We start from the raw sequence: 57,671 nt of genomic DNA on the forward strand, positions 1-57,671 counted from the left end.
GAAACTATCTCATCAAATTAGTCCCCCCATAGAACCCCCTTGAGCCATCTTGCACACTTTTCTCTTTTTGTCAAATTTTATGTTAAGAAAGATGTGACTAATGGATAGCTTGATAAGGGGGGTGTCTGACAACTTTTAACACCTACCTACTTAATTATTTTAAGGTGGTGATTCGGTAGTAGTGAAAAAAATGAACTACCCCGCCGCAAGCGGACGGGGTATCAGAATCAAAATAGACTCAATTGTAGATTTTGGTGTAGCTGCAGGTATTCTTTATCTTGTTCTTTTACATATCTCGCTATCATACCTTCATCCCCATGCTTTCCTACCGTACTTGCGTAATATCCATCACTCCAAAACTCTCCTCCCCACAACTGCTTTGGCTCTTCTCGGCTTTGTGTGATAAGTTTTGCTTATAGAATCGTGAAATGCTTACTGGACAAGACTTTTAAGACTATTTTGCAGAAGAAACTATCAGTATAGACCTCGTTTCCACACAGAAACCAGAAGAGCCCTGCTTTTTCACTTGAGGACACTTTTTGAAAATTTCTCTCGCCGTTATACTTTTAATCATTGTCACGATCCTTGTCACACTATAAGTCGGTACTGATTGCACCAGAAAATGCACATGATCTTTATCCACTCCAATTTCTACAAACTTGATCTCGTATCGTTTTTCCATCTCTAGACAGACTTCTTTCAACAAGCTATCTACCTGTTCGTCGAAAACGGCTTTACGATATTTGGCTGGGAACACTAAATGATATAGCAAAACACTTACATTATGGCTCTTATGGATGTATTCACTCATTTTTCTATTATACGCCGCGAGCGGCGGGGAATTAGACCCGAAGAGATTAAAAATTATCTCTCTAATATACCGTTTCTCTCTCTATCACTATGAATACGGTCTTATCCATTAGTCACATCTTTCTTAACATTTTAACCCTTTGTAGCACAGGGCTTTCAAGACTCGGTTAACAATCTATAATATTCCTTGTTGACACCCTTACTGACAAAGAAAAAACTGAAATCAAGTCAGGATAAGGGTTAGAATGCTTACTGACAAAATTGTTAAGAAATATCCCTATAAGGGATAGGGTACTTATTAATTTTCCTGCATTTTTCTGCTCACTTTGTTATTTTCGCTCTTCTGCTCGGCTCTTCTCGACTTTGTGTGATAATTTTTGCTTATGGAATCGTGAAATGCTTATCGGGTAACACTTTTAGGACTATTTTGTCGAAGAAACTATCAGTATAGACCTCGTTTCCACACAGAAACCAGAAGAGCCTCTGCTCTGACACCAGATTTTTTGTTCTCGAGGATTTGTCGGTCTTTTTTCACCATTTCTTTTAAAGAGTAACTCCACCGTCCACAGGTAAAACCACACCTGTCATATAGGGGTTGATAATCAAACTCAATACTGCTAGGGCGACTTCTTCGGGTTGCCCTAAATGTTCGACAGGTAGGGCAGAAACCGCCCATTTGCTCAAGTCCGAGCGTTCTGAATCACCTTGACTGCTCCAGATACTTGTATCTTCTATTAATCCGGGGGCAACAACGTTAACGCGAATAGGAGCGATTTCTAGGGCGAGGGCGCGTCCAAATACGGCTACAGCACTATTAGCGGCGGCTATGACGGAAATTCCGCCCATTTTGGAATATTTGAATATAGTGACGCTGGATGTCAGGGTAATAGAACCGTCCTTGGCCAAAGTTTTCAGGGAGCTACGCACGGCTAAAAAGGTTGCCCAGAATTTCTCCATACCTCCCCGGGCCGTTTCTGTGGTCATTTCAGTTAATAAGGCTCGCGGCATATTTCTGTCTCCCAGAGAGGTGACTACTAAATGGTCAAAGTTGCCAATTTCTGCAAAAAAGGTATTAACAGAATCTTCTTGTAAAAAATTAACAGTTTTAGCTTCAATCTCCCCGGAAATTAGGGCAACGGCGGCAGCTAATTTCTCTTGAGAAGCATGGGAAAGCACCACTTTTGCCACTAGGGAGAGCAATTTTTGAGCAATCGCTAGGTCAATCCCGGAGCTTGCGCCAATAATAACGACTTTTTTACCCGATAAGGAATCAAACATTTTTTTGTCTCCAAAAATTCAAGAAAAACTGACAACTAAATCGAAGATAGATGTTGGGTTCGATCTCCCCTTAATCCCCCCTTGGTAAGGGGGATGCCGATCCCCCCTGCTACCTTAATAAAGGGGTGTCTGACAATTTTTAACATCTACCTACTTATTACAGCATATTGACTGGTTTTTGAGCAGCAACTAACCAATAAGTTATGACCGAGGAACTTAGCAAATTATCCAGAGGCTTAATGTTTAAATTATAGATCTCTTCGTCTAATTTTCCTGATTGCAATTCCTCTGTTAACCAAGACTTAAGATGGCGAAAATGTCTGAACCAGCACTCCTCCGTCACCTCGACAAATTGAACATCTTTAAACCCTGCCTGTTGATAAAGATTTTGATACTCTGCCCTATCTTTGACCGTGTTTGCTTGGGGAACTGTCCAATCCCCTAAAAGTTCCGTTGTGGCAAAACTCAGATCTGAGAGAATTAAGGTTCCCCCCGGCTTTAATACTCGCCAAGCTTCTCGGAGGAATTGCTGTCTAGTATTAAAATAAAAAGCCGCTTCTACACAAATAATTTGCTCAAAAGAATGATCGGCAAAATCCATCTCTACCGCGTCCATTAACAGAAATTTACCCTCGGGAAAATTCAAGAGACTTCTGGCAATTTGTGTCGGAGAAATGTTAATCCCCACAATTGCTGTCAATGGATAATATTTGAGAAAATAATGGGTAGTTGCTCCTAAACCTCAGCCAACGTCAAGAATTGTTCCCTGTTTGTTGGGAATAAATTCTAAAAGTTTCTCCATCAGAGTAGAGGATGCTTCCTGTTGATCTTGGGTATGGGAGAGCCAATAACCGACATTAAAAAACTCTCTTTCACCATAAAACTCTCGAATCGAAGGACTACAAATTAAATCATCGAATCTACTAATCCATTCATTTTTATCCATTTTTAAACTCACTTAACTCTTTCGGCAAAAAACTACATTAGTCTAACACGATTGGGCTTAGTAGAGCGGGAAGTGGGTTATAGCAAGGCTTACCCAACTCCTGTTAAGGTGCTAGATATTGACCGCGTGGCTGAGGCGATAGAAAAAAAAGGAGCCGCACCTTTTACCTTAGATACCGATAAATTTCCCTGAGAGGTTCAACTAACAGCCCAATTTAATGGTAAAAAAAGTTTTTATCAATTAACCTATAACCATCAATCTATATTATCATGTCTGGTCAGGGACAGAAGTTATCGCTTTTGAATTAGGAATGGGGAGCGGAGAACAGGGAAGGAAACAGGCGTACCTGATGACTCTGAATACCGCTATAAGTGTCACCGATGGGAGTGCGGGTAAGGTGAGGATTTGACTTGAGTAAGACGGCAATATATGTTACTATCACAGGGTAATCGCAGCTATATTGAAAAAGCTGCTACTCAAAACTAGGAACGACCATGAATTATCCCAATAGCGAACAAAGTAAAGCAATCCCCTTCTTTGCTCGTTTTTTATCTGTAGACCAAGACGAGGCTCCGACTCCTGATTCCCCCCCCGATTCTGAACCCGCTCCCGTTTGGACTTGGAAATGGCCTTCTGACTGGGAAGATAGTTAATTAATTTAAAGATTGCTTTCAGTAATTCACACAGAAAACAACCGCCGCCATAAGTCAAGCAGGAGTAAGATTTATGGCGGTTTTTGTTGTATTTAGGGTTTGCTGAAAAAGTCAATTGGCTCTTCTGGTTTCTGTGTGGAAACGAGGTCTATACTGATAGTTTCTTCGACAAAATAGTCCTAAAAGTGTTACCCGATAAGCATTTCACGATTCCATAAGCAAAAATTATCACACAAAGTCGAGAAGAGCCGTCAATTTGCCGGTGAGGGCAGCGGGGGGAGAAAGTGCTTAGTCAAGTCACAACTACTCTTCAGCAATTTCGACTTCTTTGGGAGCAATGGGTTCTTCGGCAGTAATTTCTACTTCAATAGCCTTTTTCAGGTTAAGTTTTAGAACTTGAGAAATTGGTAAACCTTCCACCTCATTGATGAGATATTCTTGAGTTTCTGTTTCACGACGTTTGAGATAGACCGTTTTAAGCAGTGCCTCAATGCCATAACCCGTCACAATGTCGCCAATAATGGTAGAGAGGCCTAAGACCCCAAGTCCACCAATTAGTCCCAGCGGACCGCCTAACCCAAAAAGTGCGTAAATCATCGGATAGGCAGTACCACCGGATGCGGCAACAGCAATAATGAAAATAATGCCAGGGAGTCCCAGAGAAGCAAGTTTTTGAACAACTTCATCCAGAGAAATTCCCCAGGAGACAAGTTTTTTGTTGATTTCTGTGGGATTAATTCCGAGAAAATCATTGGGAATGGCCGTTTCAGTAGTTTCCGTCATTGATGAGACTCCTAAAATCACTAAGTTGGATTGGTTGGTGGGGATTTCAGTCATATAAAATCCATGGTAAGGCAAAAGAATACAAATCGGCTGTCTAGCAATCAGATGCCTGGCAGCATTCTAAGTAGTCGTGCAAAATTAATTTCCTAGTGAAGATAGGCAAAGGGCAAGAGGCAGGAGGCAAGAGGTGGTTAGATATGTGTAATTAATTTTGCTTAGGTACTTACATCAGTCTTACTGTTCACAGAACTTGTAGAAAATCCTCAGTTCTTAGGGAAATAGCCATTTCTGTGCATTTTCGGGTTAACCCCTAGTAGTCTGTCAAGTTTGAATTGAGGGATAGAGTTTTGGCTCTACCGAATCTGTCATGCAAAACTATTAACAACTCATGCTTGTAAAGCTTGTACAGCAAGGCTTTGAGTTTTTGTTAGATTGATATTTATCAACTTTAGAGCATTGCTGTACAGAGAGGGAGCTTGGGGAATTTTCTACAGTGTAAGTTCGGAAGAACCAGAGTTTTTTTAATTTAATACGAGCATCAGCAGTAGTAGAGCATCTCCCAGAGGGCAGCCAGAATGGACAAGCTGACATTTTAGATACTGTCTCTTTTGTCAAGTTCAATTTATACTAAAATTGATACGCCTACCGATCTCGGGCAGAGCTATTGTTATCACACCGCCAGATCAATGTTAATATCCTACAGTCATCAGTTCATTTTTTTTCATGTCACGAAAGCTGCGGGGACAAGCGTTAAAGCAGTCTTAGAACCTTATGCACAACAACCTGAAAAATTCAAAATTAATCGCCCTCCCAGAATGTTAGGAGAGCAAATCAATCCCCTGTATGAAATGTGGGAATCCTCTCTTTGGCACGCTAAAGCCAGAGATATGCAAAAAGAACTGTCAGAGGAAGTATATAATAATTTTTATAAATTTTCTTTTGTCAGAAATCCTTGGGATTGGCAGGTATCCTATTATCATTTTATTCTTAAGGAGAAAGATCATGTCAGACATGAATTGGTTAAATCTCTGGACGGTTTTGAAGAATACTTGGAATGGGTTATTAGTACCAAAAATCCCTTTCCCAAAGGAGCAACTAAACTACAAAAAGACCTTATTACTGACTTAGAAGGCAAAATAATAGTTGACTTTGTTGGTAGATATGAAACTTTAGAAGCTGATTTTGATCTGGTCTGTCAAAGGCTAAATATTAAAGCTTCTCTGCCCTGTTTAAACAAGTCAAAACATCGTGATTATCGAGAATATTACAACAACAGAACCAGAAAATTAGTAGAAAAACACTTTCAGGATGACATCGCCCTATTTGGCTACACATTTGATAGTTATCAATCCCAAATTGCATCGGAAAAATTTTTCCTCACAGCTGCCGGGGGTTATTGAGAGTTTACAAAAATTTAGCTAAACCAATTTTCTGCCCAGGGGTTTAAAAGCAGCGTCTATGTGAGATATTCTAACAATAGTCCATTGACAAGACAAAATCTAATGATTTCACAAGCCTCTTCTCCCATTACCTTGACAGAGCCAGAACAAATCCAGCCAAGAAATATGAGTGACCTAATTGTCGATTATTTAGAGCAATTAGGGGTAGAATACGTTTTTGGCATCCCGGGAGGACATAATAGTGCCTTCTACGAAGCCTTAGCACGCAGCGAAAGACGCGGGGGGGTTCGTGCCGTTTTGACTTGTCACGAAACCGGCGCCGCTTTTATGGCTGATGGTTATGCTCGTGAAACCGGAAAAATCGGGGTTTGCTGCGGCACAACTGGACCCGGTAGCACCAATTTCATTACAGGATTAGCCTCAGCTTATGCTGAAGGGATACCTCTACTTGTTATCACCGCACAAACTGCCCTACCTCATTTTAGCTGGAGTGCCTTTCAAGAATCATCGCCTGATACCATTGATACAGTGGCCATGTTTAAGCACTGTACCCGTTATAATACCCTCGTTACCCACCCTAATCAATTAGAAAGAAAATTGGCAGCGGCATTAACAACAGTTTTACATTCACCTTTTGGACCGGCTCATCTTAGTATTCCTGTGAATATTTTCCGGGTTGAGTCTCCCTCATCCCTTGCTTATCCCCAGGTAACGACTCAAGCTGCTGCATTAGTTGATTTAAAAGCCTTAGATGAGCTTGATAGTACCATAAACAATATCTTAGACCAAGGTCAAACCATCGCCATCTGGGTTGGTCAAGATTGTAGGGAAGCCACCCCAGAAATTATGGCATTAGCCGAATTAATTAACGCTTCTATTGTCACAACTCAAGGTGGTAAAACCTGTGTTAATCCTTATCATCCTTTAGTAAAAGGTGTCTTTGGTTTCGCTGGACATCAAACGGCTCGTCAAGCTTTAACCGATGATTCTGTTGCTTTAATTTTAGCGGCTGGGATGAACTTAGGGCAATGGGAAACCTCGGCTTGGGATCAGGCATTGTTAACTAAAAAAATAGTTCATATTCATCACGCAAGGGACTATTTTAAAAGTTCTCCGATGGCCAGTTTACACATTCAAGGTACAATCAAAACCACCTTGGCAGAATTACTAAAAAGATTACAGAAAACTCGGCAAAGGGGACAATTAAAACCAGAGTTATCAGCGAGCTTATTCCCTGAAATTTCCCCGCCTTATCAACCCGCTCAAATTACCGTTAAACAACCGGATAGCTATCGACTTTCAGAGGATAATTCCCCCGTTAAACCCCAGCAATTAATCGGTGAACTCCTACAACATTTGCCTCCAGAAACCCGCTATTTAGTGGATGTAGGTAATTGGTTAGCTTGGACAATTCACTATTTCTTCCCACCCCGTCCGGAAAATTTCCGTTTAGCTGTGGCCACTGCCCCCATGGGTTGGGGAATTGGCAGTGCGATTGGAACAGCTATGGGGGCAAAAAATACCCCGGTTGTTTGTCTGACGGGTGATGGATGTTTCCTAATGCACGGCAACGAACTTGCTGTTGCTGTTGCTGAAAAATTACCGATTATTTTTATCATTCTTAATGATCAATCTTTTGGTATGGTTAAACACCGACATCTTCAAACGGGAGTAGAACCCCTAGAGTTTGCTTTACCGTCAGTAGATTTTAGTCAAATTGCTCGAGGAATGGGAGCGAATGGTTATATTATTCGTAATAGTCAAGACTTGCAGGGATTAGATTATGAGGCAATTTATCGGGATGGCAAACCTACCGTCTTAGATGTGCGAATTGATTCGGAATATGTTCCCCCCATAGGAATGTTTTAAAGCCACGAACAATGATCAATACCTTTAACTCAAAAGCGATGTCCTATACCGAGTTACCCGCCAAGCGATTACTAATTAATTCTTTGCCTAAAAGTGGCACTCATTTGTTGGCTAAGTCCGTTGAAATTCTGGGCTATAGAGAGCATTTTGAGGATCAAGAAATTCAAGAAGTGCCTCTATTTTTTAACTATCGAGAAGTTAAAAAAAGAATCGAGCATCAAACTCAATTTAGCCAACAACAGATTAGCATAGGGGCCTTAACCCCCTACTATGTAGATTTGGCGATTGTTCGACATTGGTTAACTCTGATTGCCCAAAAGCAATACATTTTAGGTCATATTCCTTGGACACCTCTGTTAACCCCAATTCTTCAGGAATTGAATTATCAGCATATCTTCATTATTCGTGATCCTCGTGCTGTTATAGCTTCCTCAATTCCCTTTGTTTTAGATACGGGAAAAATGCCAGCAAGACACTTTCTAGAAGAGGATTTTAAGTCCATGTCTCCTAGCCAAAGATTAGATTTTATTTTAGTGGGAGGCTATGGGGCAAAAGCGGGAGTAGAAATCAGAAATTTTGCTGAAGTGTTCCGTTCTATGTTAGCTTGGTCTCAAGAGCAAAATTGTTTATTTATCCGTTTTGAGGATCTGGTGGGAGAACAGGGAGGTGGCAAGTCGGAAAAACAAAGGGAGACGATGGAAAAAATTTGCCACCATTTGGATATTCCTTTTAGTGAAACTATTGCTTCTCAGTTGGGGGAGATTTATAACCCTTCTGCTAGAACATTTAGAATGGGTAAAATAGACGGATGGAAAGACTCAATAGAGCCGGCAGATATCGAAAAATTAAACACCTATTGTCAACCATTATGTCAAGAGGCGGGTTATGAAATGTCTTGAGTTATACCTAGGATTAGTCTGATAAATTCCCAGTTTATTGGTGATTATTTTCCTAGATATGGTACGATCCTTCCACGACTTAAAATAAGGAAACACAAAAATGGACTTACAAGCAAATCTTGAGAGATTTAAAAGCAAACACCCCATCAGTCGCAATCATTATATTTCCTATCGTAGTATATACAAAGCTACTCCCATTCTCAAATTCATATTCAAGCATTATTGCCCGATTTATCATATTTCACTAGATGAGTTTTTTGAATATTATCCCCTTTTAGCATTTATTGAATACCTTGTCTATGAAACTGATGCGGAGATGGAAAGCAATCAAAAGGATAGCAACCCATCAAGTCAGTGTTCTCTGTGGGATTCTAAAAAAATCATCATTCGATCTCTTTTAAAAGAATTTGATTTAGAAGATCCTAGTATTTTAAATCAAATGGATAATTTAGGGAAATATATCCAATTGGAAAGTAAGCTATTAACCTCTGAAAAGATCACATTAGAAGACGTAATTCGTGCTTCTGAATTGCGGTCTTCTGACGAGTTAATTCTCCACTGTACCTTGATTGCTATGTCAGGTAAACCTTATAGAGATGAAATTTTTGAGATTATGTCACCTATACATATTCTGCTAGAATTTCATGATGATTTTCGTTCCTATCAAGAGGATAGGGCAGCTGGTAATTATAATACCTACTGGATGTTTCAGAAATTGTATGGAGAGGAAGCACACCATTATTTAAAAGCAGAAATAGACCGTTACAGTAAGCTATTTGAAGCAACCCTGAAACGATTATCTGAACAAGAACAAGAAGTTTATTCAGCAAAATGGTCTCGTTTATGGCAAAATGTATTTCCCTATTTCTCTAGTGCTGAACTTCTTCGTCAAGCTGTTTTAGAAGGGGTTTAAACCTGATTATTTGACCGCAGAAACTTATTTGTATAAAAAATCAAAACAAGGAGAACCCCAAATGATCCCATTGATATCCATTGAGCGGCTTAAAAGCAAACAAACTATTAGTCGAATCCCTTACATTTCCTATCATAGTCTATTCAAAGCTATTTCTGTAATCCACGTTTCTTTAAGGCTATATTGTCCGATTTATAATATTTCTGATGATGAGTTTTTGGGACTTTCTCCACTTTTAGCACTTATTGAATCTTCTGTCTATGAAACTGATATAGAAACAGAAAATAATCAAAAGAATAGCAATCTATCACCTCACCTTGCTCCCTGGGACAATAGAAAGATAATTATTCAATCTTTTTTAAAAGAATTTAATTTAGAACACCATACAATTTTAGAGCAAATAGAAAACTTAGGTGAGTATTTTGAATTAGAAAGTCAGCTAGTAGCTTCTGAAAAAATAACATTAGAGGATGTAATTCGTGCTTCCGAATTGCGTTCATCTGATTTGAGGATTATCCACACTATTCTAGTTCAGATGTCAGGTAAATCCTACAGAGCGGAAATTTTTGAAATTCTCTCACCGACAGAAATCTTGAGTGAATTTCAGGATGATTTTTGTTCCTATAAAAGGGATGTGGCAGCAGGTAATTACAATACTTACTGGATGTTTCAAAAATTGTATGGAGAAGAAGCACACCATTATTTAAAAGCAGAAATAGACCGTTATAAAAATTTATTTGAAGAGAAACTCAATCTATTTCCTGAAGAAGAACAAGAAAGATATACAAAAAAATGGTCTCGTTTCTGGAAAAGATATTCTTATCTCTCTAGTGCTGAACTTATTCGTCAAGTAGCTCTGGAAGGGGTCGAAAATAATGAATAATTAGCCATCCCATAGCCTGCTATTATTAAAATCTGTATCACTATTCATGGGAAAATTCAAAATTAGGAGCATCAAAAATGAATCTACAGGACTTAGAGATTTTGTATGAGAGTCTTAAAAGCAAACAACCAAGCAGTCAAACCCGTTACATCTCTTATCATAGTCTATACAAAACTGCTTTTATGTTTAAATCTATTTTTAAGCAATATAATATGATTGATGACGTTTCTCTTGATGAGTTTCTTTTATGTTATCCAGTTTTAGCATTGATTGAATCTTTAATCCACGAAGTCAATATTGATCTAGGAAGCAATCAACAGAATAACTTATCATGGGATGCTAGAAAGAAAATTATTCAATCTTTTTTAAAGGAATTTAACTTAGAACATCCTACTATCCTAAATGCTATGGAGAACTTAGGAGAATTTTTTCACCTTGGCAGTCAGTTAGTGACTTCTGAAACAATAACTCATCAAGAGGTGATTCGTGCTTCTGAATTGCAGTCTTCCGATATTAATATGCTTTACTTTACTTTAATTTCAATACTAGGTAAACCTTACAAAACTGAAGTTTTTGAGCTTATGTCACCGATCAACATTTTGCTAGAATTTCATGATGATTTTCGTTCCTATCAAGAGGATAGAGCAGCTGGTAACTATAACACCTACTGGATGTTTCAGAAATTGTATGGAGAGGAAGCACACCATTATTTAAAGGCAGAAATAGACCGTTACAGTAATCTATTTGAAGCAACTCTTAAACGATTATCTGAACAAGAACAAGAAGTTTATTCAGCAAAATGGTCTCGTTTATGGCAAAATGTATTTCCCTATTTCTCTAGTGCTGAACTTCTTCGTCAAGCTGTTTTAGAAGGTGTTTAAACCTGATTATTTGACCGCAGAAACTTATTTGTATAAAAAATCAAAAAGGAGAAACTAAAATGAACCTGCCAATGTCCCCTGGTATGATTGAAAGAAAAAAAAACGTTAGTCAAATTCCTTATATTTCCTATTATAGTATCTATAAAGCTACTTCAGTTTTAAAGCCGTTTTTCAAAATATATTGTCCAATTTATAATATTTATGATGATCAATTTTTTGAATTTTATCCCCTCTTAGCATTTATTGAATATCTGATCTACGAAACCGATGTAGAACTAGAAGAGAGTAATCAAAAAGATGGCTCACTATTAACTCAAGTTTCTCCCTGGGATGCCAGAAAAAAAATTATTGAATCTCTGTTGCATGAACTTGGTGTAGAAGGCTCCGCAATTTTAGCACAAGCAGACAACTTAGGTAAATATATTGAATTAGAAGGTCAGCTAATTGCTTCTGAAAAAATAACTTATGAGGACTTACTTCTTGCCTCTGAACTAAGGTCTTCTGATTTGAGAATTCTACATTCTGCTTTAGTTCAGATTTCAGGTAAACCCTACAGAAGTGAAATTTTTGATCTGATGTCACCTCTAGAAGTTTTACTAGAATTTAATGATGATCTTCGTTCCTACAAAAATGATATAGCAGCAGGTAGTTACAATACCTACTGGATGTTTCAAAAATTCTATGGAGAGGAAGCGCATCATTATTTAAAAGCAGAAATAGACCGTTATAAAAATCTATTTGAGGAGAAACTTAAGCGATTTCCTCAAGAAGAACAAGAGATATATTTAGTAACATGGTCTCGTTTTTGGCAAAGATTTCCCTATCTCTCCGATGCCGAACTTATTCATCAGGTTGCTCTAGAAGGGATTTAAAAAAACACATGACTAAACCTGTGACTCAACAGTTAGACCTGAAAGCGGAAGTAAATTTGGATTCCTCGATTCAATTTGAGCAATCGCTTTCCAAGAATGTACTAGAGCCAAAAGCTATCTTATTGACAGGAGCAACTGGTTTTCTTGGTGCTTATTTACTCGAAGAACTTCTCCAGAAAACCAGCGCAGATATTTATTGTTTAGTTCGCTGTTCTAATATAGAAGAGGGTAAAAATCGTCTTCAAAAAAACTTAGAGTTTTATTCTCTTTGGCAAGATGGTTTTAATTCTCGTATTATTCCTATTGTTGGAGATTTAGGGAAACCTTTATTCGGTCTTTCTCAACTAGCATTTAATGAATTAGCGGCAATAATTGATATTATTTATCACAATGGAGCTTGGGTTAACTCTGCTCGTCCCTACTCCACCTTAAAACCGGTAAATGTCTTGGGGACGCAGGAAGTGCTAAGGTTAGCTAGTAGGGAGCAAACTAAACCCGTTCATTTTGTCTCGACTCTTGGGGTTTTTCTCGGTGATAATCAGGAGGAAATTGGCAGAATCACTGAAATGGATAGCCCTAATTTTGTTAATCTGCAAGGAGGTTATCGCCAAAGTAAATGGGTGGCAGAACAATTAATGATGGTCGCACAAAAAAGAGGATTACCTGCTTGTATTTATCGTCCTTCAAGAATTATCGGGAATAGTAAAACGGGGATTAACGGTAATTTCCAAGATTTCCTATGTATTTTGCTAAAGGGTTGTATTCAATTAAAAAAATTCCCCGCTTTAAACACACAAATAGATATCGTTCCCGTCGATTATGTCAGTGGGGCAATTGTCGGTTTATCCCAGCAAAAAAACCATGCTGGCAAAGTATTTCATTTAATTAATTCTCAGCTAATTTCCTGGGAAACTTTCTTTAATTCTCTTCAACTTTTAGGCTATTCCTTAGAAAAAGTTGATTATGATAATTTTTATGCCGAATTAAAATATCAATTGTCCCAGTCTCCCAAGAATACACTATATTCATCTTTATTACTGCTTTTGAAACTGTCAAAACTATTTTCCCCTGATAAGCTAGAATTTGACGCAACTCGAACATTGATAGAATTAACAGAGCTATCTATCTCCTGTCCCGTTATTGATGAAAAATTGCTCAGTTTATATTTTTCTTACTTTCAGAAAGTTGGCTATTTTCCCCCTATTCTAGACCATAATTTATAGGAAAAATCTTCAATTCTTGCTATACATTTTTAAGATTTTGGAAGATAGTAACTGGCTGATGAGGATTCGTAACAATTTCCGACCATATCTGCATGAAATCTCGGTTAATTTGAGTCATTGAATCAAGCTCAAAATAATCTTTTTTATATTGCCACCAACCCTTAAGAGAGGGTTTTGGGGAAGTTTTATTTTCCCAGAGTATTAACTCTAAGTCGGGCCTAACTTCAAACTCTTCCATTTCCCAAGATGTCACCTCTAACCCAGGTAGTTTCAATTCTTCTTCGGGGGACTCTGACAAAACCGTAATAACTGCTTTAAAACTAGAATTATCAAGGCGATATTCTGGTTTGATGACTTTGGCTAAATGCTCAAAGGGAACATCTTGATACTCTAAAGCTTCTAATACTACCCTTCTCACTTGCGTTAGTAACTCTTTAACAGTAGGATTACCACTTAAATTAACTCGGAGCAACATTATATTACTAATTAAACCGATTAGAGGCTTCAGGTGTGGATGATTACGAGCGTCACGGGGAGCGCGGATGATAATATCTTCACAGCCACTATAGCTATAGAGTAAAACAGCAAAGGCTGTTAGTGCAGTCATAAATAAAGTGATTCTTTGCTCTTGACAGAGAATGTTTAATTTCTCTGTGAAATCCCTAGGAATTTCAAAATCAAAATTAGTCCCTAGACTTGAAACCGATGAATCGGATAATTTATCACTAGATTTAGACGGCGAAATCAGGTGTGGGGGAATTTTTAAGGTTGGTGACTCTCCCGCTTCTAAAATACGTTTATAGTGGTTAATTTTCGGCTCAATTAGTTGAGAACTAAAGGATTTTAGTTGCCATTGAACATAATCAACATACTGGATAGGTAAGGGAGGTAAAGGGGAGGAATCACCTAAGACAAAAGCCTGATAAAGTAGCTCCAATTCTTTAAAAAAGAGCGTCAAGGATGAATTGTCTATAATAATATCATGGATGTGAGTGAGGAGAATGTGATCTTTCTCATCCAAACGAATTAATATCAGTCTGATTAAAGGTCCATTAATCAAGTCAAAGGGTTGATGAATAATCTCTTGTAATAATCTTGCTAATTCCTCATTTTTCCTGTTCTCTGGCCAGGATTGTAAATCAATTATGGGTAGGGTTTTTTCGGTGTAGGGGTTAATTAACTGAACGGGGGAACCGTTGACTTCTCGAAAGGTGACGCGCAATATTTGATGGCGATAGATAATCTCATTCAAGCTGGCTGTTAAAGCGGCTAAATTGAGGTCTCCTTTAAGGTAGTGTCGTCGAAAATTACCCGAAAAATGGACGACTGTATTAGATTTTTCATAGGCCCATCTTTTCTGTTGAGTCAAAGATAAGGGAAAATAAGGACAGCCAGATAAGGAATCAATCTCCAGGGAAGAATCGGCAATAAAATCCTCGTCTATGATTAAGGGATTGATTACCTCATTAAATTTTATCTTGTCAATTTTTTCGATTAGTTCTGGATGATTTTTCCGTAAATATTCGGCAAATTCAGCCACCGTTGCGGCATCAAGAATAGTTTCTACAGCAAACTTTTTTTCAAAATAAGACTCTAGCCTCTTACAGAGGGCAATAACTTTGAGGGAATGTCCCCCCAATTCAAAAAAGTTCTCATCAATTCCTACTTTTTCTAATTCCAAAACCTCCGCCCAAATTGCGGTTAATAGTTCTTCCTCTGGGTTTCGTGGCGGTGTAACCAGACGAGAAGTGTCATAATTTAGAGGCAATTTAGCTAAAGCTACACGGTCAACTTTATCATTGGGGGTCAAAGGCATCTTTTCTAAAATTACTAATGCCCGGGGAATCATATAATGGGGTAACTTTTCTTTGAGATAGTCGCGCCATTGAGCGAGGACTTGCTCGACTTTAACGGTGGGATTAATAACAGCATAAGCGATTAATTGAGGATCATTTAACTGCTCTTGACGGACAATGACTACCGCTTGGTGAATGGCGGTATTTTCGTTTAAGATGCCTTCAATTTCCCCTAATTCAATTCTTAAACCGCGAATTTTAACTTGAAAGTCTATACGCCCTAACCATTCAATATTACCATCGGGAAGATAACGGGCTAAATCGCCGGTTTTGTATAACCTCGCCGATGGATTATTATCAAAAGGATGGGGAATAAATTTTGCCGCAGTTAATTCGGGACGATTGAGATATCCCCTAGCTAAACCTACTCCCCCAATATGTAATTCTCCCGCAACCCCCACAGCAACTTTTTTGAGAGACTCATCAAGGATATAAGCTTGAGTATTGGCAAGAGGACGACCGATAGTTAAGGGACTATCAGGGCTACATTCTGCTATGGTGGCATCAACGGTGGCCTCGGTGGGGCCATAGGCATTAAAAAAGCGTCTTCCCACTGACCACTGAGCCATCAAGGCAGGGGGACAAGCTTCTCCGCCGACAATTAATACCTGTAGGTGTTTTAAGGGTGCTTGAGGGAGGACGGCTAATACTGATGGGGGAATTTGTGCATGGGTAATAGCTTTTTTTTGCAGAAAATTAAGCAAGTTATCCCCCGGAAGTAAGGAGTTAGAATTTCCTAGACAAAGTTGCGACCCCGAACAAATAGCGGTGAAGATTTCCGAAACGGAAGCATCAAAATTTAAGGAAGCAAATTGCAGAACACGACTTGAGGGATTTAAGTTAAATAGTTTAATTTCTGTTTGAACTAAATTAACTACTCCTTTATGAGTAATTAAAACACCCTTGGGTAGGCCAGTGGAGCCGGAAGTATAGAGAATGTAGGCTAAGTTGTCGGAGCTTACAGCAGTTTTAGGGTTTTCTTGACTTTGTTGAACTAGGGACTGTTCTTTATTTAAAAAAATTACTTTTATCTGCTCAAGGGGTAGATTTATAAGGGGTTTTTCCTGTGTCAATAAGATAGATATATCGGCATCTTCTAGGATGAATTTTAGCCGTTCTTGGGGGTAAGCAGGATCAAGGGGTACATAACCCCCTCCCGCTTTGAGAACACCTAAAACCCCGATGATCATTTCTAGGGAACGCTCAACACAGATTCCTATTAATTGTTCTGGTTTTACTCCTAATTCAATTAAATAATGGGCGATTTGGTTAGCGCGGTCATTCAACTGCCTATAGGTTAAGCAGCAATCTTCAAAACTTACCGCAATCTGATTAGGGGTCTTCTCCACCTGGGTTTCAAATAATTGATGAATTGTGGTGGAATAAGAATAATTTTCTGCCCTAAAATTCTCCTCAATTGGCTGTAATTGTACTTCAATCATGATTTAAGTAGCTGGTTATAATTAAATTAAAAATGGATTTTAGGTTCGATCCCCCCTTAGTCCTCCCTTAATAAGGGGGGTGCCGATCCTCCCTTAGTCCCCCCTTAATAAGGGGGGCATCTGAAAGTTTTCAATACCTACCTACTTAAGATACTGCAAAAAATCAATTATGTTTTCTAAGTCTGGTAACACTGTGGCCAATTCCCGTTCATGTTTGCGCCATTTTTCTTGTCTAGGAGCAGATAGGGTTCTTTGAGCGATGGGTAAGGGTTGAGAGAGAATTTGCTCGATTTGTTTGTCTTGATGCAGTTGGGCAAATTGGGCAATATGATTAATGGTTTGCCCGGGATGTTCAATTAAATCGCGATAATTGACCGAACACCAACAGGAAGGGTTGAGGGACTGAAGGTCTTCTATTAGGTAGGAATTAGCCATTTTCCACTGATAGGCGGCAATTTCTACCAGAGAAGATTCCTGGAGAGATGACCAACCGGGTACGAGCAGAAAACTCCACTGACTATGCTCCCAACCGGGTAAGGGTTGATAGCTAATAAAACGTTGCGATCGCCATCCTTCTAATAAACTACTAATATTTTCCCTAGCATCTCGATAAAGATAGATAAAGAGAGCATCGGGAAATAAAGCCATTAGGAAAGGAACTCTTAGGGCGTTTTTGGGCGTTTTTTCTAAAAAACGAATTTTGTTAGGACGCTCATTTTCAGCAATGTTTAAATATTTTACCTCCTCCCGATTTTGTAATTGTTGGGTAAAACCTTTTCTTAGAGTTGCGCTAATTTCTGGGGTAGCATCGCCTTCATCCAAGCGGTTAGAGCTAAAATTGCGTGCAGCTGGATGTAAAGCGGGTATTCCTTCGATAATTTCGTGACTTTCATCTCCAATCGTCCATAAATCGGGGAATTTAGCCAGGGTTTCAAACAATAAACTACTTCCTGCTCTGGGTGCAGAAACAATAAAAATCGGCTTTTCAAACTCTGGGATTGAGAGGTTTTTATCTTCTACTTCTAGCTGAGATTGGTGCTTTTTTTTGACAATTAACAAACGCTTTCTCTGCATCAGAGAAAGCATCTCGCCATCTTTTCCCCTCAGGGGTGGGGAAGGCGATAGGGTTGAAAGCATGGAAGTAATAGGATTAATTATTTCTTGGATTGCCACCGATGAAGATAGCCATTTTTGTAATAATGGTGCAATTTTTCGGCTAAATTCCCCGATTAAATCTCGATAGGCTAATTCTCCTCGATAGTTCTGTCCAAATTTGGCAAAAACCGCTTGCCATTGGCTTTGAAATTCTGCCAGTTTTTCGGTCAGTTGCTCTAGTTGTCCCTGGGGAAGCGAGCAATTTTCGAGAAGACCATAAATAGCGGCTACTTGCTCCTCAATTTCCGTAGCAGTAAGCACGGGTAAATCGTTAAGTGGGACCTGAGCTAAACTGTTTGTTCTGCACATCTCATCTGGGTCATTTTCAACAATGAACAATTATTAGTTAGCGATTATCCAGTTTCTAGATTTTAACTGAGTAAGGAGTTCTGACCCCCCTTACTCAGGGGGGAAACTGACAATTTTTAACACCCACCTACTTACTAACTTTTGAGTTTTTTGAGAGATGCTGCTAAAGTTTCGCCCACATAGTCCCCATAAAGAATCCCCTTAGCGGTTAATTCAATTTCTTGGGTAGATACGGTGACAAAACCATCTCTTTCAAGTGTGGACAAAGTTTCCGCGCAAAGGGATTGTAATTTAAACCCATGTCTTTGCTGAAATGCAATTAAATCAAAACGTAATGTCTTGATTCCTAGTAAAACTTCCCGCACCATCTGGTCCAAGCTAGTCAGCTTATAACCGCGAGATAAGGGTAGTTCTCCTTGGGCCAGAAGGGTCGCATATTTTTCCATATCGCTAGTATTTTGTAACAGAGAATCCCCTAAACAGCCAAAAGCAGAGACTCCCAGACCATAAAACTCCATTCCGTGCCAAATATTAAAAATGTATTCACTGCGATATTGTTTGATACTTGTGGCCAAATCGCTGTCATTTTTAACATAGGTAAAATGACTCCAAGGATTATAATTTGCTTGGGCAAAGCGCTCCATGGCCAACTGCATAAACTGCATTTCTAGCTCTGCTGATGGCAATTCTATAATTTCTTGGCGAACCCCTTGATCAAATACTTGGGTATTGGCAAAAGCTTCCATTTTATAAACGGTGATGCTTTCTACTCCGGTTTTCAGAGCGCATTCTAAGCTTTCTTGCCAAGTTTCTACAGTTTCTCCGGCTAGTCCACTCAATAGGTCAATATTAATTGACCATTGCCCCTCGCCAGCTTTTTGAGCTACATCGATCGCTCGATAAGCTTGTTTTTCGTCATGACCTCTGCCACTCAGTTTGATGATTTGATCATTAAAAGATTGAACACCTAAACTTAGGCGATTTACCCCTAATTCTTTGAGTACCCTCATTTTTGATGGGGAAACACTCAAGGGTTCTGCTTCTACGGAAAACTGTTTCTTTTCTTCAAAGTAGGAGAAATTTTCGCGTAAATTCTCGACAACTTGGACTAACTGGTTTCCGGTTAAGGTAGTGGGAGTTCCTCCGCCAAAATAAACCGCCTGAATCCGTCGGTTTTTCAAATTGAATCTTTCGGAAACGAGTTTAATTTCTTGGCAAAGCGTATCTACATAGGCCTGTACTTGGCTCTCTTTTAGGTCAACGGTTTTGTAATAACAAAAAGCACAGCGTTGAGTACAAAAGGGGATATGAACATAGAGACAGACTGGCTGTTCTTCTAGTTTTTCGGCGATTACCCCTGCTTTCCACTGGCGAAAGGGGGGATAGTTAGGATTTAAGGGTAAACGTTGCGGCGTTTGGGTTTTCGGAAGTTCGATGGTTAAAGTCATGGTTTTTGACTGAGATATTGTTATTGAGGTTGCATTAACTCTAGATCAAGCTGTGACCGTTAATTGTTCACTTGCCGGTATTTTCTGGGCAATACAACTAGCTAAAACGTTAAGATTGCTAAAGGATTCTAGATTTAAATCCGATTCCGCAAACTCAACCTCGAAATGCTGTTCGGTCAAAGCAATTAATTCAACTACTGCGATGGAATCCAATCCTAACCCGTCTTCAAATAGGGAGGCGGTTTCGTCAATTTCCTCGATTTTGAGATTGACATCCAGTTGTTCGGCAATAATTGTCTTGAGTTGATTTAAAATATTTGTCGCCATTTTCTAAGCTTTGGGTAAAAAACTGACTAATTGCTGATGGTCGATCTTCCCGTTGGGTAACATCGGTAAGGTTTTCAAAGTGACAATGCGGTCTGGAATCGCTCTTTTCGGTAGTATATCAAAGCACAATTCTCTGATTTCATTCTCAGACAGATGACTCCCTTTTGTCAAGACACAAAAAGCGACTATACCTTTGCCTCTTTGACTCTCTCCATGGCATTGAACCGCAACCGCTTCAATTTCCCCTAAGGTTTCCATATTTTTCTCGATGTCAGAAAACAAGACCAATAGACCATCCCGGTTAATACTGCGATCGCATCTTCCCCAAACTTCTAGATGACCGTCTAAATGTAGCTTACCTAAATCTTTAGTAGGGAACCAATCATCGGAATTTGTTGACATCAGCGGCACTCCTGCCGGATCAACATAACCATCAAAACCTAGGGGATGCTGACAGCAAATTTCCCCAACTTCTGACATTTCCGAGTTTAAAGATTTATTAAGACGCAATCGGACACCTGGCATAGGTAAACCGACCGTTTGACAACGGAGGGATAATTCTTCTTGGGGACTACCTGCGGCAATTACCCCCATTTCGGTGCTGCCATATAACTTAACTAGGGGGCCGAAATTCTCTTCATATTTAATAAAAGTGTTTTCTTTGATCAGATCTCCCGCAACCACTGTTAATTTATACTCTCTGGCTGATTTTCTGCCTTTAACTAAGGTTTCACAAAAGCTAGGAGTCATAAAAGCAATATTAGGATTAAAGTCTTTTTCTCTCTGAAGATAGCGTAAAAGGTTAGCACCTTTCTGTAAATCAATAGAGGCTCCAACAGCCACACTAGGGAGAAAAGCAGCCCCTAAACCATAGAGATGATAAATCGGTACTGGAATCGCTACTCTCGCCTCTGAATTTAATCTCAATCTTTCCACACAGTTAAGCACATTTTCTAGCAATTTGTTCTGAGAATGAACCACTATTTTTGGTGTTCCTGTACTCCCAGAAGTCCTCATATACAGCCTTTTACCCTTGTCATCAATAGTTTTATATTGATGATTTTCGGTAATTTTTAGCCAATTGCTAATCTGATCTAAATTGTCAGTTTTTTCTAGTTTGGGAGTGAGACAATAGCGACAAAATTCAGGAGTAATAGGGGACGAGTTTGACTGAGGCTGCAAAAAGAAACTATAGCCCTTTTCTAACAGAAATAACAGAGTTAAAGCACTGGGAAGAGAATTTTCACATTCCAGGGACAAGCAGTCTGAATGATCGATTTTTTCTTGTCTGAAAAAGCTTGACAAATTGTCAAATATTTCCCCAACATCTTGCCAAGAATAGGTTAAACATCCATCGGTAAGCACGTTGGACTGATACGAGTCTAGAGAGGGGATGCGGGCTATAAATAAGCTGTTCAACATTTACATTGGTATGGAAGGTTACATGGGGAGTGGCGTAGTGGCAGGAGAAATCAGGGCAAACCCAGCTCAAACGCTATTGATAATTGGTCAATTTTGTCAGCCGTTGGTCTGCTGTCTAGGCATTTCAAATGCTACCAGTCAATCAGAATATTTACGAATTGTCAAGGATTTTTTAAATAGGTTTATCCCTCGGTCAAAGTATGTTAGACTCCAGAAGATTGATTTTTAGGAGTTTCTCATGGACGAAGTTAACGAACAAGCTGCCGGTGATGAATCTTCATCCCAGAATGTTAACGAACAAGCTGCCGCTTCGGAATTTTCTTGGGAGGAAATCAGCAAAAAACTAAAGGCTGCCCCGGGTGAAATCAGCAAAAAACTGGCATCCTGGGGGGTTTCTTTGGACGAAGTAGCCAAGAGAATTGGTTCTTTGGGACTCCCAGGCGTAATTCTCGTGGTCACGGTATCCACCTCGGGAGCTACCACTTATCCCATTGCCTTCGCTTTGGCAGCTTTAGGGGGTCCCCTTGGCGTTCTCGGCGGATTAGGACTGCTTGGCCTAACCACTGTTGTGGGAGATGCCTTGACGAACTATGGAATTGAAGCGGTTCTTGCCGCTATCTATAAAGATCGTCGTAAACAGGAAGCTCAGGAAGACTTAATCAAAGAAGTTGAAGGTTTACCGATTACGCAAGGACTGAAACTGAAGCTCAAACAGCAAATAGAGTCGGCGGAGGTTGTGTCTGAGGATATTGGTTCCCCTCAAAAAATTGAAATTGCAGAATAATGACTTCCCTTAGTTCAATGATTCGATTTCAACATTTTTTGCTCTGATTTCTTCTTCGTCTTTGATCACATCAACTAAGTTGGTTGCCTTGAATTGAATTAACCCCTAAGTAAAGAAAGGATCGGTTTTATGTCTGCTCAACAAAATGTTTTGTCCAATGTTTTGTCCTTTGATGGACAAAGAAATTATGTGGAAGTTCCTTACAATGCTCAACTGAACCCGGAACAGTTTACCGTGTCCTGTTGGGCTAAAGTAACGGGAAAACAGGGTCAATGGCGATCGCCGATCACTAGCAGAACCGACAGCCCGCAGGGGGGATACATCCTCTATGCCGGGGAAAACAACAAATGGCAGTTTTGGACCGGCAATGGCGGTAATTGGGTGACCGTAACCGGTCCAGATGTTGTGCTGGGAACCTGGACCCATTTAGCCGCCACCTACGATGGCAACAACATGAGACTCTATGTCAATGGGCAACTAGCTGGCGGACCCGTGGCTACCAAAATCAGTCTGAATAAGAAATCTCCCTTACGGATTGGAGCAGGAGCGACAGAAAGAAACCCAGACTATTTATTTGCCGGCCAAATCGGGGAAGTGCAGGTTTGGAACCAAGCACGGTCCGCGGAAGACATTAAAAAATCAATGAATTATCGGCTGCTAGGCAATGAACCAGGCCTGGTGGGCTATTGGCCTCTTAATGAAGGTTCAGGTAATATCGTCACTGACAAAACCGGTAAGGGCAGTAATGGCACAATTAACGGGGCAACTTGGCAGCAAGAACAACTCCCCTTAACTCCCAAAGCCTCTAAACCCAATATTGTCATTTTCCTCACTGACCAGGACAGTGCCGCCGTTGCTGAACGCTGGCCGCAAAGCTTTGAAGATGAGCATCTACCGGCCCTGAAACGACTGAAAAAGAACGGGCTGACCTTCAACAAAATGTTCACGGTAACGGTGGCCTGCTCTCCCAGTCGGGCTACTCTGCTCACCAGTACCTATCCCAATCAACACGGTGTCATCAACACCATTGCCGAGCCTTTTTCCGATATTATCAACCGCTATGAGGATAGCTACGGACAATCCCTAGAACAAAAGCTTCTTAGTCCCACCCAGGTGAACCTAGCTCGGGTTCTGAAGGCGGCCGGTTATAAGGTCTATTGGAAGGGCAAATGGCACTTGAGCGTTCCCAAGAGTGACACCGATAAGTGGTCAAGCGAAGACATCGAATACATGAAACAGTCCTACGGTTTCGATGGCTGGACTCCGATTGATGCGGGAGTTGCCCGCAGTGATTTAACCAAGTTTGGCAAAGGAACTTTTTACAATGATGAACGCTATCTACGGGGTGTAGAAGGGGTCAAAAAAGTCATTGAGCAAGATGCCAAGGAAGGACGCGGAGCTTTTAGTGGACTTTCCCCGGAGAAAAAGGAAGCGAAAAAGCAAAAGATCTTGGATAGAATTGACAAGGCCATTCCCCGGGAAGAACAAGGGGTTCTCGAATTTATTGAAAATTACAAATCCGAGGACGGTCCTTTTTGCTTGGTGGTGTCTTTGGTCAATCCCCATGATATTCATGTGGCTCCTACCTTTGAGAAAGATGCTGGCTATTCCCTAGAGGACTTTAAAGATTTTAATCTTCCCATTCCCGAAACTGTCTTCGAGGATCTATCCTTTAAACCAAGCGTCCAAGAAATTTTTAAACAAGGCTGTCAAGTCAAGGAAGATCAACGCTTAAAACGGATCAAGGAAGCGCGACGCTTAGAACTGAGCGACGAAAAGGTGTGGTATGAAGATTTACCAGAACTAAAAGATGGTCAATTCGCTACCAATAGTCAGCAAGTTCAGCAGATGTTTGTTAACTTCTACGGCTATCTGAAAAAACTGGCAGATAACCAAATCAATGAAGTGCTGAATGCCCTTGAAGCTAAGGGATTAATTGACGATACCTTAATCGTGCGGACTTCCGACCATGGGGAAATGTGCCTGGCCCACGACCGTCAGCGAGAAAAGCCTTTCAATGCCTACGAGGAAGTGCTTCGGGTTCCTCTGATTATTTCTAACCCGAATCTGTTCCCCAACGCCGTTAGTACCGATTCCTTTGCCACGACCTTGGATATAGTGCCAACTCTGGCTAAATTTGCTGGGGTGTATGATCTGTTCCAGTTTGCCTTTCAGGGTTGTGACCTAACGCCTTTATTCACCAATCCCCATCAGGAAGTCCGCGATGCCATTCATTTTACTTTTGATGATGGTACGCTGCCTCCCCGGTTTTTCAAAACCATTCCCCGACGTATCCGTACTATCCGCACCAAAGAGTGGAAATATTCTGTTTACTTTAACGACGAGGGGACTAATTACGAGTACGAAATGTACGACCTAGTCAATGACCCTCTGGAAAAAACCAATGTTGCGGGTAAACCAGAATATTTAGAAAAATTCCGGCAACTACACGCGCAATTGATCACCCAGATGGTTAAGTTAAAAACTGTTCCGGGTCGTTTTTCTATCTATACAGAAGAGATGAAGCAACAGAATTTTATTCCTCCTCTGTATTGGCCGACGGAAGACGAGGCCGAATATGAAGCCATCATGGATTATGCCGCTAACCAAGCTCAGTCTTCCTACCGGCACCGAGATCACAAGGAGGTGATCAAAGCCCAGGCAAAAGACGTTGATCCCGATATGTGGTGGTTGGGAATCTAATCAAAGCGCCGCGGCAAAACAACTAAGTAGGTGGGTGCCATTGATTTGCACCCACCTGTAATGGGAGCATACCGCCCACACTGGGTCTTACATTCAATGAGACCAACCTACTTAGTAGATTGTCAAGCTTAAGGTTGTTTTTATCTAGTTATAGCACGATATCCAGAGAGTGCTTAGGCACATCGATGGGCTAACTTTAAATCTATCCAGCAAATTGAGGAATTATGTCATGATGCCAGCGAAACCAGCGAATCGGTGTAAGATCGAGTTGTTAAAAAATAGTTTTAGCAAAACTCCTCTTAATCTGTCGGAGTTAAGCACACTCCAGCGAATCATTTTAATAACCGATGGGACTCTGACCGACATTTTAGAGATTTATTTGTTGGAAAAAATGTCAATTGTTAAACTGTCTGAAGAAGCGGTATATTTAGAGGAAGACTTGCCAGTTTTAGATATTGAAAAAGGTAGCAAAATTATCAAGAGAAAAATATTTCTTCGCAGTACAGTCAGCCAAAAAAAATTAATTTATGCCGAGTCTATTATTGTTATTGATAGACTAGACACCAAGTTTCAAGACGAGTTAATCAAGTCAGGAAAACCCATTGGTAAGCTTTGGTTAGAAAATCGGATGGAAACCTTTAAGGAAATCGTTGATTTATCTCAAGAGCGTGCGGGGGATTTGGCTGAGGATTTTCAAATCAGTCCAGAAGAAAAACTTTTTTCTCGTACCTATCGTGTTTTCTCTCAGAAGCAACCGATTATGATGATTACAGAAAAATTTCCTGAGAGTTATTTCGTCTAAAAATATCTCCAGAGTCATTCCATTAACAACCATCTCAACTTTGCTCATTCAATCATGTTTAATCTTCAGCGAGAAAATCCCGGGCAAATGTCTGATAGAGACACTGTCTTGCAGATGATAAGGGGTTTTCAGATTAGCCAATGTATTTATGCGACCGCCAAATTAGGAATTGTTGATCTGTTGGCCGATGGAACAAAATCTTATCAAGAGTTAGCCACTGAAACCCATACTCATGCTGATTTACTTTATCGTTTTTTGCGGACGTTAACCAGTCTGGGGATTTTAGAAGAAACCCAACCCAACTATTTCCAAAACACTGCTTTAGCAACTTATTTAAGAGATAAGCAACAGGGAACTGTTCGCAATTTTCTGATGGCCGAAATAGAAGAAAGTTATGCTAGTTGGGGAAATCTGACTCAAAGTTTAACCACAGGTCAAGGTGCTTTTGAGTCTATGTATGGTGTCAATATTGAAGAGTTTCATCAACAAAATTCTGATCAAGCTGAAGTTTTTGATCAAGCAATGGTTGATATAACTGCAATTCAAAACCCCCTGATTTTGGCCGCTTATGATTTTTCTGTCGGGGAAATTGTCGCAGATATTGGTGGAGGATACGGAAAATTTCTGGCTGCTATTTTACAAAAATATCCCCAGATTAAAGGAGTGCTATTTGAACAACCCTATTGTATTGAGCAGGGGAAATATCTACTAACACAAGAGGGAGTGATCGACCGTTGTAGTTTGATTCCTGGGAGCTTTTTTGACCCCATTTTCCTTAAAGCAGACATTTATTTATTGAAGAAAATTCTGCTCAATTGGGATGATCAAAAAGCCCTTGAAATTCTCAAAAACTGTCGTCAGGCTATGGACCCATCCTCTCGATTGTTAATCGTGGATCGAATTTTGCACAAAAATCGTTGGAAGGATAATTTAGCTGATCTCAATTTATGGATGCTAGGTTCAGGAAAAATTCGATCGGAATCTGAATTTAGGGTATTATTAGAAACGGCTGGCTTTCAAATAACTAAAATTATTGACACTCAGTCTATAGAGAGTTTAATTGAAGCTACTCCACTCTAAACCAGAAACTTAAATACCGCTCTGTTTGCCAAACTACTCAATTCAACCTTATTAGGAAAAATTTTATGACTAACAACATCTCTACTAAACCTCTCAAGCATATTGCCATCATTCCAGACGGTAACAGAAGATGGGCAAAAAATCAGGGCTTATCTCCCCAAGAAGGTCACAGAAAAGCATTTATAGAGGTGGCACCTTCCCTATTAAAAACGCTTTGGGATAAGGAAATTTACGCTGCGACATTGTGGCTGTTCTCCACCGAAAACTGGAAGCGTTCCGATAGCGAAGTTGACAACTTAATGGATGTTTTTAGTCAGTTTCTCAGCAATTTATTGCCTTTATCGGGTAAATACTCAGTACAGTTGCGACATTTAGGTAGAAAAGATCGCCTTCCTGAAAATCTCTTGTCTATGGTTGAGGAGGTAGAGCATAGCACCAAAGGAATGACCGGTCACATCTTCAATTTTGCCCTAGACTACGGTGGTGAAGATGAGATAATCCGCGCAGTCCGCCGCCTAGTAGAAAAGGGGGTTAAACCGGAAGAGATCGAACCTCATCAGCTAATGGATCAATTTTGTCCGCCGCCAGATCTGATTATTCGGACCTCTGGAGAATGTCGGTTATCTGGATTTATGCCCCTACAGAGTTGTTATAGTGAACTCTACTTTACAAATACCTTCTTTCCCGATCTAACTCCGGCAGATATTGAAGAAGCTATCCACTGGTTTCAAAATCGCGAGCGTCGCTTTGGAAAATAGGATCAAGCAAATTAAACCAACTATAGCACCTGAGTTAAATCAAATTACTTTAGTTCCCATGACTCAATCTATTCATCAATTATTGGAACAGCAGGTACAACGCACCCCTGAAGCGATAGCTCTGATTGGGGAAAACTGGCAAATTAGCTATGAAAGCTTAAATCAAAAAGCCAATCAACTGGCCTATTATTTACAAAAATATGGGCTAAAACCGGAAAGTCTCGTCGGTTTATCTGTGGAACGTTCCCCGGAAATGGTGATGGCCCTTTTGGCTATTCTAAAAGCCGGATGTGCCTATGTTCCCCTCGACCCCGACTATCCCCCGGAGCGCTTGGATTATATGATACAAGATGCTCAATTATCTCTCATAATCACCAACAGTTATTTAATCGGTAAATTCGGGGACAATCAGACAGTTAAAATTCTGAAATTGGATGAAGATTGGGGGCTAATTGCCCTGGAAAAGCCAGAAAATCCCGATATTGAAGTTAACCCCGAAAACCTCGCTTATATTATCTATACATCAGGTTCCACCGGAAAACCCAAGGGCGTGATGATTGAACATCGCTCTGTGGTTAATTTTATTGAAGTGGTTAAGACTACTGCTAATCTCAGTCAAAGCGATCGAATTTTACAATTTGCCTCGATTAGTTTTGATGTTGCCGTCGAGGAAATTTATCCTTGCTTAACTGTTGGTGGCACGGTTGTTTTGCGAACTGAGGCGATGTTAAGCTCATTTTCTAGCTTTATCCAAAAGTGTCGAGAATGGCAACTGACAATCTTAGATTTACCCACAGCTTTTTGGCAGGCTTTAATTACCGAATTAGCACGAACTAAGGAACTCTTCCCCGAATCGGTGCGATTATTATTTGTGGGTGGAGAAAGTTTATTACCCGAAAAACTCAAACTATGGCAGCAATATATAGAAGAAATGTTACAAACCGGGAAACTCCGCCGAGTACCCCAATTAATTAACGCTTATGGACCGACAGAAACCACCGTCGAAGCAACCTATTGTGATTTATCTGATTATAAATTAACAGAAAACTGTACCTCTGTCCCTATTGGTCGTCCCATCAATCAGACACAAATCTATATTCTTGATCAGAATTTACAGCCTGTCCCCCAAGGAACTCAAGGGGAATTATATATTGCTGGTATTAGTTTAGCGAGAGGTTATCTCAATCAGCTAGAATTAACCCAAGAAAACTTTATCAATAACCCTTTCAATCCCTCCGAACGGCTTTATAAAACTGGAGATTTGGGTCGCTATTTAGCCGATGGTGACATTGAATACTTAGGACGCATTGACAATCAAATTAAGATTAGAGGTTTTCGGGTAGAACTAGGAGAAATTGAGAACGTATTGATTCAACACTCGGCGATTGAGTCGGCGGCGGTTATCCTCAGCCAAGATCAATTAGGGGATAAACAGTTAATCGCTTATGTCGTTCCTCATCTAACTTCTGAGGATTCCTTAGAACAGGAAAAAACTCAACAAGAATATCTGGCTCTTTGGAAAACTGTTAATCAGCAAACTGACAGTCAAACCCCTATTCAAAGTGATCTTACTTTTAATATTATTGGTTGGGATAGTAGTTATGACGGACAGCCAATTCCCAAAGAAGAAATGCACGAATGGGTGGATAAAACCGTTGAAAGCATTCAAGAGTTACACCCAGAAAAAGTTTTAGAAGTTGGCTGCGGTACGGGATTATTATTAACTCGAGTTGCCCCCGATTGTTCCGAGTATGTAGGTCTTGATTTTTCTCGTCCTGCTTTAGATCATATTCGGAAAATTCAGCAAACAATAGGCGGTTTAGATCATGTAACTTTGTGGGAAAGAAGCGCCGATGACTTAGCGGGATTGGAGTCAGAAAGTTTTGATACTATTATCATCAACTCTGTGCTGCAATATTTCCCCAGTACCGCCTACCTACTGCAAGTTTTAGAAGGGTTGATTAAACGGGTTAAAAAAGGAGGTCATATTCTTGTTGGAGATATTCGTAATTTAGCCCTTTTGCCAACCTATTGTACTTCGGTAGAAGCTTATCGAGCTAATGATCATGTTCTTGCCTGCCAATTGCGAGAAAGAATTACCCGCAAACACCAAGCAGAAGAAGAGTTGTTATTACATCCCTTTTTCTTCCTAGCACTTCAACAACAATTTCCTGAAATTACTCATGTGCAAATAAAACCCAAAACTGGGGTTTATGATAATGAATTAACTCGCTTTCGTTACGAGGCGATTTTATCTATCAATAGTTCCGTTGAACCGTTGACAGAGATTGATTGGTTAGACTGGCAAAAAGAACAACTGAACTTAGACAAAGTTAAACGTATTTTAACTGAATATCAACCGAGAAATTTAGGTATTTCTCGTATTCCTAATGTTCGTTTGAGTAAGGAGGTTAAGGTTCAACAATGGTTAGAAGAAGCTGATCAAAGCGACTCACTTAAGCAACTAAACCAGTGGCTAGGTAAGCAGCCGAAGCATGGGGTAGAAATTGATCGGATAATGGCTCTTGTGGAGGACTTACCTTATCACCTAGAGATTAGCTGGATTAACACCGATGCCAGAGGATATTATGATCTAGTTTTTAGCCATAAATCCGCACCATTCCAACCAGCAATTTTTCCCATTAGTTCTCCTATTGAAGATATATTTACCTATGCCAATAATCCAATCGAGATTAAATTTAAGCAGCAATTAATATTAGAACTCGGTCAATTTCTTAAAAGCAAATTGCCAGAATATATGAGGCCAAATGCCATCAGTATTTTAGACAAATTGCCCCTTACGCCTAATGATAAAATAGACCGTCTAGCCTTGTCAAAACTGGCAAAACCGAGTTATATATTAACCAGTAATAAAGCTAATTTTGTAGCTCCTCGTAATCGAGAAGAAGAAATATTAGCGAACTTGTGGTCTGAAGTTCTGCAACTAGAGCAAATCGGTATTAATGATAACTTCTTTGAGTTAGGCGGCAATTCTCTCAAGGTCATTATTTTATTGAATAGAATCCAAGAAAGGTTGAATAAAAACTTGCAGATGCTTGACCTATTTCAGTCACCCACCATTGCTGAATTAGTAACTTGTCTGTCAGAAAAATCATCAACATTTAACAGAATTGAAGCAACAAATCTCCAACCCGCCGACGAAATTCGTTATTATCCGCCCTCTTTTGCTCAAGAGCGATTTTGGGATTATCGTCATTTAGGTAGCTTTTATTATCTACCTAACTACTTCCATCTGGAAGGAAAGCTTAATATAGCTATTTTGGAAAAAAGTCTTAATGAGATTATTCGTCGCCATGAAATTCTAAGAACAAAATTAGAAAAAATCAATGGTTCTTTAAGGCAGGTTGTCTATCCCAATACAAAGATAGCTCTTGAAATTATTGATCTGCGAAACCGCTCAGAAGTAGAACAACAGCAAGAAATAGAAAGAATAACCGCAGAAAAAATCAAAAAACAAGTTTTTCTGGACAAAGATCCTTGGTTGTTCGTTAATCTACTACAATTGTCAGAAACATCTCATATTTTGCTGATCGGTTTACACATGATGCTGGCCAATGAACAATCTTCGGAAATATTAATGCCAGAATTGAGCCTTCTCTACGATACTTTCCTCTCTGATAACCCTTCTCCTTTGCCCGAATTACCCCTACAGTATGGCGATTATGTGATTGCCGAACGTCAATCTCTTACAGAAGAAGGACTAAAAATAAGGCGCGACTATTGGCAACAGTGGTTAAGTCAAGAACCCCAACCTTTAAATCTTCCCACTGACAGACCGCTACCAGAGGTGCAAAGCTTCCAGGCAGTCACCCTAGAAACAGAGATTTCTCCTGAACTGACTACTCAGTTAGAAATTTTGAGTCAGAAACAAAAAGTGACTTTTTTTACCACCATCGCCACTGCCTTTGGACTTTTACTCCATCAGTACGCTCCGAAGGAAAGTCTCGTTATCGGCGTTCCAGCGATTGATAGCAATCAGCAGCAATTTGCATCTGTCATGGGAGATTTTGGTAAGCACTTGCTTTTAAGACTTGATTTTGGCGAAAATGACCACTTTTTCCAGCTATTAAAACGGGTTCAACAGGAGATGCTTGCTGTCATCACTCACCAAGATGTCCCTTTTGAGCAAATCGCCAAAACCTTTGACCCGCCGATAGAGCGAAATAAACGCTTTTTTAGAGTGTATTTAGACTTTTTGCAAAAAGCTCCCACAGAGCATTTAGAATTATCGGGTTTGAATGTCACCCCCATACCGCTTAAATTATCAATGGCAAGAGTAGATTTAGGAGTATTGTTCTGGAAAAAAAATACCCCTTCCGGAACTGTTATTAAGCTATGGTGGAAGTATAAAAAAGATTTGTTTGAAGCGGATACCATCGCTAGGATAGCGTCAAATTTTGAAAATTTATTAGAGGTAATCGTCAATCAATGAAAACCGATCAATCCCACGTTTTCAATACAACTCGTTGGCATAATACCTGTTTAATGGCAGAATCGGGAAAAGGTATTTATGTTTATGATTCAGAGGGAAAAACCTATCTAGATGCCATCGGGGGGACTCATGTTATTTCCATCGGTCATGGTGTCACAGAAGTGGCCGATGCCATGGCAGAACAAGCTCGTCAACTGTGTTTTATTCATAAGGCTCAATTTACCAGTGAACCCCAAGAAAAGTTAGCTAATGTGGTGACAACAATGGCTCCCGAAGGTATGGATAGAGTCGGTTTTGTCACCAGTGGTTCAACAGCTAATGAAATGGCTTTTCAAATAGCTCTTTATTACCATAAACTACGAGGCAAAGCCAGCAAATACAAAATTATTTCTCGTTGGCATAGCTATCACGGACATACAATTGCCACTCTCGCCATGACTGGTAGTAGGTTTGTGCGAGAAAGTTTATCACCCTTTGACCTCTTAAATTTTCCCCATATTCAAGCACCTCACTGTTATCAATGTCCCTATAAACTTACCTATCCCAGTTGTGAATTAACTTGTGCTAATGAACTAGCAAGAATAATCGAACAAGAAGGAGTAGATACCATAGCCGCTTTTATTGCTGAACCGATTATTGGCGGTGCCGGGAGTGCCATTGTTCCGCCTCCTGGCTATTATGAAAAAGTGCGAGAAATTTGTGATTTCTATGATATTCTTTGGATTTCTGAGGAAGTTATCACGGGTTTTGGTCGAACGGGTAAAAACTTTGGGGTTGACCATTGGGCGGCAATTCCCGATATAATTACAGCCACGAAAGCCTTAAGCAGCGGGTACGCTCCCATTGGTGCAGTTATTGTTCATCAACGGGTTCGGGAAGTATTTGACAATGCAACTAAAAATATACCCCTGTCATTGTTTACCTATGCCGGTCATCCTATTAGTTGCGCTGCGGCTTTAGCTGTGCAGAACTATATGGCTAAACATAATTTAATAGAACGATGTGCAGTGATGGGTAAATACCTCAAACATCAATTAGAAAAACTGGCTGAACGGGAGCCAATCATAGGCGATGTTCGGGGGGAAGGATTATTAATAGGAATTGAATTTGTTAAAAATCGAGACAATCATCAACCTTTTTCTCGTTCCCTGGGTATTACTGAAAAAATTATGCAAGTAGGCTTAGAAAATGGATTAATCCTCAGAGGGAGGTTTGGTACTGGTGTCGGAGTTGATGGAGACCATATCTTAATTTCGCCACCCTTTATTATCACAGAAAGTCAATGTGATGAATTGGTGGAAAAGTTAGAGTTAACTTTCAAGCAGGTAAAACAGTCTTTAAAATTGGTTGAGGTGTGTTAAAGATGATCACTCAAAACAGTCTGCTACAAACAGCTAAATCCTATCGGACTCTGGCGGCGGTTACTATTTCCAAAGGCGCGGCTAATTCAGTAAGTCACCCTGACCAAAGAATTGATCAAGAAGCTCTCGTTTTTGCTGTTTCTGGTCAAACTGAGGGAATAATACAGTTAAGCCTAAAATTGTTGACAAGTAAGGTAAAATCGTTAATAATTTAGCCAAGGATTTATTCTTAGCAAAAAATACCCTTTTTAGGGAATCCGTAAGCTCAATCAAAAAGGTCATTAAATTATGTTTAATCTTCCTGGGGAAAACCCAAATCAAATATCTCCTAGAGACACCGTTTTACTGATGATTAGGGGGTTTCAGATCAGTCAATGTATTTATGCTGCTGTAAAATTAGGAATTCTTGATCTGTTAGGAGATGGCTCAAAACACTATCAAGAATTAGCGACGGAAACTAACACTCATGCTGATTCTCTCTATCGTCTTTTACGAACTTTGGTCAGTTTAGGAATTTTGCAAGAAAATCAACCGGATTATTTTCAAAATACTCCCTTAGCGGCTTATCTAAGGGATGATCAAGTGGGAACTTTACGCAACTGGCTAATTACCGAGATAGAAGAAAGTTATGCTTGTTGGGGCAATTTTACCCAAAGTTTAACCACTGGAGAAGGAGCTTTTAAAGCCATGTATGGTCTTGATATTGAGGAGTACCATCGAGAGAATCCTAGCCTCAATAAAGTTTATGATCAATCAATGAATGATATAACCACCTTTCAAATAGCTAAAATATTAGAAGCTTATGACTTTTCCTCCGTAGAAGTATTGGCAGATATTGGTGGCGGTCAGGGAAAACTGATTGCTGCTATCTTAAAACGTTACCCTCAAATAAAAGGGATACTTTTTGAACAGCCATACTCCCTTGAAAAAGCCAAAAATTTATTGAAACAGGAAGGGGTAAGCGAACGCTGTGAGTTGATAAGTGGAGATTTTTTTGAATCGGTTCCCGTCGTAGCGGATGTTTATTTACTCAAGCAAGTTTTGCTCAGTTGGAATGATCAACAAGTGGTTTATATTCTCAAAAACTGTCGCCAGTATATGCCTTCCACATCTCGATTATTAATTTCAGAAAGAATTATCCGCAAAATTTATTGGAGAGACAATTTAGCTGATCTACAGTTATGGATGCTTCATTCAGGAAAAATTCGCTCAGAAAATGAATTAAAAGTCCTATTGACAAGGGCTGGATTTCAAATAGATAAAATTATTGACACTATGCCTGTGCAGAGTTTGATTGAAGCAAGTCCACTCCCTAAATTAAATTAGATATGTCCTAGCAAAGCATGAGCAATCAAGAATGTATTCCAGATTTAAAAACAGAAGCTATTCTTAATCCTGATATCAGTTTTGACAGTCCTCTCAAGGACAATTTTGACGAGCCAAAATCAATTTTTTTAACTGGTGCCACTGGATTTTTAGGGGCTTATTTGCTCAGGGAACTGCTCGATCAAACCACCGCTAATATCTATTGTTTAATTCGTTATCATACTGTAGAAACTGGTAAACAGCGACTAAAAGAAAACCTCCAATCTTACCAACTTTGGCAGCAACATTTTGATGCTCGTATTATCCCAATGCTTGGCGATTTGGCTCAACCATTGTTAGGTCTTTCTGAGAAAGAGTTTTGTCAATTAGCCAACGAGATTGATGTTATTTATCATAACGGATCACAAAATGACCCGATCCCCCCTTACTATCAAATGAAAGCGGTTAATGTTTTGGGAACTCAAGAAATTCTTAAGTTAGCCGGACTAAGAAAAACTAAACCAGTTCATTTTATCTCGACACTGGCCATTTTTTTTAGTCAGGCTCATAGACAAGATACACCCATTAGAGAGACAGAATTTCCTCGATTTTCTCCCAGTTTAAATACGGGCTATAAACAAAGCAAATGGGTTGCTGAAAAATTAATACACCTAGCTCAAAAAAGAGGTTTGCCCGTCTCTATTTATCGACCCACAAGAATTATGGGTGACAGCAAAACTGGAATTTATAGAAAATCGAATAATTTCTTTTTTCGGTTTATTCAAATATGTATTAAATTAGAAAAATTTCCCACTTTTGATGTGGATATCAATATTATTCCCATTGACTATGCCAGTAAAGCTATTGTTTATCTCTCAAGGCAAAAGCAACTTTTAGGAAAAACCTTTCATTTAGTTAATCCTGAATTAATTCCATGGCAGAGATTTTTTGAATTAATTAATGCCTGTGGTTATGCCACTGAAGCGGTATCCGATAAAAATTGGTTAGTAATGGTTGAAAATTACCTTTTTGAGCAGGGAGGAGAAAAAGCCGTTAGTTCTTGGTTCCCAATTATTTTAAAATCAGCTAAAATGATTAGTCAGACAAAGCCTTGCTTCGATGCTTGTCAAACTATCGAGGGATTAGCCCATAGCTCCATCGTTTGTCATCCTCTCGATTTATCCCTGATCTCTACTTATTTACTTGCTTGGAAAAAATATGAGACAAAAATGTTAAACTAGCAAAGGCTCAACTGCTGCCCGACTACCAATAGCGTCAACCCCTTTTTTTTGGAAATATGTCAACCCAATTTGCTGAAAATAAAAATGCACTTGCTTCTTTTAACCAATTTTTGAAAGATGTCAAGGCGATCACTCAACCTTACTGGTATCCCACCGAACCAGGAGCAAGAAGCTTTCCCGAGGTAATTCGTGGCTGGGGAATGCTATTTTTGCTAATTTTTCTAATCCTCGGTCTAGTAGTCGTAACGCTTTTTAATAGTTTTGCTATTCGTCGCTTGATTGACGCAATTGTACAACAGGGAGACTATGCCAGATTTAATCAGGAATTGATCGCCTATGTGATTGGACTGATCTTGGTGACACTGCTAGTCGGTTACAGTAAAAATATTTCCAAAAAAATTGCTTTGGATTGGTATGAATGGCTAAATGGTCAGGTTTTAACTAAATATTTCCATAAGCGTGCCTATTATAAAATTAATTTCAAATCTGATATTGATAATCCCGATCAACGCATTGCTCAAGAAATTGAACCGATCACCAGTAATGCTCTTAGCTTTTTCTCATCTTTCCTAGAAAAAAGCCTGAAGATGCTTGTCTTTTTAGTGGTGATTTGGACGATTTCTGAGCGGATTGCTATTCCGCTACTTATTTATACAGTCATCGGTAATTTTATCGCCCTTTATTTAAATCAAGAATTAATCAAGATCAATGAAAAGCAATTAGCTTCAAAAGCTGATTATAATTATGCGTTAACTCACGTTCGCAATCATGCTGAATCTATCGCTTTTTTTCGGGGAGAGAAAGAAGAATTAAATATCATTCAGCGAAGATTTAAAAAGGTATTAGAAGATACTCTCGATAAAATTGATTGGGAAAGAGGGAACGAACTGTTTGCTAGGGGCTATCAAGCTGCTATTCAAGTATTTCCCTTCTTAATTCTGGGACCTTTGTATATTAGAGGTGAGATCGATTATGGACAGGTGGAACAAGCTTCCACAGCCTGTTATATATTCGCTACTTCTTTGGGCGACCTGATCACTGAATTTGGCATTTCGGGACGATTTTCTAGTTATGTTGAACGTTTAAATGAATTTGCGACTGCCCTAGAAACCGTCACTCAACAACCAGAGAATATCAGCACGATCAAAACTATAGAAGAAAATCATTTTGCCTTTGAGAAAGTTACTTTACAAACTCCCGACTATGAGCAGGTAATTGTCGAAGATCTATCTCTTTCTGTTCAACCCGGTGAAGGATTACTGATTGTTGGCCCTAGTGGCCGCGGCAAAAGTTCCCTCCTACGAGCGATCGCGGGTTTATGGAATTCCGGTACCGGACGTTTAATACGGCCACCCCTTGAAGAAATTCTCTTTTTACCCCAACGTCCCTACATTATCTTAGGAACCTTACGCGAACAACTGCTCTATCCTCAGACTGATCGTCAGATAACTAATAGCGAAATTCAAGCAGTATTACAACAAGTCAATTTACAAAACGCCCTAAGTCGGGTGGATGAATTTGACTCTGAAAAACCCTGGGAAAACATTCTCTCCCTAGGAGAACAACAACGTCTAGCCTTTGCTCGGCTCTTAGTTAATCCCCCCAGTTTTATCATTTTAGATGAAGCAACCAGCGCCCTAGATTTAGTCAACGAAAGGATTCTATATGAGCAATTAAAAGCTCGTAAAACAACTTTTATTAGTGTCGGTCATCGAGAAAGTCTCTTTAATTACCATCAATGGGTTCTAGAACTCTCGGCCGACTCTAGTTGGGAACTCTTGACTGTTGAAAATTATCGCCTTAAGAAAGCGCAAGAAATGTTTACTAAGACCCCTAATGGCAATTCTGTAAAACCCGATATTACCATTAATCATGAGTCAGAATCCCCAGAAACACATCAGTCTCTTGAGGGACTTTCTCATCAAGAGATAAAACTATTAACCGACTTATCGATCTCTAGTGTTCGTAGTAAAGCTAGTCGCGGAAATTTGATCGTAGCCAACGATGGTTTTACCTATCGTTATGACAAAAATCCTCAAATCTTAAAGTGGCTTAAAATCTCACCTTAAGCTCTCTGGCTGGAAAAGATTGATATAATCAGGCCAATAGCCGGACCTCGAATCGACCCCAGAACCTGGACAAACCCGCCGGCTGTCTAACGATGCCAGCAATTTAACTGCCAGTTTCTACCAACAACAATTGACCGAGAATATGGGATGAGAGGCTATTGAAGCTAAATTTTGTGAAAACTTCTCACTTATATCGCTAGATAACTAAAATGTGGTAAACTAGGTGGTAACGTTCACAAAGACCGCGACAGATATGACAGTCTCTTATTAGTCAGAGTCCCTGAACCCCTGATTACCTCTTTCTCCCCTAGGTGATTACAAAACCAATGGCTGAACAACGCTCTGTACTAAAATTTAATGGCATTGATGATCAGATGGAGCTATCCCGGGGATTTCTTGACATCGATCAGAGTATTACCATTACATTTTGGGCAAAAGGAGAAAATAATTTATCCACAGAAACCACTCTTTTAGAAGCTGTTAATCGCGAGAATAACCGCGTCCTACATATTACTTTGCCCTGGGGCGATCCTGTGAAACCTGCAATTTTTTGGGATGCGGGAAATGAAGAAGGTTTCGATCGAATTGAAAAAAAAGTCAAGCTTAAGGATTATAGTGATTGGACTCATTGGGCCTTTGTCAAAAATGCGACCACAGGCCGAATGTTGATCTATCGTAATGGGATCATTTGGCATCGTGGCAACGGTCATAACCGTGCCTTAACGGGGATTGAAAAAATCATCTTGGGAGCCTCTGTTAATCTCTCCCATTATTGGCAAGGTTGTCTCGCCGAATTTTCTGTTTGGAATCAAGCGCGTAGCCAAGAAGAAATCCAAAAAACGATGTATCAATCTCCCTTAGTTGATGACCTTGGCCTAGTCACTTATTTATCACTCAATGGCAATGCAGAGGATCAAACAAGTTATAGCAATCATGGTATTCTTTATGGGACAACCTGGCAACTAGATAGTCTTCCCTCTAAACCGACCTCGATCCCTAAGTCAAAAACTCAGACTAGCAGTAAAGCTAGAAGGAGTGCGAAAAGGATAACAATGGTCAACGAAATTTTTAACTCCCTTGAAGAAGAAGAAGTGGTTGAACAGGATGCTCCAGCAGAAAATCAAGAACCTTCCCGGGAAGATAATTCAGAATCAATTATAATTGCCGCAGAAGCTGCTCTTGCCAGTAATGAAATTGAGGAGATTACTAAAACGGCAATTTCTCAACCGGATATACTGACTTATTCAAACCAGAAAAAACGGTTAATTATTTGTTGTGATGGTTCTTGGGAAAACTCTGGCAGTGCTTACCCCACCAACGTGGTTAAATTCGCCGAATCTATTAAGTATATTGCCGAGGATCAAACCCCTCAAATCGTCTTTTTGTCAGGTTCTGGCAGCGCCGAAGATAACGAATTTATTAAAAGTTTAGGGAATGAAACTTTTGGCTGGGGACTCGATCGGATGATTCAAGATGCCTATCGTTTTCTTGTCCTTAACTACAATCCCAAAAGCGAGGATGAAATTTATTTGTTAGGTTTTAGTCGCGGAGCATATATCGTTCGTTGTTTGGCTAGTTTTATCGATAAATGTGGAATCCTAAAACGATCTAAGATTAAAGAAATTCCCCTAGCTTATCAACTCTATCGAGACCACAACGTTAGTTTCGATAGTGCCAAAGCTCAACAATTTCGTGCCGCTAATGCTAAAAAAATTGAGACAGAAAAGGAAGATTTTCAAGATCGTATTCCAATCAAGATGTTAGGTTGTTGGGATACAGTTGGTCATTTTGGTATTCCTGATTTAACTCCTTGGTTTCCCCTAGCTAAGTTTTATCATAAAAAATATGAATTTAGTAACACAAAATTAAGTCCGATTATCCAAAATGCTTTTCATGCTGTTGCCATTGATGAAAAACGGAAAAACTTCCCTTCCACTCCGATCAAAGCCAACCCCGAAAATCCTGAACAAGTTGTCAAAGAAGTTTTATTTGTCGGTGAACATACCTGTCTAGGTGGTGGCAAAAAAGAATATCAAGGACTTTCCGACTACCCCTTACAATGGATGATTAATCAAGCCAAAAAATTGGGATTAGAGTTTGACTCAACCACCTCTGAATTTGAGGAATTCCCAATTAAACTAGACCCCACCATCAAGTTCGATAATACCCTTAAGGGATTGTCGGCCTTGGGAGGTGAGCAATGGCGATATTTCAATACAAAAGTTGTCACTGTTCATCACAGTGTGGTAAAACGATTAAAGGCTTTTTCCGATTATCGTCCCAAAAGTCTTGAACCTTTTCTTCAAGCTTTACTTGACGGCGATCAACAGATAGATTAACCTTGCTTTAGAATTAAACTAATCCTTCGCTAGAAATTTGAGGTGATTTTTATGGAACTCGATAACATTATCAAAAAAGTGGCAGGTGCTTATTTAGCTTCGGCTGTTATTGCTGTCATCGTGCTAATTCTAACCCTCGGACAACCCTTTGTAGTTTTTATGGGTATTGGAGCGATGGGGTTGGTTACTGTCCTAGGAGATGCGATCGCTCAGTACGGAATTGAAGCGGTTCTGAATGCTTTTTACACTGAGCGAAGTAAAAAAGAATCCCTGGAAACACTTTTGGCTGAAATTGATGCTTTACCTCTGACTGATGACCTGAAATTAAAAACCAAAAAACACTTGACTGACCATCAAGAACAGACAGTAAAGCAGCAAGAAACGGTAACTGAGCCAACTCCTGAAAGTCCTCAAACAGTTGTTATTGAAAAGGAACCAGTTATTGAAAATGAACCAGTTGTTGAAAATGAACCAGTTGTTGAAAATGAACCAGTTGTTGTTGAAGTTGAGAATGTTTAATTAGGTATTGCTCCCTCTTGTAATAGCTGGGAGCAGCGGATGATTATTGCTAAGTACTGAGGAATTTTTTGGTCTAAGATAGCTATGCTAAATAGGAACTCTCCACATCTGATGACCTATAAAAAAATTGCCATTTATGAGCAAAGCTATCAAATTCCTGTTTTTAAAAATAGATACTTAAAGAATTTTCAGAAAATCATCAAGGAACGTCGGAAATTAATTCAAGAAGGAGTTCGCTACCATTACTATTTTGGTAAGATTATTAAACGAAAAGAAAAAATTACTCAACAAGAAATCTTGATTGAGACTCAGTTATTAATTAAAGACTATAATTTATTAATTAACGGGCTAGAAATCTATCAAGACGGATATTATCGTTTTTTACTCCAACTCAGTGACAATCTCAAAATTTTATTTTCCCAAAAATATCAAGAATTAAAAATCTTAGACTACGAGAGAATAAAGTTAGAGATTAAAAATAATAATAATCAAAATATTCTCAATCAACTCAAGCTAGAAAAACAGGAAAATTTTCGGGCAATTTTGCTACTGGGAAAAACATCTTTTTTGATGTTGAGAAAAACTAAATTACTAGGGGAAGGAGTTCAGAAATTAGCCGAGGATACTCAAAAGCAGAAAAAAATTGTGCAAGCAATTATTCAAGAACTCAAAATTTATGAGGAATTAAATCATTATCAACTCAAATCTCAACGAGTTCGCCAAGAAATTGCTGATCTTGCCCAAAATGCGATTAATTTTGAAAACTACCTACAGGACTATTTTGCTCCTTTTCAATTATTAATAGAAGAAGTCATTAAGGTGGACGAAGAATTTTATGCAACGGTTGGAGAAATTAAGTATTTGGTAGACAATATTTTTCAACCTCAGCCTGATCTCTTAGAAACGTCAGATTCCAGCATAAGTTCTGAGTTTTTGCTAAATTTTCTAGCGACTGGTTACGAGAAAGAAGCAAGGTTAAAAGAGGCTTTTTCCTCTGATCAATTTAATGATTACTTATTCAATGAAAGTGAATGGTCAGCACAATTCATTTCCCTAGAAAAAACCATCAATAAATTATCTGATCATTTAGCAGAACAAGAGGCTTGTCAAAAAGACGCTATCCCAAAAACTCCCCTAGCAATAGTTGTCTCTCAATTCACTCAAAACAATCTTGACAAATCTTCTAGTTCTAAAAATCCCCCGACTTCCCCAAATATCTTAACTCAAGAATCGGCCGATCTTGATTATAATCAATTACAAGATTTGCTAATAAAGCAACAGTGGCAAGCGGCTGATCGCCAAACAACCAAACTACTATTAAAAATTTTGGGTAGAACCTACTGGAATGAGGTTTATCCTCAAGATATTGCTCAATTACCTTGTTCGGAACTGAAAAAAATTGATCAACTTTGGCTGCATTATAGTAATGGTCATTTCGGGTTTAGTATTCAGCAGGCCATTTTCTCTAGTCTCGGTGGTTTAGTGGATTATGAAACCCAAAAGAAACTTGGCGATCGCCTAGGTTGGCGGAAGGAAGGTAAATGGCTCAATTATGAGCAACTAAACTTTCAATTAGAGCCGAATTCTCCCCTCGGTCATTTACCGGTTCATTGGTTGATTTTTGAGGAAAATCTTGGTGATCCATCTGCCGAGGTTTCTGATCATCAAAACTCCGTGGCTTTCTGGAGAGTTGGCAATTGGTTATTGTGGCAACTTCACCTCGTTTTCAGCAAAATTCAAGCCTGTGGAATTATTCCTCTGTCTGACTTTTAAAGCCATTATCCCATTAAAAACTGATTTGGTATCCCTACCAATTTCTTGACCGATAGTTAACTCTTAATCAGAAAAATATCGCAAAAAAATCTCCCCTTTTTACTGGAAATAAAAAGGGGAGAAAATATTAGATAGCTTTAGGATTCAGTCATCCATTCCGTATGGAAAAACTCACCTCTGGGTTTATCGGTACGTTCATAGGTATGAGCGCCAAAATAATCCCGTTGTGCTTGGGTGAGATTTTGCGGTAAATTGGCCCGACGATAACTATCAAAATAGTCCAAAGAAGAACTAAAAGCCGGGACGGGAATCCCCAACTTATTAGCCAAGACTAACACCTCACGCCATGCTTCTTGGCGATCAAGGATACTTTGCTTAAATTCCGGCGCTAACAACAAATTCGGCAGGCCCGGATTTTCCGCAAAAGCCTTGCGAATTTTATCCAAGAAACTGGCCCGAATAATACAGCCGCCCTTCCATATCCGGGCCGATTCCGGCAGACTGATATTATAGTTAAACTCCTGAGAAGCTTTAGCGATTAAAGCCATACCTTGGGCATAGGAACACATTTTCGAGCAGTAAAGAGCATCACGCACCTTATCCACAAATAGTGCCGCATCCCCCGGATAGGTTTCCCCAGGTCCGGGTAACTCTTTTGCGGCTGCCACCCGTTCATCCTTATAAGCGGACATCACGCGAGCATTAACCGCAGCATAAATGGTCGGAATTGGCACCCCCAACTCTAAGGAACTTAACACAGTCCAGCGTCCGGTTCCCTTTTGTCCCGCCGAATCCAAGATTAAATCTACCAGATGATGACCGGTTTCTGGGTCAACACACTTAAAGATATCGGCGGTAATTTCAATTAAATAAGAATTAAGCTCATCGGTGCGGTTCCACTCGGCGAAAGTTTCCTGTAACTGCTGATTGCTTAGTCCTAGACCATTTTTCAGCACATCGTAGGCTTCCGCAATTAACTGCATATCGCCGTACTCGATGCCATTGTGAACCATTTTCACATAATGGCCTGCCCCCCCGGCCCCCACATAAGTGACACAGGGACCATCATCAACTTGGGCGGCAATTTTGGTTAAAATCGGCTCTAATTCCCGATAGGCGAACTCTGTACCCCCCGGCATCAGGGAAGGACCGTGCAGAGCGCCTTCTTCGCCACCACTGACCCCCATACCGACAAAACCCAGTTTAGTGGTCGATTCTAGGTCCCGGGTGCGTCTTTCCGTGTCCTCGTAGAGGGAGTTACCGCCATCGATAATCATATCCCCTTCTTCGAGAAGGGGTTTTAATTGTTCGATCACGGCATCCACCGGCGGGCCAGCTTTGACCATGACCAGAATTTTGCGGGGACGCTCTAAAATTTGGACGAATTCTTCTAAACTATAGGCCGCCTTGACATCTTTGCCGACGGCGCGAGTTTCCATAAATTCTTGAGTTTTGCTGGCGGTGCGATTGTAAACAGCGATAGGAAAACCCCGACTCTCCACATTGAGAGCGAGATTTTCTCCCATGACAGCTAGTCCGATAACACCGAAGGTACGTTTAGTCATAGAAATTCAGTCTCGGCTGATGCGTTCTTCTTCCCCTTTTAGCGCCTACTTTCCCTAGGATAGCTAAACTTTCCCTATTTCTTAAGCCTTGACTAATCAGTGATCAGTAATCAGTAATCAGTAATCAGTGATCAGATTTGGGTTTTCAGTGACCGGCATTGAGTGAGGAGTGTGACAGCGTTTCTCCTCAAGATGAAGTGTAACCTAATTTGGTATCACCCCCTGACGACTGGCTACTGTTGCCCGTTCCCTAAAACCAGAGACTTCCTACCTCACCATTAAGATAACTGCTATAAATGGCATTCACTGATGACTGAAAAACCCCCAAGCGCAGAAAAGTTAATGCTAATGTTAAATTAAATTAAGAAAATCCCCATTATTCCTCGGCTTATATGCAGTTAACTTGGCTTGATAGTAATTCTTGGTTAATCGAAATCGGGGGAAAACGCCTGCTTCTCGATCCTTGGTTGGTAGGTTCCCTGACTTTTGGTAATTTAACTTGGCTATTTGAGGGCAAAAAAACCGCTAATCATGCCATTCCCCAAAATATCGATCTGATTCTTCTCTCCCAAGGTTTGGAAGATCACGCTCATCCTCCCACTTTACAGGTACTCGATCGCCAAATTCCCGTGGTGGCTTCTCCTAATGCCGAAAAAGTCGTTCGAGTGCTTAATTATACCCATCGCATTTCTTTAACCCACGGCTCTAGTTATATCTTTGACAATGCGATCAAAATTACTGCTGTCCCCGGTTCTCCAGTCGGGCCGACTCTGGTGGAAAATGGTTATGTTATCAAGGAATTAGCGACAAATCAGAGTATCTACTACGAACCCCACGGTTATCATTCTCCTAGCCTCGATTCTCTCGGTAAAATTGATGTTATTATCACTCCTTTGATTGACTTAAAAATACCTTTCCTCGGACCGGTAATCAAAGGACAAGAAAGCGCCTTGGCAGTCTGTCAACGCTTGCAGCCCGAATATATTATTTCTACGGCTGCCGGTGGTGATATCGAGTTTAAAGGATTATTAATGGCGGTGTTAAGTGCGGAGGGTAGTCCCGAATCTTTTCAAGAATTATTAACATCCCATGATTTACCGACAAAAGTAATTGATCCTCGTCCTTGGCAACCTTTTACAGTGGAATTAGGCGAGTGCGTTTCTGGTTTGAGCTAATCTAAGTTAAGGGAAGAATAGAAAAAAGTCAAAACTTTCTTCCCGATTTTTATCTAAAAAAGTAGAATTTTTGTTATATCTTTGCTGGCTACAGATAACATTAATTGTTTTAAAAAACTGGCTCTCTTGAATATTGGATGTAAAATGGGTAAAACCCCACACCCCACACCCTGCCCCCAGGAAAAACTTTTTCAGCAAACCCTAATTAAAAGTGGCTCTTCTCTGCTAAATTTTCTATGAATCAATTGCCCTTATTTTCTCAGTCAAAATCAGTGCGAGACTTTTATCAACCTGATGCCGAAATAATTCTTTATCAAGGAGATAGCAATAATTTTATCAAGACTATACCAGATAATTCTGTGAGCTTGATTATTACTTCTCCTCCCTACAATTTAGGAAAAGACTACGAAAAAAAAATCTCTTTGGATACTTATCTGGAAACCCAAACCAAAATTATGCGAGAATTCTCTAGAATCTTGCAAGATAATGGCAGTATTTGCTGGCAGGTGGGAAATTTCGTTCAAGAGGGAGAAGTTTATCCTTTAGATATTTTTTATTATCAGCTATTTAAACAAATGGGTTTCTTTTTAAGAAATAGAATTGTCTGGCATTTCGGCCATGGATTACATACCTCTAAAAGATTTTCTGGCAGGTATGAAACTATTTTATGGTTGACAAAAACCGATAAATATACCTTTAATCTTGATCCAGTGAGAATCCCCGCTAAATACCCTGGTAAGCGCCATTTTAAAGGTAAAAATATCGGTAAACCCTCTGGTAATCCTTTAGGAAAAAATCCCAGCGATGTTTGGGAGTTTTTAGCACAAGAATGGGATGAGTTACTATGGGATATTCCTAACGTTAAATCTAATCATCCAGAGAAAACTATCCATCCTTGTCAATATCCGATCGAATTAGTAGAAAGATGTGTTTTAGCCTTGACAAATGAGGGGGATTGGGTTTTTGATCCCTTTGCTGGGGTTGGAACTTCTCTGATTGCTAGTATTATGCACAATCGTCGAGTGATGGGGAGTGAAAAAGAAGCAGAATATGTGAAAATTGCCAAGGAAAGAATCGCCGCTTATTTGCAAGGAAATCTCAAAATTCGTCCTTTAGGAAAACCTATTCATCAGCCTAATGGTAAGGAAAAAGTTGCTCAAATTCCCGAAGAATGGCACAATAATATATAGGAATTAACACTGAATCTCCCCAGCAGATTACAGGTTTTTGCTTTCATATACTTGGGTTTTAATGCTTAGTGCCGTCTAAGCCATCCTGCAATAATCGATAAGTTTTTTTGTCACCATTTTTAGAGAAAACTTTGCAGAATTGTGGCGGTTTCTTGTCCCGTTTTTTCCCAACTAAAAAGCTCGGCGCGTTGACGACTGAGGGACTTTAATTTTAGGCGTAATTGTTCATCAGTAGCGATTTGCTGCATTGCCTCTCTCATCTCATCGATACTATAGGGATTAATTAAAATTGCCGCATCTCCTGTGACTTCCGGGAGAGAGGAAAGATTAGAAGTAATCACAGGAGTTCCACAGGCGATCGCTTCTAGTACAGGTAATCCGAAACCTTCCCAAAGGGAAGGATAAACTAAAGCAGTTGCTTGGTTTAAAAGTTGCGGCAATTCTTCATAAGAAACATAGTTTAAAAATTGCACCCGTTGAGAGATTGATAATGCTTCTACCTGTTGCTGTAGAGCAGGGGTAAAACGGGGGTCAAATTGACCGACAATTAATAATTGATATTCGGGATCGATTTGGGAAAAAGCAGTAATTAAACGACCGAGATTTTTATGAGGATCATAACGACCAAGATAGAGAAAATAGGGACGAGTCGCCAGATTTAGCGGACGAAAATTATGAGAATCATATCCAGAAAGAATCACGGTTATTTTGTCAAGAGGTATGTTAAAAAACTTATTAATATCGGCGGCAGTTGCTTGGGAAACAGCGATAATATGTGTGGCTTTTTTCAGGACTTGAGGTAAATAGTATTTATTATAAAAAGTTAGGGGAGAAAATTTCGGAAATCGCAGGGGAATTAAATCATGAACTGTGACAATATAGCGGCAATTTCGATAAATAGGTGCTTCTGGAATAGGGGTAAATAGCAGAGAGGATTTCAATTGTTGATAGGTTTGATAGAGTTGGGTTTCTGTCCAAATTAAGCGCCTAATATTGTCTTTGGTTCCCTGCTCTTGGGTGAGGTTTGCCGACACAGGATAGGTGTTAAAATCTGGGTAACTATTAGAAGTGATTAGGGTAGGATTTAAGTTAGCTAATTGAGGAATGAGATTTTTAGTATAGGTAGTCAATCCAGTATATTTAGTACCTAAAAAAGCGAGATTGATTAATAATTGATGGTTTTTATTCATAGATATTAGCTAGTTAAGCAGGTAGGTGTTAAAAGTTGTCAGACACCACCCTTATCAAGGGAAGATTAAGGGGTGATCAGCACCCCCCTTATCAAGGGAAGATTAAGGGGGGATCAGCACCCCCCTTATCAAGGGGGGATTAAGGGGGGATCCATCTTCAATTTAATTATAACTACTTACTTATTATAAAAGAGAAAGATAAGCTTTTATAGTAGCTTGTGCGGTTTTTTGCCAAGAGAATTTTGCCGCTTGTTTTTTTCCTTTAGTGATTAATTCTTGACGGAGAGAGGTATCACTAATAACTTGATAGATTGCTGCGGCAATTTCTAGGGGATTATCGGGATTAATTAATATTGCCGAGTCTCCGGTGACTTCGGGTAAGGATGCAGTATTAGCAGTTACCACGGGACAACCTAAAGTCATCGCTTCTAAAACTGGTAATCCAAAACCTTCATAAAAGGAAGGATAGACAAAAACATCGGCTTTTTGATAATAATCCGCAACTAAGTCATCAGCAAGATAATCAAGATGTTGAATACTATCTCGAAAGGGAGACTGAGATATTTTATCGAAAATTGGTTGATACTTCCATCCTTTTTTGCCAATCAGAATCAGATTATGGTCTAATTTATACCTGTCCTTAAGATAGTTAAAAGCATCGATAAGATTAATAATATTTTTTCGTGGTTCTAGGGTACTAACAAAGAGTAAATAGGGTTTAGTGATGGTTAGAGATGAGGGATAATTGGGGAGAGAAGAATAACGACTTGCGAGGGGAGTAACAAAAATTTTCTCTGGGTTCACATCTAAATATTCAATAATATCTCGTTTGGTACTTGCGGAGTTAGCAATAACTAAATCTGTCCATTGTAGAGATTGTTTAATCCGTTGGGTGTAGGTTTTGACAATCCCCGTGACAAACTCAGGATATTTAATAAAAGTAACATCATGAATAGTCATAACTTTGCGACTCTGACGACAAGGATACACCACATGATCCAATCCGTGGAGAATATCGGGAGAATCAAGAAAGTTTTCTAGATAGGGAATTAGAGGATTAGGAAATCTGGTTAAGATATTGCTAAGACTGACGGGAATTGGTAAACATTTAACCTCTGGATAGGATTGCAGTTTTTCGGGAATAGAAAGATTACCCCGCAGCCAGTTTTTTACCGATGGTTGAAAACAGAGGGACAGGGAAAAGTTTTCTTGGTTTTGTAATTTAGCTAATTCGGCAATCAGGTGATAAGCATATAATCCAATTCCACTAGGATTTTGTCTTATCGGTGTACCATCAACTAAAATTTTAAGCATTTGCGTTTAGATGAGATTGACGGGATAGATATTTTAAAAATTACAGATTCAATTGTCAATTTTGCTCGCTTAGGACAAGATTAAAATCGGCAATAAACTCCACCCTAATAGTTAATCTTACCCTATAGCGCCCCTAAATAGCAGCCTTTTTGGGCTAGGTTACGGTCAATACTTAATTTATCGGGCAATTTTTTCGATTATTGTCCCACCCTACGACTAGGATTGTCAACGGGTACTTATCAGCTATGAATCTCCTTGACGAAAAACACTGTAATTAGTTATAATCATGGAAGAATGGCTTCCTCGTACTTGTGGTGATCGGAGATTTCTCAAAAGTTATCTCAGGGATGGCTTAGTCCCCTACAGAACAAGCAAGATCGGGTAATGCCGAAAAATCTTGATTAACTAATGTTTTCACTATGTTTAATCGCTTAGTATCTTTTAAATCCTTAGAAGGCCATGAAGGTGAGGTTAAATGTCTAACTTTTTCCCAAGATGGTCAATTTTTAGCTAGTGGAGATAACGAGTTAACTGTTATTGTTTGGGATTGGCAAAAAAATCAAAAATTTAGTTTACAAGGACATGAAAAAGCCGGTTGGTGGGACAAGGGAGTTAATTCTGTTGCTTTTAGTCCCTGTCAAGGATTTTTGGTTAGTGGAGGAGATGATCAAACCCTAAGAATTTGGTCACTAGAAACTAAAAAATTAATCTCTACCTTAACGGGACACCAAGATAAAGTTACAGCAGTAGCTGTTCATCCCGATGGGGAAATTATTGCTAGTGGCAGTGAAGATAAAACGGTGAAAATATGGTCAGTAAAAACTGGAGAAATTCTAGCCACTTTACAAGGTCATAGCGATAAAGTCCTAACAGTTAAATTTAGTCAAAATGGTCAACTTTTAGCCAGTGGTGGCGGCGAAAATGACAAAACGGTAATTATTTGGAATCTGGGAGAAAAGAGCAGTATTACCTTAAAAGGTCATTCCGATTGGTTTGGAGGTATTTTATCGGTAGATTTCGGCAGTAATAACAAATTTTTAGCCAGTGGCAGCAAAGACAAAACTATTAAAATCTGGGATATTAAAAGAGGTACAGAGGTAAAAACTCTCAGCGAACATAGTGATCATATCAATTCAGTTAGTGTTAGTCCTAATAATCAACTATTAGCCAGTGGTGGTGATGATAAAAGCTTAAAATTATGGGATTTAAAAGCAGGAAAAGCGATTATTTCTATTCCCCATCCCCAGAAAATCTATTCCGTTTGTTTTAGTCCCGATGGTAATTATATCGCCACGGCCTGCCAAGATAAAATCGTGAGAGTTTATGGCACTTCCGAACTACAATCTTTAGCAAGTTGAGCAATCTTTGAGCGCACCGGATGCTTATCGGTGTCTAATTAGGGTTTGCTGAATAAATCTAAAAACCTTGTTGGATAAGGCTTTTAGACTTTTTTGACCTCAAAAAGTGCCGACCATTGGAGTGATTGGGGGGAAAATCCAGGTACTTTTTCCCTGAAAATTAGGTAATTGACCCCCTCAAAATCGGTAAAACCCCACACCCTACACCCTACACCCCACACCCTGCCACCAGGAAAAACTTTTTCAGCAGACCCTAATTATCCACTAGAGATCGCTGCCAGTTTGTTCTTCTCGGAAGTAAAGCTGATATAATTGACAGCTAGGCTGGGCTAGGTCGCCTTTTAACTGAATTAAACCCATACTTTCCAGTTTATAGGCAGTAATCGGTTCTAATCGCACTCCCTTATCGGAAGAATTAACCACTTCCCCCATCGCTGTCAATAATTCCGGCTGTTTTTGCAGATTATCCCAGTGATGACGCAGGTGTGCCGCGTAAATTCCCCCTTGGGTAGCAGCATTAGGGAGAATATTTTTCTCCCCGCGCACCTGCGCTTCCAGGGCCAAACGGCTAAGATAGGGATGACCAGCAACTAGAGCGATTAAATCCCCGATAAAACGCTGATTATCTTCATTTTTAGGCAATCCGTAGCTACTAGCCAAGTTTTCCAGTTGTTCGAGGCTAAAACCGGGTAATTTAATCGCACGGCCGACATTAAAGGGAGATTGATTAGCGTCCAATTGAATATAGATTTCCGTGGAATTAGCAATCGCTAACCGCAAATTCTGCCAGATTTCTAAATTATTAGCTTCTTCGTGCCAACAGCGCAACAGCGGCAGAAAATCCCTAGCGATGTCGGGATACTCGAAAATTCTGTCTAAATTATCTAGGGCCAAAAAGAGCGGCCCGTTAATCTGTTCCAAAAGATAGGACTGAAAATAGGTTTGACAACTGATTAAACTGCCAAATAGTTCCTCATCCCAATATTCATCTAATTGCGGCTTTAAACCCAATTCTCGGCTAACATTGGCCGAAAACCAGCGACAAAATCGGTCTAAACTGGCAAACATCGCCTTTTCTGCCACTTGACAATTAATATAAACTGTGCTATGTCCCCAACTATCTGCCTGAGCGAGCAGGTGTTTAAGCAGAGAAGTTTTACCAGTCTTTTCAGGGGATTTAATGCGAATGAGTGACCCCGGACGATTAATTTCTTGATAACAGTCGCTTTCGACGGGAGGGCGGCTAATATAAGTATCTATAACTGATTTTTCTGCTAGTATCGGGACGGGTTGATTTCTCCATTCAGGATATTTGATATCTTTGAACCATTCTCGGAGGATTTGGAACTTACCCGGCCCTTTACTACCTAATTCGAGTTCGGGACAGCCATTATCTTTATCTGCCGAGAAATAGCTATATATTTTAGTCATTTGTTTTTTATAGGTTTCATGGCTGGCAGCCTCGGCCATTTCCCAAATTTCCTCATCCGGTTTGCGCCAATTTTCGTAGGCAAAACGAACCAAAAAAATTTCCTTTAATTTGCCTTGAACACCGTATTCTCTGGCTAGATGTTTGAGAAACTCGTCCCATCCCTGTGGTTTCATCCCGTTCTACTTTATTCTACTCAAATTCCCTTTTTTTCCATGTTAACCCCTTTTTCCCTCTTGGCAATGGGACTGACATCCGAGCGGGAAAACCCTATGCTAAAAATAGGTCAATTACCTGATGGTGTCTAAGGGAGTAAAACCATGAAAATCTCGTTAACCTTGTTTGTTGTGGCCTCCTTGCTGTTAGGTTCAATTCCTCACACTTTAGCGGTTAATAGTCAAGATAACCATTTTGACCATTCCTCTTGGCCGCTAATTTTACAAAACCGTGACTGTAAGGGTGATAAGGACGATAATTGCAATTAGTCCTGATTATCTCGGTTAAGGTTGTTAATCTATATCCCCCACCGATAAAAAAATCGTGGTCGGGATTTTTTTTATGAACTCGCCTGTAATTCCTCTAAACGCGCTAAAACTTCGGCACTGTGAATGGCAGGATTTACCCCTAAATAAATCTCTTTTAAAATCCCCTGCGGATCGATAAGATAGGTATGACGCAGGGAAACATAACCCATCCAAGAACCATAGGCTTTACTAACATCTCCGGTAGTATCTGCCAGTAAGGGAAATTTTAAACCCTCCGAGTCACAAAATTCCGCATGAGAATCGACATCATCGGCACTTACCCCTAAAACTTGCGTATTTTTAGCCATATATTTCGGCAAATCCTGCTGAAAACGCCGCGCTTCTAGGGTACAGCCGGGGGTAAAATCCTTGGGATAAAAATACAAAACTACCCACTTACCCCGATAATCCGATAGGGAAATATTCCCTTCTCCCGTGTTAGTCGGTAGGCTAAAATCGGGTGCCGGTTGATTTAAAGGGGGTTGGGAACCACCTAAAGCGTTAGCATCGGGAATAAAGGCAAAAAATGCCAAAATTACTGCAATTAAAAAACTCAACAGTTGACGACGAGACATAATCAGTTATCAGTTATCAGTTATCAGTTATCAGTTTCTTGGTGTGATAAGTTTAACCTAATACGGGAGCGATCGATCTTTGTGTCCTTTCCCTCGTTCCTGTCACACTGGGAAAATCAACTGTCACTCTAGCTTAATATTCTTTACATAACTTGACAAGGAAAGGGCGAGGTAAAGGGGGAAAATAGATCGAGCTTGTCTTCATCTGCCTAACGATCATGTCTATTGTCACCCTTAACCCCCTTCAATCCCATCAAGATTTAGTCATCGATCCAGCCAAAATCACGGGATTACGCGGAAAAATCACTATCCCTGGCGATAAATCCATATCCCATCGTTCCCTGATGTTAGGAGCGATCGCCGAAGGAGAAACTGTTATTCATGGGTTATTATTGGGCGAAGATCCCCGCAGTACCGCTAGTTGTTTTCGTGCCATGGGTGTGGAAATTTCCCAACTCAACAGCGAGAAAGTGATCGTCAAAGGTAGGGGTTTAGGCAATCTTGAGGAACCCTTAGAAATCCTCGACGCGGGCAATTCCGGCACGACGATCCGCTTAATGTTAGGATTATTGGCCGGTCATCGAGACCGTTTTTTTGTCGTTACCGGTGATGCTTCCCTGCGATCGCGTCCCATGTCCCGGGTGGTGAAACCCCTCAAAGAAATGGGGGCGCAAATTTGGGGCAGAAAAGCTAATTCTTTGGCTCCTTTAGCCGTTTCTGGGGAATCTCTGCAACCGATCCACTACTATTCTCCCGTTGCTTCTGCACAGGTGAAATCCTGTCTTCTCCTCGCTGGACTGTTAACGGAGGGGAAAACCACAATCACGGAACCCGCTTTATCTCGCGATCACAGTGAACGGATGCTGCGCGCTTTTGGGGCAAATATTGAGGTGGATGGGGAGACTAATAGCGTCACGGTGACGGGTTATCCCACTTTAACCGGACAAACGGTGATTGTACCCGGGGATATCAGTTCGGCAGCTTTTTGGTTGGTAGCGGGGGCAATTGTGCCTAATTCCGAGTTATTAATCGAAAATGTGGGAATAAACCCGACTAGAACCGGAGTTTTACAGGTTTTACAGGCAATGGGAGCAGATATCACCCTCGAAAATCAACGGGTGGTGACGGGGGAACCGGTGGCGGATCTGCGGGTGAAATCCAGTCAACTACAGGCAACCACGATCGCTGGTGAGATTATACCCCGTCTGATCGATGAAATTCCGATTTTGGCAGTAGCGGCGGTTTTTGCCCAAGGAACGACAATTATCAAGGATGCCGAGGAATTACGGGTGAAGGAAAGCGATCGCCTGACGGTGATGGCCACCCAACTCGATCGCCTAGGGGCAAAAGTAACGGAATTACCCGATGGTTTAGAGATTACCGGCGGTACAGGCCTATTCGGCACGGAAGTGGACAGTTTTACCGATCATCGCATTGCTATGAGTCTAGCGATCGCTGCCCTCAATTCCCGTCAACCCACCACTATCCATCGCGCTGAAGCGGCCGGCATTTCCTACCCCGATTTTTTTAGCACCTTACAGCAAATTTGTCAAGAGTAGAAATATTAAGTTTTTATGCGAACGGGCGAGGGGTAACTGATAAAATTGCGGGATAAATCACAGAGTAGTAGGCCACCTGTGTGATAATCAAGTTCATCGATCGAAATAGCGGAAAATAGAAGCGTCCCTCATTCAAATTTCCCTGAAAAATATCTCCCTATCTACTCCACTCCCGTCTTCTATTCCCCACCGATAATGGAAATCATCGCCCAATTAGAGAAAGTTTCCTATATTTATCCCGAATCCTCCAATCTAGTGCTTAAAAATATCTCTTTAGCAATTCATCGAGGCGAATTTTTAGGTATTATCGGGCCCACAGGTGCGGGAAAAACTACTCTCTGTTTAACTCTTAACGGTATTGTCCCCCAATTCTACGGAGGGCGTTTTTTTGGTTATGCAACAGTAGCCGGTTTAGACACTTTAACCCATCCCGTTAGCACCTTGGCCCGCTATGTGGGGGCAGTATTTGAAGATCCCGAAACGCAACTTTTAGCCACTTCGATAGAAAATGAAATCGCTTTTACCTTAGAAAATTTACGGCTACCGCGAGAGGAAATTAAAGCGCGTATTCCCAAAGTTTTAGCGGCAGTCCGGTTAGAGGGAATGGAAAAAAAATCGCCGGGGGAACTATCAGGAGGACAAAAACAACGATTAGCGATCGCCGCTGCCCTTGCAGTTCAGCCCGCTTTGTTAATTCTCGATGAACCCACCTCCCAGCTGGATCCGGTAGGCTCCCAGGAAGTTTTCGCCACCATTAAGGAATTAAATCGCCATCTCGGTGTCACCATTGTGATGGTCTCCCACGCAGCCGAGGAAATGGCCGAATATGCCGATCGCCTGGTACTATTAAGAGATGGTGCGATCGAAGCCATGGGAACCCCAGCAGAGATCTACTCCCAAGTACAACTTTTACAGGAAAATGCCCTGCGTCCCCCGCAAGTGGCCACTACTTTTGCCTTGATCGAGCAGAAAATCGGGGCGATTGAGTCCATTCCTGTCACCCTAGACCGCGGTTTTGCCCGTTTAAACGAGCTTAAATCCTTTTATCATCAAATAACACCAAACCCTCCCTTGTCGTCGGTTTCTGACCCCTTAAACCCCATACTGAGGGTAAAAAATCTCTGCCATACCTACCCCGATGGTACTACCGCTTTGCGGGATGTGTCCCTCGATATTGCCGAAGGGGAATATCTGCTGATTATCGGTCAAAATGGCGCAGGAAAAAGCACTTTAGTCAAGCATTTTCTCAATCTTCTCTCGGCAACCACTGGTCAAGTTATGATTGACGGACGTTCGACCGGTAGCTTTTCTGTCAGTGATTTAGCTCGCTCGATCGGTTATGTAGCCCAAAATCCCGATAATCAGATTTTTAACACCACTGTCGAGAAAGAAGTATCATTTGCCCTGACTAATCTCGGTTATCCTCCAGAAATCGTCACCCAACGCACGGAAGCAAGTCTAGAAGCCATGGGATTGCTAGAATATCGCTCCTATCATCCTCTCTCCTTACCAAAAGGCGATCGAGCGCGGGTAGTGATTGCGGCAATTTTAGCCATGGAACCGCGTATAGTGGTCTTTGATGAACCCACCACCGGCCAAGATTACCAAGGGGCTAAGGCAATTTTAGAGGTGAGCCGTCAATTACACCAGATGGGCAAAACGGTTATTGTGATTACCCATCACCTCTATTTAATGCCAGAATACGCCGAAAGAGTAATTATCATGGGTCAAGGAACTATCCTTTTAGATGCCCCAATCCGGCAAGCTTATCATCAAACCGATCTCTTAGCCAAAACCTATCTAACTCCACCCCAAGCAGTTTTATTAGCACAAAAATTAGGACAACTTTCTGGTTATCCTAATTCTCTTTTAACTCCCCAGGAAATTGCCGATTGTTTTCAGAGGATTTAGCCTTGAGGCTATTTAGGGTTTGCGGCAAAAAGTTATTCGTGGGGACAGGGTGTGGGGTGTGGGGTGTGGGGTGTAGGGTTTTACCGATTTTCACCTGGTCAATTACCTAATTTTCAGGGAAAAAGTCCCTGAATTTTCCCCCCGATCACTCCCATCTCTGGTACTTTTTGATTGATAAAAAGTCTAAAAGTCTTACCCAGCAAGGTTTTTAGATTTATTCAGCAACCCCTATTTAACTGTTTCTAAGATCAACTTCGATCGCTTAACATTATCAGGTACAGGAATCGGATAATCGCCATTAAAACAGGCAGTACAGAAGGTTTTCGGATCTTCCTTCGTTGCTGTTAACATCCCATCTTGACTGAGATAAGCTAAACTATCCACCCCGATTTGTGCCTGAATTTGGGCCACCGATTTAGTTGCCGCAATTAATTGCTCTTGGTTGTCCGTATCAATGCCATAAAAACAGGGATGAGTCACCGGAGGAGAAGATATTCTCATGTGAACTTCTCTTGCTCCGGCATCGCGTAAAGCTTTAACTAATTTCCGGCTAGTGGTTCCCCGCACGATCGAATCATCAACAATAATAACTCTTTTTCCCTGTAAAACATCCTTTAAAGGATTCAATTTCATCTTAATCCCCGACTCTCTCATGTGTTGGGTTGGTTGAATAAAAGTCCGTCCCACATAACGATTTTTAATCAATCCTTCCGCGTAGGGAATATCAGAAATGCGCGAAAATCCGATCGCAGCCGGAATACCCGAATCGGGAACTCCCATTACCATATCTGCTTCTACCGGCGACTCTTTGGCTAATTGTTCCCCCAAACGTACCCGATAAGTATATAAAGATTCCTCGTGAACAATGCTATCGGGACGAGCAAAATAAATCATCTCGAAAACGCATAATTTTTTCTCCGGTTTCATGGCCCAATCCACCGAAGATAAGCCATCTTCACTAATCCAAACTAATTCCCCCGGCTGCACATCCCGCAGATAATCGGCCCCAATAATATCTAATCCGCAGGTTTCCGAAGCTAAAACATAACGGGGGGGATTGCCTTCTTCTTGCAAAACCCCAATTACTAAGGGTCTGACACCATTGGGATCCCGCGCCCCGATAATTCCCGTCGGTGTGCCGATAACAAGGCTGTAAGCCCCGCTACAATAGCTAAAGGCATCGATCGCCGCTTCTATCCAATCCTTGCCACTATCCACTTCCTGACCGATAGCGACGGCGATCATTTCCGAGTCGGTGGTGGTGACGAGATCACAACCGCGCTGTTCTAATACATTTCTTAACTCAAAAGTATTGACTAAATTGC

General features: G+C 40.3%; 42 protein-coding genes and 4 pseudogenes (1 of these 46 running past the window's edge). 29 read left to right on the forward strand and 17 right to left on the reverse strand.

Annotation, left to right across the window (positions count from 1 at the left end):
• Positions 1-227 precede the first annotated feature (227 nt).
• From IM507_RS08460 to IM507_RS08475, 4 genes and pseudogenes are all read right to left on the reverse strand, one after another.
• Positions 228-380, reverse strand: a pseudogene (locus IM507_RS08460) (transposase); the annotation flags it as partial.
• Between the two features lie 138 nt (positions 381-518).
• Positions 519-811: pseudogene (gene tnpA / locus IM507_RS08465) on the reverse strand (IS200/IS605 family transposase); the annotation flags it as partial.
• Positions 812-1,353: 542 nt separating this feature from the next.
• Complete coding sequence (locus IM507_RS08470) at positions 1,354-2,088, reverse strand: SDR family oxidoreductase (RefSeq protein ID WP_002738419.1); 735 nt, start codon at positions 2,086-2,088, stop codon at positions 1,354-1,356.
• Between the two features lie 157 nt (positions 2,089-2,245).
• Positions 2,246-3,034: pseudogene (locus IM507_RS08475) on the reverse strand (class I SAM-dependent methyltransferase).
• Between the two features lie 72 nt (positions 3,035-3,106).
• On the opposite strand from IM507_RS08475, the pseudogene IM507_RS23480 reads away from it, so the two are divergent.
• A pseudogene (locus IM507_RS23480) lies at positions 3,107-3,298 on the forward strand (MvdC/MvdD family ATP grasp protein); the annotation flags it as partial.
• A 230-nt stretch (positions 3,299-3,528) separates the two neighbouring features.
• A complete protein-coding gene (locus IM507_RS08485; protein ID WP_002739260.1) occupies positions 3,529-3,687 on the forward strand; it encodes a microviridin/marinostatin family tricyclic proteinase inhibitor in 159 nt (52 codons plus the stop codon).
• Positions 3,688-3,990: 303 nt separating this feature from the next.
• On the opposite strand, the gene IM507_RS08490 is transcribed toward IM507_RS08485, so the two are convergent.
• Entirely contained in the window at positions 3,991-4,470 is a 480-nt protein-coding gene (locus tag IM507_RS08490) for a hypothetical protein (RefSeq protein WP_002739088.1), read from the reverse strand.
• Positions 4,471-5,156: 686 nt separating this feature from the next.
• Here IM507_RS08490 and IM507_RS08495 point away from each other — a divergent pair.
• From IM507_RS08495 to IM507_RS08530, 8 genes are all read left to right on the forward strand, one after another.
• Complete coding sequence (locus tag IM507_RS08495; RefSeq protein ID WP_002738617.1) at positions 5,157-5,870, forward strand: sulfotransferase family 2 domain-containing protein; 714 nt, start codon at positions 5,157-5,159, stop codon at positions 5,868-5,870.
• A gap of 102 nt (positions 5,871-5,972) precedes the next feature.
• A complete protein-coding gene (locus IM507_RS08500; protein ID WP_016515119.1) occupies positions 5,973-7,739 on the forward strand; it encodes a thiamine pyrophosphate-binding protein in 1,767 nt (588 codons plus the stop codon).
• Between the two features lie 38 nt (positions 7,740-7,777).
• On the forward strand, positions 7,778-8,638 hold the full coding sequence (locus IM507_RS08505; RefSeq protein WP_016515118.1) for a sulfotransferase domain-containing protein: 861 nt from the start codon (positions 7,778-7,780) through the stop codon (positions 8,636-8,638).
• A 100-nt stretch (positions 8,639-8,738) separates the two neighbouring features.
• Positions 8,739-9,551 carry a hypothetical protein gene (locus IM507_RS08510; protein WP_069474147.1) on the forward strand — a complete coding sequence of 271 codons (813 nt, stop codon included), beginning with the start codon at positions 8,739-8,741 and terminating at the stop codon, positions 9,549-9,551.
• Between the two features lie 61 nt (positions 9,552-9,612).
• Positions 9,613-10,434, forward strand: a complete 822-nt coding sequence (locus IM507_RS08515; RefSeq protein WP_069474176.1) for a hypothetical protein — start codon at positions 9,613-9,615, stop codon at positions 10,432-10,434.
• A gap of 77 nt (positions 10,435-10,511) precedes the next feature.
• Positions 10,512-11,315 (forward strand): hypothetical protein, encoded by an 804-nt coding sequence (locus IM507_RS08520; protein WP_287636883.1) that lies wholly within the window; start codon positions 10,512-10,514, stop codon positions 11,313-11,315.
• Between the two features lie 59 nt (positions 11,316-11,374).
• Entirely contained in the window at positions 11,375-12,187 is an 813-nt protein-coding gene (locus tag IM507_RS08525; protein ID WP_287636884.1) for a hypothetical protein, read from the forward strand.
• 8 nt (positions 12,188-12,195) lie between these two features.
• Positions 12,196-13,410: a thioester reductase domain-containing protein gene (locus IM507_RS08530; protein ID WP_287636885.1), complete on the forward strand. Its 1,215-nt coding sequence runs from the start codon at positions 12,196-12,198 to the stop codon at positions 13,408-13,410.
• A gap of 19 nt (positions 13,411-13,429) precedes the next feature.
• Here the strand turns inward: IM507_RS08530 and IM507_RS08535 are convergent, their stop codons facing one another.
• From IM507_RS08535 to IM507_RS08555, 5 genes are all read right to left on the reverse strand, one after another.
• The gene (locus IM507_RS08535; protein ID WP_287636886.1) at positions 13,430-16,708 is read right to left on the reverse strand and encodes an amino acid adenylation domain-containing protein; all 3,279 of its coding nucleotides are present in this window, start codon (positions 16,706-16,708) and stop codon (positions 13,430-13,432) included.
• Between the two features lie 141 nt (positions 16,709-16,849).
• Entirely contained in the window at positions 16,850-18,124 is a 1,275-nt protein-coding gene (locus tag IM507_RS08540; protein WP_287636887.1) for a sulfotransferase family protein, read from the reverse strand.
• Between the two features lie 182 nt (positions 18,125-18,306).
• On the reverse strand, positions 18,307-19,620 hold the full coding sequence (locus IM507_RS08545; RefSeq protein WP_002738346.1) for a coproporphyrinogen-III oxidase family protein: 1,314 nt from the start codon (positions 19,618-19,620) through the stop codon (positions 18,307-18,309).
• 45 nt (positions 19,621-19,665) lie between these two features.
• Positions 19,666-19,947 carry an acyl carrier protein gene (locus IM507_RS08550; RefSeq protein ID WP_287636888.1) on the reverse strand — a complete coding sequence of 94 codons (282 nt, stop codon included), beginning with the start codon at positions 19,945-19,947 and terminating at the stop codon, positions 19,666-19,668.
• Between the two features lie 3 nt (positions 19,948-19,950).
• Positions 19,951-21,369, reverse strand: coding sequence for an AMP-binding protein (locus IM507_RS08555; RefSeq protein WP_287636889.1), 1,419 nt, complete (start codon positions 21,367-21,369; stop codon positions 19,951-19,953).
• Positions 21,370-21,607: 238 nt separating this feature from the next.
• Between IM507_RS08555 and IM507_RS08560 the strand changes: the two genes are divergently transcribed.
• From IM507_RS08560 to IM507_RS08590, 7 genes are all read left to right on the forward strand, one after another.
• Complete coding sequence (locus tag IM507_RS08560) at positions 21,608-22,153, forward strand: hypothetical protein (protein ID WP_287636890.1); 546 nt, start codon at positions 21,608-21,610, stop codon at positions 22,151-22,153.
• 129 nt (positions 22,154-22,282) lie between these two features.
• Positions 22,283-24,856, forward strand: coding sequence for a sulfatase-like hydrolase/transferase (locus IM507_RS08565; RefSeq protein ID WP_287636891.1), 2,574 nt, complete (start codon positions 22,283-22,285; stop codon positions 24,854-24,856).
• A 232-nt stretch (positions 24,857-25,088) separates the two neighbouring features.
• Positions 25,089-25,658, forward strand: a complete 570-nt coding sequence (locus IM507_RS08570) for a chorismate--pyruvate lyase family protein (RefSeq protein ID WP_271988178.1) — start codon at positions 25,089-25,091, stop codon at positions 25,656-25,658.
• A gap of 87 nt (positions 25,659-25,745) precedes the next feature.
• Entirely contained in the window at positions 25,746-26,738 is a 993-nt protein-coding gene (locus IM507_RS08575; RefSeq protein WP_287636892.1) for a methyltransferase, read from the forward strand.
• Positions 26,739-26,803: 65 nt separating this feature from the next.
• Positions 26,804-27,496 carry a polyprenyl diphosphate synthase gene (gene uppS / locus IM507_RS08580; protein ID WP_069474156.1) on the forward strand — a complete coding sequence of 231 codons (693 nt, stop codon included), beginning with the start codon at positions 26,804-26,806 and terminating at the stop codon, positions 27,494-27,496.
• Positions 27,486-31,949: a non-ribosomal peptide synthetase gene (locus tag IM507_RS08585; RefSeq protein WP_465246294.1), complete on the forward strand. Its 4,464-nt coding sequence runs from the start codon at positions 27,486-27,488 to the stop codon at positions 31,947-31,949. Before uppS ends, IM507_RS08585 begins: the two co-directional genes overlap by 11 nt.
• Positions 31,946-33,310 (forward strand): aminotransferase family protein, encoded by a 1,365-nt coding sequence (locus IM507_RS08590; protein WP_287636894.1) that lies wholly within the window; start codon positions 31,946-31,948, stop codon positions 33,308-33,310. Before IM507_RS08585 ends, IM507_RS08590 begins: the two co-directional genes overlap by 4 nt.
• 81 nt (positions 33,311-33,391) lie before the next feature.
• Here IM507_RS08590 and IM507_RS08595 read toward each other — a convergent pair whose 3' ends face one another.
• A complete protein-coding gene (locus IM507_RS08595; protein WP_184891219.1) occupies positions 33,392-33,592 on the reverse strand; it encodes a hypothetical protein in 201 nt (66 codons plus the stop codon).
• A 6-nt stretch (positions 33,593-33,598) separates the two neighbouring features.
• On the opposite strand from IM507_RS08595, the gene IM507_RS08600 reads away from it, so the two are divergent.
• From IM507_RS08600 to IM507_RS08625, 6 genes are all read left to right on the forward strand, one after another.
• Positions 33,599-34,636, forward strand: a complete 1,038-nt coding sequence (locus IM507_RS08600) for a methyltransferase (RefSeq protein ID WP_016515100.1) — start codon at positions 33,599-33,601, stop codon at positions 34,634-34,636.
• A 17-nt stretch (positions 34,637-34,653) separates the two neighbouring features.
• Positions 34,654-35,856: a thioester reductase domain-containing protein gene (locus tag IM507_RS08605; RefSeq protein WP_016515099.1), complete on the forward strand. Its 1,203-nt coding sequence runs from the start codon at positions 34,654-34,656 to the stop codon at positions 35,854-35,856.
• 56 nt (positions 35,857-35,912) lie between these two features.
• Positions 35,913-37,925 carry an ABC transporter ATP-binding protein/permease gene (locus IM507_RS08610; protein WP_287636895.1) on the forward strand — a complete coding sequence of 671 codons (2,013 nt, stop codon included), beginning with the start codon at positions 35,913-35,915 and terminating at the stop codon, positions 37,923-37,925.
• 326 nt (positions 37,926-38,251) lie between these two features.
• Entirely contained in the window at positions 38,252-40,264 is a 2,013-nt protein-coding gene (locus IM507_RS08615) for a phospholipase effector Tle1 domain-containing protein (RefSeq protein WP_287636896.1), read from the forward strand.
• 51 nt (positions 40,265-40,315) lie between these two features.
• Positions 40,316-40,783 (forward strand): hypothetical protein, encoded by a 468-nt coding sequence (locus tag IM507_RS08620; RefSeq protein ID WP_002738405.1) that lies wholly within the window; start codon positions 40,316-40,318, stop codon positions 40,781-40,783.
• 111 nt (positions 40,784-40,894) lie between these two features.
• The gene (locus tag IM507_RS08625) at positions 40,895-42,556 is read left to right on the forward strand and encodes a GUN4 domain-containing protein (protein WP_081330814.1); all 1,662 of its coding nucleotides are present in this window, start codon (positions 40,895-40,897) and stop codon (positions 42,554-42,556) included.
• 137 nt (positions 42,557-42,693) lie between these two features.
• On the opposite strand, the gene gnd is transcribed toward IM507_RS08625, so the two are convergent.
• Complete coding sequence (gnd, locus tag IM507_RS08630) at positions 42,694-44,121, reverse strand: decarboxylating NADP(+)-dependent phosphogluconate dehydrogenase (protein WP_069474164.1); 1,428 nt, start codon at positions 44,119-44,121, stop codon at positions 42,694-42,696.
• A gap of 392 nt (positions 44,122-44,513) precedes the next feature.
• Between gnd and IM507_RS08635 the strand changes: the two genes are divergently transcribed.
• Positions 44,514-45,296 carry an MBL fold metallo-hydrolase gene (locus IM507_RS08635; RefSeq protein ID WP_287636897.1) on the forward strand — a complete coding sequence of 261 codons (783 nt, stop codon included), beginning with the start codon at positions 44,514-44,516 and terminating at the stop codon, positions 45,294-45,296.
• A 236-nt stretch (positions 45,297-45,532) separates the two neighbouring features.
• Positions 45,533-46,486 (forward strand): DNA-methyltransferase, encoded by a 954-nt coding sequence (locus IM507_RS08640; protein ID WP_069474166.1) that lies wholly within the window; start codon positions 45,533-45,535, stop codon positions 46,484-46,486.
• Between the two features lie 119 nt (positions 46,487-46,605).
• On the opposite strand, the gene IM507_RS08645 is transcribed toward IM507_RS08640, so the two are convergent.
• Both IM507_RS08645 and IM507_RS08650 read right to left on the reverse strand, forming a co-directional pair.
• On the reverse strand, positions 46,606-47,676 hold the full coding sequence (locus IM507_RS08645; protein ID WP_069474167.1) for a glycosyltransferase family 4 protein: 1,071 nt from the start codon (positions 47,674-47,676) through the stop codon (positions 46,606-46,608).
• 183 nt (positions 47,677-47,859) lie between these two features.
• Positions 47,860-48,990 carry a glycosyltransferase family 4 protein gene (locus IM507_RS08650; RefSeq protein WP_287636899.1) on the reverse strand — a complete coding sequence of 377 codons (1,131 nt, stop codon included), beginning with the start codon at positions 48,988-48,990 and terminating at the stop codon, positions 47,860-47,862.
• A 419-nt stretch (positions 48,991-49,409) separates the two neighbouring features.
• On the opposite strand from IM507_RS08650, the gene IM507_RS08655 reads away from it, so the two are divergent.
• Positions 49,410-50,348, forward strand: a complete 939-nt coding sequence (locus tag IM507_RS08655) for a WD40 repeat domain-containing protein (protein WP_287636900.1) — start codon at positions 49,410-49,412, stop codon at positions 50,346-50,348.
• 264 nt (positions 50,349-50,612) lie between these two features.
• Here IM507_RS08655 and IM507_RS08660 read toward each other — a convergent pair whose 3' ends face one another.
• Complete coding sequence (locus IM507_RS08660) at positions 50,613-51,953, reverse strand: AAA-like domain-containing protein (protein ID WP_123230911.1); 1,341 nt, start codon at positions 51,951-51,953, stop codon at positions 50,613-50,615.
• A 144-nt stretch (positions 51,954-52,097) separates the two neighbouring features.
• Here IM507_RS08660 and IM507_RS08665 point away from each other — a divergent pair, with 144 nt between their 5' ends.
• A complete protein-coding gene (locus IM507_RS08665; RefSeq protein WP_172969329.1) occupies positions 52,098-52,262 on the forward strand; it encodes a hypothetical protein in 165 nt (54 codons plus the stop codon).
• Positions 52,263-52,333: 71 nt separating this feature from the next.
• Here IM507_RS08665 and IM507_RS08670 read toward each other — a convergent pair whose 3' ends face one another.
• Positions 52,334-52,876, reverse strand: a complete 543-nt coding sequence (locus tag IM507_RS08670; RefSeq protein ID WP_287636901.1) for a peroxiredoxin — start codon at positions 52,874-52,876, stop codon at positions 52,334-52,336.
• A 218-nt stretch (positions 52,877-53,094) separates the two neighbouring features.
• Here IM507_RS08670 and aroA point away from each other — a divergent pair, with 218 nt between their 5' ends.
• Together aroA and IM507_RS08680 are read left to right on the forward strand one after the other, a co-directional pair.
• A complete protein-coding gene (gene aroA / locus IM507_RS08675; protein ID WP_287636902.1) occupies positions 53,095-54,435 on the forward strand; it encodes a 3-phosphoshikimate 1-carboxyvinyltransferase in 1,341 nt (446 codons plus the stop codon).
• 195 nt (positions 54,436-54,630) lie between these two features.
• On the forward strand, positions 54,631-56,346 hold the full coding sequence (locus IM507_RS08680; RefSeq protein WP_287636903.1) for an ABC transporter ATP-binding protein: 1,716 nt from the start codon (positions 54,631-54,633) through the stop codon (positions 56,344-56,346).
• 228 nt (positions 56,347-56,574) lie between these two features.
• Here the strand turns inward: IM507_RS08680 and purF are convergent, their stop codons facing one another.
• On the reverse strand, positions 56,575-57,671 hold the 3' portion of the coding sequence (purF, locus tag IM507_RS08685) for an amidophosphoribosyltransferase (protein WP_287636904.1). The gene runs 367 nt beyond the window's last position; 1,097 of the gene's 1,464 nt are visible here — the last part of the coding sequence; its start codon lies beyond the right edge, outside the window; it ends in the stop codon at positions 56,575-56,577.

It is taken from the genome of Microcystis sp. M20BS1 (genome assembly GCF_020245305.1).
Classification (GTDB): domain Bacteria; phylum Cyanobacteriota; class Cyanobacteriia; order Cyanobacteriales; family Microcystaceae; genus Microcystis; species Microcystis ichthyoblabe_A.

Bases quoted from the DNA above. Each gene is read 5' to 3' on its own strand.
- IM507_RS08470 (WP_002738419.1), bottom strand. From the start codon at position 2,088: ATGTTTGATTCCTTATCGGGTAAAAAAGTCGTTATTATTGGCGCAAGC.
- IM507_RS08485 (WP_002739260.1), top strand. From the start codon at position 3,529: ATGAATTATCCCAATAGCGAACAAAGTAAAGCAATCCCCTTCTTTGCT.
- IM507_RS08490 (WP_002739088.1), bottom strand. From the start codon at position 4,470: ATGACGGAAACTACTGAAACGGCCATTCCCAATGATTTTCTCGGAATT.
- IM507_RS08495 (WP_002738617.1), top strand. From the start codon at position 5,157: ATGTTAATATCCTACAGTCATCAGTTCATTTTTTTTCATGTCACGAAA.
- IM507_RS08500 (WP_016515119.1), top strand. From the start codon at position 5,973: ATGATTTCACAAGCCTCTTCTCCCATTACCTTGACAGAGCCAGAACAA.
- IM507_RS08505 (WP_016515118.1), top strand. From the start codon at position 7,778: ATGTCCTATACCGAGTTACCCGCCAAGCGATTACTAATTAATTCTTTG.
- IM507_RS08510 (WP_069474147.1), top strand. From the start codon at position 8,739: ATGGACTTACAAGCAAATCTTGAGAGATTTAAAAGCAAACACCCCATC.
- IM507_RS08515 (WP_069474176.1), top strand. From the start codon at position 9,613: ATGATCCCATTGATATCCATTGAGCGGCTTAAAAGCAAACAAACTATT.
- IM507_RS08520 (WP_287636883.1), top strand. From the start codon at position 10,512: ATGAATCTACAGGACTTAGAGATTTTGTATGAGAGTCTTAAAAGCAAA.
- IM507_RS08525 (WP_287636884.1), top strand. From the start codon at position 11,375: ATGAACCTGCCAATGTCCCCTGGTATGATTGAAAGAAAAAAAAACGTT.
- IM507_RS08530 (WP_287636885.1), top strand. From the start codon at position 12,196: ATGACTAAACCTGTGACTCAACAGTTAGACCTGAAAGCGGAAGTAAAT.
- IM507_RS08535 (WP_287636886.1), bottom strand. From the start codon at position 16,708: ATGATTGAAGTACAATTACAGCCAATTGAGGAGAATTTTAGGGCAGAA.
- IM507_RS08545 (WP_002738346.1), bottom strand. From the start codon at position 19,620: ATGACTTTAACCATCGAACTTCCGAAAACCCAAACGCCGCAACGTTTA.
- IM507_RS08550 (WP_287636888.1), bottom strand. From the start codon at position 19,947: ATGGCGACAAATATTTTAAATCAACTCAAGACAATTATTGCCGAACAA.
- IM507_RS08555 (WP_287636889.1), bottom strand. From the start codon at position 21,369: ATGTTGAACAGCTTATTTATAGCCCGCATCCCCTCTCTAGACTCGTAT.
- IM507_RS08560 (WP_287636890.1), top strand. From the start codon at position 21,608: ATGGACGAAGTTAACGAACAAGCTGCCGGTGATGAATCTTCATCCCAG.
- IM507_RS08565 (WP_287636891.1), top strand. From the start codon at position 22,283: ATGTCTGCTCAACAAAATGTTTTGTCCAATGTTTTGTCCTTTGATGGA.
- IM507_RS08570 (WP_271988178.1), top strand. From the start codon at position 25,089: ATGCCAGCGAAACCAGCGAATCGGTGTAAGATCGAGTTGTTAAAAAAT.
- IM507_RS08575 (WP_287636892.1), top strand. From the start codon at position 25,746: ATGTCTGATAGAGACACTGTCTTGCAGATGATAAGGGGTTTTCAGATT.
- uppS (WP_069474156.1), top strand. From the start codon at position 26,804: ATGACTAACAACATCTCTACTAAACCTCTCAAGCATATTGCCATCATT.
- IM507_RS08590 (WP_287636894.1), top strand. From the start codon at position 31,946: ATGAAAACCGATCAATCCCACGTTTTCAATACAACTCGTTGGCATAAT.
- IM507_RS08595 (WP_184891219.1), bottom strand. From the start codon at position 33,592: ATGACCTTTTTGATTGAGCTTACGGATTCCCTAAAAAGGGTATTTTTT.
- IM507_RS08600 (WP_016515100.1), top strand. From the start codon at position 33,599: ATGTTTAATCTTCCTGGGGAAAACCCAAATCAAATATCTCCTAGAGAC.
- IM507_RS08605 (WP_016515099.1), top strand. From the start codon at position 34,654: ATGAGCAATCAAGAATGTATTCCAGATTTAAAAACAGAAGCTATTCTT.
- IM507_RS08610 (WP_287636895.1), top strand. From the start codon at position 35,913: ATGTCAACCCAATTTGCTGAAAATAAAAATGCACTTGCTTCTTTTAAC.
- IM507_RS08615 (WP_287636896.1), top strand. From the start codon at position 38,252: ATGGCTGAACAACGCTCTGTACTAAAATTTAATGGCATTGATGATCAG.
- IM507_RS08620 (WP_002738405.1), top strand. From the start codon at position 40,316: ATGGAACTCGATAACATTATCAAAAAAGTGGCAGGTGCTTATTTAGCT.
- IM507_RS08625 (WP_081330814.1), top strand. From the start codon at position 40,895: ATGACCTATAAAAAAATTGCCATTTATGAGCAAAGCTATCAAATTCCT.
- gnd (WP_069474164.1), bottom strand. From the start codon at position 44,121: ATGACTAAACGTACCTTCGGTGTTATCGGACTAGCTGTCATGGGAGAA.
- IM507_RS08635 (WP_287636897.1), top strand. From the start codon at position 44,514: ATGCAGTTAACTTGGCTTGATAGTAATTCTTGGTTAATCGAAATCGGG.
- IM507_RS08640 (WP_069474166.1), top strand. From the start codon at position 45,533: ATGAATCAATTGCCCTTATTTTCTCAGTCAAAATCAGTGCGAGACTTT.
- IM507_RS08645 (WP_069474167.1), bottom strand. From the start codon at position 47,676: ATGAATAAAAACCATCAATTATTAATCAATCTCGCTTTTTTAGGTACT.
- IM507_RS08650 (WP_287636899.1), bottom strand. From the start codon at position 48,990: ATGCTTAAAATTTTAGTTGATGGTACACCGATAAGACAAAATCCTAGT.
- IM507_RS08655 (WP_287636900.1), top strand. From the start codon at position 49,410: ATGTTTAATCGCTTAGTATCTTTTAAATCCTTAGAAGGCCATGAAGGT.
- IM507_RS08660 (WP_123230911.1), bottom strand. From the start codon at position 51,953: ATGAAACCACAGGGATGGGACGAGTTTCTCAAACATCTAGCCAGAGAA.
- IM507_RS08665 (WP_172969329.1), top strand. From the start codon at position 52,098: ATGAAAATCTCGTTAACCTTGTTTGTTGTGGCCTCCTTGCTGTTAGGT.
- IM507_RS08670 (WP_287636901.1), bottom strand. From the start codon at position 52,876: ATGTCTCGTCGTCAACTGTTGAGTTTTTTAATTGCAGTAATTTTGGCA.
- aroA (WP_287636902.1), top strand. From the start codon at position 53,095: ATGTCTATTGTCACCCTTAACCCCCTTCAATCCCATCAAGATTTAGTC.
- IM507_RS08680 (WP_287636903.1), top strand. From the start codon at position 54,631: ATGGAAATCATCGCCCAATTAGAGAAAGTTTCCTATATTTATCCCGAA.